Source organism: Rhodoplanes sp. (assembly GCF_013377085.1).
Classification (GTDB): domain Bacteria; phylum Pseudomonadota; class Alphaproteobacteria; order Rhizobiales; family Xanthobacteraceae; genus Rhodoplanes.
In genome coordinates, this window is the sequence record NZ_JACAAX010000015.1 from 57,041 (window position 1) to 113,812 (window position 56,772).

Below are 56,772 nucleotides of genomic sequence, written 5' to 3' on the forward strand. Positions count from 1 at the left end.
GGCCGAGCACGCCGAGCTGATCCGCGCCCGCGCGACCGACTATCTCAATCCCGACGCGCCGCGCGTCGGTGGAATCACGCCGTTTCTCAGGGTCGCGGCGCTGGCGGATCACGCGGGGCTGATGATCGCGCCGCATTTCGCCATGGAGCTGCACGTGCACCTCGCCGCCGCCTATCCCCGCGAGCCGTGGGTCGAGCATTTCGAATGGCTCGAACCGCTGTTCAACGAACGCCTTGAGATCGCGGACGGCCGCATGCTGGTGCCGACACGCCCCGGTCTCGGCCTGTCGCTGAGCGCGCAGGCGCGCGCCTGGACGCGCGAAAGCGCCGAGTTCGGCACGGAGATTTAGAGCGGTTTCGGACGCAGAGTCGGACTCCGCCTTTGCTTAACGCGCTCGAAGCGCCTCGTGTCGCGCGGGTCTCGGCCACGCAACTCCGAACGGCGTGAGTTCGTCGTGATGTCGTCGCCGGACCGGCCGGCCCGGCGACGACCCTTTGACATGCGCCGCCCCTACCGCGCCAGTGGATCGGGGCGCATCTGCACCTTGTAGACCTTTGGCCGGTTTTCGGTGCCGCCCTCGTTGTGGAAGACGGTGCGGGTGCCGGACGTGGTCCAGATCCCGCGGCCCTTCCAGCCGGCGGCGGGGTCGTCGACGCGGCCGTCGACGTTCTTGGTGAAGAAGCCGAGCGGATAGGGCACGCGCAGCCGCACGAACTTGCCGTCGACCAGCGCCAGCAGTGCCTCGCCGCCGTTGGTCGAGGCGATCGGCACGTTCTTGCCCAGCCCGAGCGTGTCGTCGCGGTCGACCCAGATGTAATAGGCGTGGTCGGCGGCGCCGCTCTCCGGCAGGCCTTCGAACTGCGGCCCGGGGAAGCGGTAGAGCGTCCAGCCCTCCGGGCAGTGCTTGCCGGTCGCCGCGGCCGGGCCGTTCAGTGGGCCCTTGCATTTCGACCGGTCGAAGCTCGCCATGTGGCCGCTCGCCAGCGTGGTCCACACGACGCCGTCGAGGTCGACGTCGAGGCCGCGCGAGCCGAAGGCGCCGTCCGGCGGCAGATAGACCTCGGCCAGCGCCGTCTCGGCCGGGTTCTCGCCCGGCACCAGGCGGATGATGTATCCGGGCTGGTCGACGCGCGAAAAGCCGACATCCATCGACTGGCCCCAGATCGAATCGTCGATCGGGCTCGGCTGCACGCCATAGAACGCCGCCATCACGCGCTTGTCCTTTGTCGGGTCGACCGGATCGTTCGGACCGACGAAGGCGTCGCGCTTGCCGTTGCCGTTGGTGTCGATGATCAGCGGCGTCCAGCCCTGCGCCCGCTTGGCGTCGCCGGTCTCGTCGAATGTCCTGGTGTCGAGCCAGCCGACGACGCCGCTCTGCGGGCCGCCCGCGCTGGTCCACAGCGTGTTTTTGGCGTCCTTGCCGAAATAGAGATGATGCGTGGTGAAGCAGGTGTCGATCAGCGACCACTTTTGCGTGCCGGGGTCGTAGACCGAGAGCTGGCGCGCCGATTCGGCGAGCGGCGCCACCTTGGCGGAGGGATGGTCGCCGCCCTGCTTGCAAAAGTCCGGATTGGCGGCGGGGCGGATGCGGGCCGTGAACCACACGCGGCCCTTCTCGTCCATCATCGGGTTGTGGATGCTGGTGTGGCCGTCCCAGATTGCCTCGTCGCCCCAGTGGGCCGAGGTGCCGCGCGAAAGATCGAGCGACGACGGCGTGTCCTTGTCGCGATAGGGATGGACGATGACGCTCGCCGTATGGGTCTTCGGATCCAGCACCGGCACGTTGTCGGTCGACTCCTCGGGCGAGCCGTAGATCTTGCCGCCGGCATTGACGGTGGGGTTGCGCTTGTCGCTGGAGACGGCGTCGTGCATGTAGTGCTTGTTGCTCGACCAGTCCCACATGGTGACGACCATGTTGCGCTCGAGCCCCTGCGGCCGTTCCGGCTTGGCGAAGGGCAGTTCGCCGCCGGCGATGCGGTCGGTCCAGTCGGCCAGCACAGCATAGGCCTTGTCGGGGCCGAGCCGCCCGAGCGTCAGCGCCATGTTGGCCTGCGCCTGGCCGGCCTGGGTGCGCAGCGCCCACGCGTCCGCCGACGTCGTCTGCGTCTTGGATCCCGTGGTGGTCGCCTGGGTCTTGAAGAAGGTCGGGATGTTGCGCACGCCCTCGGAGCCGAGCGCGTGGCAGGACTGGCAGGAGTTCTTCAGCGAATCGACCCAGTAGTACTGTGCCTTCATCACCTCGGGGATGCCGTTGCCGCCCGGGCCTGCGCCGGTGCCGGGAAACTCGCTCGCCGGCGGGATGCGGATCATCGAGTACCAGTAGACGCCCGGATAGTAGCGCGCCGCCGCTGCCTCGTTCTGGGCCGGCACGGCGCCGAGGTCGAGCCGCCGCCCGGGCGTCGCCTTCTGCTTTTGCGAATCGACGAGGCCGTAGCCGCGTACCCAGACGTCGTAGCTCGCCTTGGGCAACTCGGGGATGACGTAGCGGCCGCGCTCGTCGGTGACGACCAGCTTGGCGTATTTGGTCGGGAGATCGGTCGTCTCGGCGATCACCCAGACGCCTGCCTCGGGACCGTTCGGCCCGGTGACGACGCCGGCGAGATCGCTGTCGCCGAAGCTCGGCGCCGCAGCCGCATCACCGGCCTGCTGGGCGAGTGCCGGCGCCGATACGGTGAGCGCCGTGGCGAGCGCGAGCGCCGCCACGCCCGAATGCCAATCCGTCATTGTCTCCTCCCTGTGTGCGGCCAAGCTTGCTGCCTGGTCCCGCGTGTTCTGATTTTGCTGTGCCGTGAGATGCCGGCCGGGCTCCCCACCGGCCTCTACCGAAGCGCACGAGCGACCGTGACGATCGCGCCGGCAAAGTCCTACCGAAATACCTGTGAGAGACGCGCCGCGGCTGCCGCGGGCGCAGCACAACCCAAGCAGCCCGGCTATTGCTTGGGAAGCGCGACGAGCGCCGATCGCGGCGGGGTGCCCTTCACATCCGTGTGTCCCGATGATGCAGCGCAGCGCGCGCTTCCATCGCCGGCGGGCCGTGCTAGGCTCTCAGCTCGGCTTTCCGTCCTCCCCTTTCCTGCTTTGCCACTCCCGGTTTCCGGCCATTCGTCGCCACGGAGCATCCGACATGAAGGCAGTGCTGGTTCTGGCCGCCTGCGCGGCAGGTCTCGTCGTGACACAGGACGCCGTCGCGCAGCCCTATCCCACCCGTCCGATCACCGCCGTGGTGGCGGCGAGCGCCGGCGGGCCGACCGACACCATCGCCCGCATCGTCGTCGAACGGATGAGCGCCGCGCTCGGCGGCACCATCATCATCGAGAATGTCGGCGGCGCCTCCGGCACCATCGGCACCGGCCGGGTCGCCCGTGCCCAGCCCGACGGCTACACGCTCGGGATCGGCGGCTGGAACCACTACGTGGTCAACGCCGGTATCTATACGAACCTGCAATACGACCTCTTTGCCGATTTCGCGCCGGTGGCGCAGCTCGCCAGCGGGCCGCAGATCATCCTGTCGCGCAAGACGATCCCGGCGACCAATCTCACCGAGCTGATCGCGTGGCTGAAGCAGCAGCCCTCGGTCACCATGGCGACCGGCGGCGTCGGCGCGCCCGGGCATGTCTCGGGGCTCTCGCTGCAGGACCGGATCGGCGTCAAATTCCAGTTCGTGCCGTATCGCGGCTCGGCGCCGGCCCTGCAGGACGTGGTGGCTGGCCATCTCGACACCATCTTCGAGCAGACCTCGGCGGCGCTGCCGCAGATCCGCGGCGGCGGCGTGCGCGCCTATGCGGTGACGGCGAATGCGCGGCTCGACGTGCTGCCGGAGGTGCCGACCGTCGACGAGGCGGGCCTGCCGGGGTTCTATCTCTCGGTCTGGCAGGGCCTGTGGGCGCCCAAGGGCACGCCGCCGGAGATCGTCGAAAAGCTCTCCGCTGCGGTGCGCGAGGCGCTCGCCGATCCCAAGGTGAAGGCGCGCTTTGCCGAGATCGCCCAGCAGATCCCGCCGGCCGCCAACCAGACGCCGGCCGGCTTCTCGGCCTACCACAAGGCCGAGATGGAGAAGTGGGTGCCGATCATCAAGGCGGCCGGCATCACGCCGAACTGAGCGGGCGCGCCGGCGCGGCCGGTCGTCGAGGCGTTGCGCCGGTCAACTCTCTGCGAATTGCATTTCTGCGCCTGTCTGCGAAGGTTCGCGACAATCACCAGGAGCGATGCCGATGATGATCACGAGCCTTCGCCGCGCCCTCGGGGTTTGCAGTGTCGTCGTCTTCGCGCTGGCGGTTGTCCAGGTCGGCGGCACGGCCGCGGTGCACGCCCAGGACTATGCGGCCGTGCTGGCGGCGCCCGATCGCAGCGAGGCCGACCGGCAGGTCGACGCGCGGCGCGATGCGCCGAAGCTTCTCGGCTTCATCGCGCCGAGGACCGGCCAGCAGGTGCTCGACATGGGCGCCGGCGGCGGCTACAGCACCGAGCTGATGGCGCGCGCCGTCGGGCCGACCGGCAAAGTGTTCGGCCAGAACGACAAGGCGTCGGACAAGCTCGACGCGCGGCTGAAGACGCCGGCCATGGCCAACGCGACGGGCCTGGTCCGCCCCTTCGACGCCCCGGCCGCCGGGCTGCCGCCGCTCGATCTGATCACGTTCCTGTTCGCCTATCACGACACGACCTTCATGGAGGTCGACCGCGCAAAGATGAACAAGGCGCTGTTCGACGCGCTGAAGCCGGGCGGCGTTCTGGTGATCGCCGATCATTCGGCCCGGCCGGAGGACGGCGCCACGGTCGGCAAGTCGCTGCACCGCATCGCCGAGGCGACGCTGCGCGCCGAGATCGAGGCGGCCGGCTTCAAGTACGTCGCCAGCGCCGACTTCCTGCGCAATCCCGACGATCCGCGCACGGCGATCATCTTCCGCTCGCCCATCAAGGTCGACGAGTTCGTGCTGAAGTTCCAGAAGCCGATGTGAGACGGGCGGTCGTGGTGGCGCCCACGCGCGTCACTGTGCCGTGGCGCCGCTGTCGACCCGCAGGCTCGTGCCGGTGACCAGCCGCGCCCCGTCGCAGGCGAGATACAGCACCGCGGCGGCGACGTCCTCGGGCTGCATGATTTCCTTCAGCGGCACCATCGAGAGGGCGAACTCGCGATAGGCGGGGTCCTCGAAGAACGGTTTCGTCATCGAGGTCTCCACCACGGTCGGCGCCACGGCGTTGACGCGGATCTTGTGGGCGCCGAGCTCGATCGCCATCGCCTTGGTGAGCCCCTCGATGGCGTGCTTGGTCATGGCGTAGACGGCGCGCTTCGGCCCGCCGACATGGCCCATCTGCGACGAGATGTTGACGATCGAGCCGCCACGCCCGGCCGCGACCATCACGCTTGCTGCCGCCTGCGCCACCTTGAACGCCGCGCGTACGTTCAGCGTCAGCAGCAGGTCGAGAGTCGCGTCGTCGACCTCCAGGAGCGGCTGCAGCTTGTTGGTGCCGGCATTGTTGACCAGCACGTCGAGCCGGTCGAGCCCGCGGATGCGCCCGATCAGCGCGTCGTCGCGCACGTCGCCGACCCACGGCTCGACCGCCTCGCCGAGCTGCTGGCGCAACGCCTCGAGATCGGATGCCGTGCGCGCCACCGCGATGACGCGGGCGCCGGCGCCGACCAGCGCCGCGACGCAGGCCCGCCCGATGCCGCGTCCGGCGCCGGTGACGAGGGCGATGCGGCCGGCGAGCGGCGCGGTGTCTGTTTCGGAGGTCATCGCGGGAGCTCCTGGGGATGGGGCGGGGAAGGGCGGAGCGACGAGGCTACACCGCCGCGCGGGCGTGCGTCACGGCCTGCGCGGGCCGCTCGGGACAGGCTGGCGCGATCGGCAATTCTCCCGAGATGGCCATTTTGGCCGTGGGATGATACAGAACCCGATGGATTTCAGACGAGCGAAGACTGAGCAGGAGCTTGGCGGGGATGCCTAAGATTGTTGTCGTCGGTGGCGGTTGGGGGGGCTGTGCGGCCGCGTTGGTCGCGGCCAAGCAGGGCGCCGATGTCACCCTGATCGAGCGCACCGACATGCTGTTGGGCACGGGCCTGGTCGGCGGCATCTTCCGCAACAACGGCCGCTTCACGGCCGCCGAGGAGGCGCTCGCCATGGGCGGCGGCGACCTGTTCGAGGTCATGGAGGCGAATGCGGTTCACCGCAACATCGAGTTTCCCGGCCACAAGCACGCGTGGCTGTACAACGTCAACACAATCGAGCGGGCGGTCCGCAAGCGCCTCGACGCGGCGGGCGTCGACGTCCGCATGATGACCCGGATCACCGAGGTCGAGGTGGACGGCGAGAGGATTCTTTCGGTCGCGGTGGCCGAGGGCGCAGACGCGGAGCGTTTCGCCGCAGACGCGTTCGTCGACTCGACCGGAACCTCCGGTGTTCCGCGCACCTGCAACCAGCACGGCAACGGCTGCAGCATGTGCGTGCTGCGCTGCCATACCTTCGGCAACCGGGTCAGCGTCGCCGGGCGGGCCGGCCTCACCGAGATGGTGGGGCACAAGGGCACGCAGGTCGGCGCCATGAGCGGCGCCTGCAAGATCGTCAAGGACTCGCTCGCCCCCGAGATCGCCGAGGCGCTCAATCGCGACGGCGTCTTCGTGGCCGCCATTCCGGCGGAACTTCGCGCCGGCGAGGACAAGCTCGGCAGCAAATGCTGCCAGCAGTACGCCACGGCCGATTATGCCGACAACATCGTCCTGCTCGACACCGGCCACGCCAAGCTGATGACGACGCACATTCCGCTCGACCGTCTGCATCAGGTGCCGGGATTCGAGAACGCCCGCTACCAGGATCCGATTTCCGGCGGCATCGGCAACTCGATCCGGTTCGTCGCGATGACGCCGCGCGACGACGCGCTCAAGGCCGACGGGTTGGACAACCTGTTCGTGGCGGGCGAGAAGGCCGGCCTGCTGGTCGGCCACACCGAGGCGATCGTCACCGGACTCCTCGCCGGCCACAACGCCGTGCGCGAGGCGGTCGGCGACGAGCTCTGCGTGCTGCCGGACAGCCTCGCCATCGGCGACGCGATCACGCATGTGCGCGAAAGGATGCAGACCGAGGAAGGGCTCGGCCTCAAATACACGTTCTCGGGATCCGTGTATTTCGACCGCATGAAGGAGCGCGGCCTGTACGTGATCGACGTTGCGGACATCCGCGCCCGCGTCGAGGCGGCCGGCCTGACCAACGTGTTCGGGGCTCCGACGGTGACGCGACGCCGGCCGGCGCGCGTCGCCGGCGACGCCGCCGCGGTCGCGGCGGAGTAGACGTTTCCGCCCGCGTCATGCCGGCAGCTCGGCTGCCGGCATGGATCCGCGGCTCAGCTCCGGCTCAGCTCCAGAACAGCACCGCGCAGGTCGTCGACACGGCGAGCCCGATCAGCACCGGAAACAACAGCCGGCGCACCATCTCCAGCACCGGCACCCGGGCGAAGCCGGCGACCGCGATCAGCGACGACCACGCGATCAGCGTGCCGCCGCCGGTCCACACCGCGCCCATCTGCCCGACCGCCGCCAGCGTCTCGACATTGAAGCCGACCGTCGGACCGAGCGCCCCGGACAGCGAGCCGGTCAGCGGCAGGCCGGCGAATCCCGATCCGTCGATCCCGGTGATCATCCCGACGAGGAGGACGCCGAAGCCGACCAGGAAGCGGCTGTGCGGAATCCACGCCTGCGCCGCCTGGATGAGATCGAACAGGAAGGACGGGGCCTGCGCGACCGGAACGCCGAGGATGCCGGCCGCCAGCTCGCCGCCGGCGCCGGCGAAGAAGAAGCCGGCGATCGGCAGCACCGAGCCCATCGCCTTGAAGGCGAACACGAAGCCGTTGGTGATGTGGTCGGCGCAGGCGTCGAAGCCCTTCTTCGGCCCCTCCGCCGCGAAGGTGGCGAAGATCATCAGGAACGCGCCCATGCCGCCGACCAGGGCGGCCGCGTCGCCGCCCTTGAGCTCCGGCAGCCCGAAGCCGAGCCGCGGCAGCACCATGGCGGCGATCACGGCGGCGAAGCCGAGCGGCGTCAGGATGGCGAACAGCCGCGAGAACAAGGCGCGCCGGCGATCCATGCCGTGCAGCTCCTTCTCGATTCCGACATCCGTCACGTCCGCCGGCTCGTGCGCGGTGGCGAGCGCCATCTCCGACTTGTCGAAGCTGCCGATGAACTCGTGCGGCTCCAGCTTGACGTCGCCGGTCCGCTGCCAGCGGTCGAGCAGCGCCGGGTCCGGCCGCACGATCAGCTTGCGGATCGACAGATAGGCGAGGCCGAGCGCGATGACGCCGGTGATCAGCGAGAGAACGAGCGCGCGATCGGCGACCACGGCGGCGCTGACCCCGAGCCCGGCGGCCTTGGCGCTGATCCCGGGCGCGACGCCGATGACGTAGTCGGACGACAGCGCCATGCCCTGGCCGGCGATGGCGATGCCGAGCGCGCCGGCGAGCGGCGGCAGGCCGGCCATGATGGCGGCCGGCAGCAGCACGGCCGAGACCAGCGGCACGGCCGGGGTCGGCCAGAAGAACAGCGAGATGACGTAGGTGATGGCCGACAGGATGAAGAACGACGTGTGCCCGTTGGTCATCACGGTGCGGAACGGCTGCACCATGCGGACGTCGGAGCGCAGCACCTGCAGCGCGTTCAAGAGCGCCGTGATGAGCGCGATCACCAGGAAGATGTTGAACAGCTCCTTGGCGGCCATGAAGCTCGCGTCGAAAATGCTGCCCAGCGCCCGCACCGGGTTGTGGCTCCACGCCAGCGTGACCGCGAACGTCGCCAGGATCGACGGGACGACGACGTTCAGCCGGGTCACCATGGTCGCGATGACGGCCAGGACGCCCGCCAGATAAATCCAATGCGCCAACGTGATTTCGACCATGATCGTCCCGATGAAACAGGTGAGGGGGGCGCGGAAAGCTGTGCCCGGATAACGAACGCGTATCGAGTCCGTAGATTTACCGAGAATTTTTCGAAATCCCGCGCCGGACGGGGGTGGGCCGGGTCCCTGCCGCTAATTTGGGCGCCGTGCGCGGGCCCGCGATGTCGCCGCCGCGCCATCGGGCCGGGTCTGCTGTGCCTGGAGCGCAACCCGGCTGCGGTTGTCCGGGCCGTTGCGGGTGACATACTGCGCGCCGCGCGGACGATGGGGTCGTTGCTCCGCGTGAACCGCGCCGCCGCCGAACCCCGCCGCGGCCGTGAGATCCGAGGATTTTCCATGCCTGCCTCCACGCCCTACATCAACGCGGTCGAGCTCGACATCGTGCCGGCCGAGTACGAGGCCTTCAAAGCCGCCGTCCAGGCGAACGCGGCAGCGAGCGTCAAGGAGCCCGGCTGCCGGCAGTTCGACGTGCTGTTCGAGGAGAGCGATCCTCACCACGTGCTGCTCTACGAGGTCTACGACGACGCGGCCGCGCTGGCGGCCCATCGCGAGACGGCGCATTTCAAGGCGTACTGGGAGAAGAGCGGCCCGATGATCGCCAAGCGCGTGCCGCGGCACTTTTCGCCGATCGCGTTCAACATCAAGGCGCGGTAGCGGCAGACGAAGCGCGTGCGCGGGGCCGTAGCCCGGGTCGAGTGAAACGAGACCCGGGATTCTGCGGTGCCGGCCCAGCCCCGAAGCGACATCCGGGAGCGATGCACCCGGAGCTCCGGATGTCGTTTCGCTCCGTCCGGGCTACGCTTGCTACACCGGGTGTGTTTTCTGTTCGCCGTTCGCGTAAGTCACAAAGTGGGGGTACTTCATATATTCAGCCTTGCCTTCGAAATCTGCGAGGTTCATCGGCTGCGGGGCTTGGTCGAGCATCTCGACTCTGTCGAACAGCATAAACTGCTCATACGTGAACAGCTTGGTCTTCTTGCCGATGTAGTGGAACACGACGCTGCGGCGGCTCAGTGCAGGATTGATCCGCGGCGAGCCGCCGTGCGCCAGCAGCGAGTGCCAGAACACGACGTCGCCTGCTTTTAACGTGATGGGCAGTCGCTCCGTTTCGTAGATGCCTTCGAGCGCCCGGAAGTCTTGCGTCCAGGCGAGTCCCAGTTCGCTAACGAGCTGCGCTCTTTGATCCGGTGGGTAGTCGGCCTGGCGCGCTGCCGCTCGCTTCGCAGCCAAATCGGGACGCGATGCGACGACATCGTCGCTCCGGTAAAACGGCCACGTATGACTTTCTGGAACATAGAAAAGCGGGCCAGAATCCGGATGGATGTCTTCCAACGCAATCCAGCAACCGGCCATGGAATAGCTGGGCTCGGGCCAGAAAAAGATGGCGTCGATATGGGCATCCTGCGTGGTTCCGCGCTCGAAGTTCAGCGAGCCGAAGAGAACCGGGTCGTCATTGAATGCCCAGCGCAGAAAGGAAAGGACTTCTGCGTTCGCGGCCAGGCGCAGAAGCTCCGGCTCTTTCTGATGAAGCATCCCGATCCGGTCGCCATAGCCGTGGTCGTCCTTGCCGTCGTCGACCTCTCGGCGGACTTTCGCGACAATCGCGTTGTAGCGCGCGATTTCCTCGGATGAGTAGGCACCCTCGAGAACCAAGAAACCGTTCTTGATCCACTGGTCTTTCAATTCCGGCGAGACCGTGTCGTCACCCGACCACTGCGCCGTCATGGGACCGAGCGGGAGCGCCGGCGGCAGATGAAGGGTGGACGTTGCCACTTCCCGGTCGACCTCGAGATTCATCGCTGATTTTCCCCCCAAAAATTTGGAGCCGGAACCTACCCCCGCAGCCCAAAATCGTAAAGGGGGTTGCGCGAACTAGGATCCGCAACCCGATAAAGCTCATTTTCAAACGGTCGAGTTGGCCGGTCGCCCGTTGATTTGCGCACCCTCCCATTCTGCCGACACGTTTTCCCGGCGGGTGTCGCCGTGCGCTCGACCTACCCTACGGCACCTCGCTGATTCCCCTTCCTTAACCCGCACTCGAGCCCACCGCCCCTACGCTTCGCGGGGACGTGCCGGCGCTGTGGGGTGCCGGCGGCGGGCGCGTGTCGGGCCGTCTGCGGACATGCCGGTGCCGTCACATCGCGCCGGCCGGGGAGAGACATGGCATCAGCGGCAAGCCGCGGGTGTCGAACGAGGCGTCGTCGGCGGCAGCGGCCGCGGTCCGGAAGGCGGCAGCCGTAGCCCGGATGGTGCGAAAGCGGCATCCGGGACCGCTGCGCCCGAAGTCCCCGGATGTCGCTCCGCGCTTCCGGGCTACGCGTTCTGCCACCCTCCCCTGGAGGGGGAGGGTCGCCGACCGCAGGTCGGCGGGGTGGGGTGAAGCCCCACGCACCGGAGCCGCTGTCACCCCTTCCAGAATTGAGTGCACTGTCACCGTAATTCCCGAAGCCTACATCAGCTCGCACCGCCGATTCTTGCCCAGTCTCTTGCGCTCAATCCGGGCTACGCTTGCTATTGTTGATTTGTCACAGACGGGAAAAATCCTGCTCTCCCTACCGATGGCTGCCCGGTGAAGTGAGTGCACCTAGATTGTGACGCCAGCCAGTCAGGCACGTCTACGTTATCTAGTACGATGAGTTGATAGTCATCCGGAAGGTCTGAGAAGGCGCGGAATGCTTTGTCTTTAAGGGGCGTGTTCTGGATTGCAATATCTTCGAGGTCATCTGGATCTCTGTAGGTTACAAACACTGAGTCCAGCACCAGAAAGCCAGGGTGCGCTCTGTCTCGGTCGCGGCAAAAACGCATCAGTGCAATACTGAATGCGCCATGTAATAGGGCCATAACGCCCTTTCCGTTAGATGCTCGCGCCTTACCAGCGACCGAGATGTCCATTTTTGGCAGGTCAAAGAAGACTCGCCGTGCGTTCGGAAAGTCCCATGACTGCAACTCCGATTCGATGACTTGAGAAAACTCGTCAAGAATGGCGCCATCCAAGGTTTGTGCCGCAACCATTGTGCTGCTATCATAACCAGGAATAACTCCTAGCTCTGCGCGCTGCGAGACAAGTTCATTGCGGCGGCGAATGAGATCGAGTTCTTTCTGAACAGCGAGTTTTTGCTGAACGACATTGTTTGTCTGGCTTCTTACACTCTGAACGGATGGAACTTCCCGAAGAATGTCGCCTTGTAATGCGTCAAGCTCTGGTAAGATTTCGCCGGCTCGATGCCTGAGCTCGGCCCTTTCTTCAAAAAGGCCCTGCATTGTTAGCGCTAATTCATGCGCGCGACCTCGAAGTTCTGCTGCTTCTGCCCTTGCTGCTTCTACGATTTGTTCGACGTTCCCATCGCATGTGAAATCTGGTCGATGATGCTCTGCTTCCGCGCCGCAAATAGGGCAAACCTGTCCGTCTTCCAAAGCAAACAACGTGCCGGCTTCAATCACTGATGCCAGCCGCTCTCGATCCGAATCGTAGTGCTGCGCCAGCAGTATAAAACGCGCTTGTAGCGTGTCGATCTCATCAAGCCGGTCTTGAACACTCTCGTATTCGCGGCGCAATTCTCTCCGTTGCCCTGTTAAGGTCCGATAGTCCCGTTCTGCAGCCTCCTGAATGCTGAAGGATTTCGCTAGCTCACCATCTAAGGTAACATCAAGTTGCTCTAATTGCTCGTAATCTTGATCCGATTCGGAAATATCTTGTTCGAGTTTCTGGAGCTGGCGATCGATCAATTCCAGCTGTGCTGCCTGCCGTAGCGGTTGGCCTGGATCCGGTTTTGCAAGGTCAAGCGCTGAATCATCAACGCCTGTGAGAAGGTATTTAAATACAGAAACTTCTGCGGTCTTAGTGACATATTGACCAGTAAGCACCGGAGAGGTGGCTTCCTGTATCTTCGTCTCATTAACGATGGCAAATCGTTCGATGTCGCGGTAGCTCAAATCGCGAGTGCCGCCTGATGCGCTCGTTTGAATGCGTTTGCCGCTAGCATTAAGTTGCGCCAGGAGGAATTTGGAAAGCGATTCCTTGGCGCCGTGCTTCGCGGAGATCGATATGCCCTGCTTGGGGGCCGGTCTCTCACGACTGAGGCCGTCAAGGAGCTTGACATCACCCCCCTTTAGCGCACGAACAAGAGTCTTTTTTGTCCCATCGTCAAGCACGATTCCCAAATGAACTAAGTCATACTCTGCTTGCTCAGTTATTGACTCCGGTGGCTTGCGTGCCCCTAGGCAGTAATCGATCAGACGAAGGATATGAGATTTTCCGGTGTTTGAGCCGCCGTAAATTACGTTTAAGCCCGCAACAAAGTCGATCGTCGCGGGCGCGCTGTTGGGGCCTGTAACGAGGAGAAATCGTAGCTGCATGGTCAGGCTCCCGGCCCTTCACCGATCTGAAATTCGGGCGCCCATTCGTGCATTCGTGTACGCACCAGATCAGCGAGTCCTTCGTCGGTCAGCGGGAGCACGTGACTAACCAGCCATTCAGCACGGTCCTTTAATGCCTCAACGTATGGGGTGGCGAGAAGATCTACGAATGACCCTGCTTCCTCCCCCGCTTGGAATCTAAATCCGGATGGTGTCAAGCTTGTGGTGACTAAGCCCCTAGTCTGCATCAAAGCAAGTCCGGAGCGGACGAGTCCCCGCCTGACTAAAATCTCCGCAGCCCGAGAACGGTCTTTCGGGTGTATGCTGAGCGGTCCATCAATGTCGCTCGTGTGAACGATGAGATGATCAAACACAACAAGTCGGTGCAAACTGAGTTTTTCTGGAAAGCAACCAGTCAAAATTACGACTGAGCGCAAGCCAGTTTCGAACGGCGTGTTGAAGATGCGCGGGCGGCGGCGTGCTGCCTCACTTTGATCCATCTCAAACCTTCCAGGTCACTCGGTCAGCGTTGGCGAGTTGATGGCACACTCCCTGTTTAACCCTAACCTTAGCTTGAGCCGCGAGGACACTGGCAGGAGTTGTGTGGCCGGCAACAGAGAGCGCGGTAGTTAAACGCTGATGCGCTGGTCCGGGTGCGGTGATGGTTGGTTCTATTGAATCAAAGATCTGTTCGGCAAAGTCCTCTATAGTTCCGGGTTCCGTCTGATCGCGGTATGTTGCCATGAATGCTTCGGCGTCATAAAATCTCACACGCTGCTTTTGGAGATCGCTCCTCCATTCCCGGTATACCGCTAGGTCATCAACGCAAGTAATGGCGGCTCCCGTAGTCTCAGTATATACCTCAAGTAACTTACCTATATATACGGTCTCCTCCGGAGCAACTGTGGCGGGAGTTATGCCCGCTTTGGGCGGCGGGAGCAGTCCGCCAAACCGAGACGCCCAGTATGCTGTCCGGCGATGGTCATCTAAAATCTCGTCTAGCGTTGCATAATTAAATGACGTGAAGTCATAAGCAGAGGCATATGCGGCAAGGTTGCCGGCTAGTTCGTGCTTTTCACCAGCAATAACATTTGGCGCCACCCGTGTGTTCCACGTTGCAAGCACCTCGGCTCGGAATTTATCCGGATTCAACAACATATCACGTAACGCAGTGTTCGGCCCTCTTGGCGCAACAAAAATGCAACGACGAGGGGGCGTGAACTCACCCCGAAATGCGTGAAAAATAATCTTTCCGGCATCTTCGCAAGCAGGCGGGGTCGCCAGCGGACTTTCGTAGTGCTTACATTGATAGTTGTCCCAATCGCCTTGACAGCCCAGCGAACTGCACAGGCCAATCACGTCCCGTCCCAGATCGCTGGTGCCCCCAAGCCGTTTGACGGAGTGGTACCCCTGCAGGCCCTTCTGCCATTCTGAGATGAATATTTCCCACTCGACAGAATCATAAGCCCGGACAAGCTTCACGATAGGTGCAAGCAGCACGTCAGTGTTCCATTCCGGATGGGCTTCACCTCAACATAATCTATTCTTAGTTCAGGCGGAATGGAAGTAGTTATGACGCGGATAGGGCAGACGAACCTGGATGCCCACAGGCGAAGTCGGGCAGCGTAGAAGCGCCATCTGAATCGGTGAAGACACTTCGTTTTGTCCAGCCTACAGTTCCGCGGCAGGTTTCTCTGCGCTCAACCCACCCCACGGCGTCTCGCCCCCCTCCTTAACCCGCTCGTAAGCCCGCCGCCCCTACGCTGGCGCGGGGACGTGCCGGCGCCGTGGGGCCGCCGGCGGCGGGCGCGTGTCGGGCGCCTGCGCAGGACTCCGGGCGCCGCTGGCGCGCCGGGCGGGGAGCAGGATGGCGGCAGCACGCAGACCGCGCGAGTCGGACGAGGCTTCGGCTGCGGCCGCGGCCCGCAAGGGCGCCGGGCGTGCGTCGGAGGGACGAGTCTCCGAGGGACGAGTCCCGGAGGTGAAACCGCCGCAAAGAGGCGAGCCGCGGGCGTCGAAGGCGCCCATCTTCGTGGTCGACGAGGACGCCCAGGTCGGCATTCCGCGGCCCGCCGGCAAGCGCGGCGACGATGACGACGACGGTCCGCCGCGGGCGCGGGCCAAGGGAAAGGCCGGCGGCGGCGCCGGCACGAGTGCCAGTGCCGGCGGCACCAGTGTCGGGTCGAGTCCCGGCGGCAAGAAGGGCAAGTCGAAGAAGAAGGGCGGCAAGGGCGGCGGCGGCCCAAAAGGCTCGCTGCTCGGGCGGGGCGTCTACTGGCTGGCGGTCGCCGGGCTGTGGGTCGTCATCGCGGCGGGCGGGCTGTTCGTCTATGTGGCCATGCATCTGCCGCCGATCCACGAGCTGGCGGTGCCCAAGCGGCCGCCCAACGTGCAGGTCGTCGGGATGGACGGCACGCTCCTGGCCAGCCGCGGCGACATGGGCGGCTCGGCGATCCCGCTGTCGGAAATGCCGGCGCATCTGCCCAACGCCTTCATCGCCATCGAGGACCGGCGCTTCTATTCGCATTTCGGCATCGACGTGCTCGGGCTCACCCGCGCCGTATGGGCGAACGTGACCAAGCGCGGCATCGCCCAGGGCGGCTCGTCGATCACGCAGCAGCTCGCCAAGAATCTGTTCCTGCGGCCGGAGCGCACCATGATGCGCAAGCTGGAGGAGGTGATGCTGGCGCTGTGGCTGGAGCAGAACTACTCCAAACGCGAGATCCTCGAACTCTATCTCAACCGGGTCTATTTCGGCTCCGGCGCCTACGGGGTCGACGGCGCGGCGCAGCGCTATTTCGGCAAGTCCGCCCGCGAGGTTTCGGTCGGCGAGGCGGCGCTGCTGGCCGGCCTGGTCAAGTCGCCCTCGAAGCTGGCGCCCACCCGCAACTACGACGGCGCCGAGCGGCGCTCGCAGCTCGTGCTGGCCGCCATGGCCGACGAGGGCATGGTGCCGGACGCCACCATCAAGGCGGCGCTGGCCGATCCGCCCCGGGTGGTGAAGCCGGGCGGCGGCTCGGCCGGCTATGCGGCCGATTGGGTGATGGACGTCGTCAACGACATCGTCGGCCGGGTGGAGGACGACCTTGTGGTCGAGACCACCATCGACCCGGCGCTGCAGATCATCGCCGAGCGCGCCCTGATCGACACGCTGGCGCAGCGCGGCGAAAAGTTCGGCGTCGGCCAGGGCGCCATGGTGGCGATGACGCCGGAGGGCGCCGTGCGGGCGCTGGTCGGCGGCCGGAACTATCAGGAGAGCCAGTTCAACCGCGCCGTCGCGGCCAAGCGCCAGCCGGGCTCGGCGTTCAAGCCGTTCGTCTATCTCACCGCGATCGAGCGGGGCCTGCGGCCCGACACGATCCGCGAGGACAAGCCGATCGTCATCAAGGGCTGGAAGCCGGAGAACTACAAGCACGAGTATTTGGGGCCGGTGACGCTGACCACGGCGCTGGCGCATTCGCTCAACACCGTGTCGGTGCGGCTCACCTTGGAGTTCGGCCCGCCCGCCGTGATGAAGACGGCCTACCGGCTCGGCATCTCGTCGAAGCTGGAGCCCAATGCGTCGATCGCGCTCGGCACCTCGGAGACCTCGGTGCTGGAGCTCGTCAACGCCTACACGCCGTTCGCCAACGGGGGCCTCGCCACGGTGCCGCACGTGGTCGAGAAGGTGCGCAACGCCAAGGGCAAGGTGCTTTATGGGCGGCCATCGTCCGTGCTCGGCCGGGTGGTCGAGCCGGCCTATGTGGCGATGATGAACCAGATGATGCGCGAGACCATCCGGTCCGGCACGGCGAAGGGCGCCGGTCTGCCGGGCTGGCCGGTCGCCGGCAAGACCGGCACCAGCCAGGATTTCCGCGACGCCTGGTTCGTCGGCTACACCGGGTATCTGGTCACCGGCGTGTGGTTCGGCAACGACGACTCCTCGCCGACCAGGAAGCTCACCGGCGGCGCCATGCCGGTCGAGGCGTGGAGCCGGTTCATGCGCAGCGCTCTGCAGGGGGTTCCGGTCGCCGATCTGGTCGGGATCTCGGGGGCGATGCCGAGCCTGCCGGCGCCGACCCCGGGACCAGTCCCGGGACCAATGTCCGGCCTGTCGCCCGGCGGCGGAACGGCCACGGCACCGACCAGCGGCGGCAACGGGGGTGGCCAGGCGAGCGGCTACGGCAGTGGCAACGGGCCGGTCGCCGCCGCGATGCCGCCACCGCGCGGCGCGTCCACCGGCGCCGTCGGCGGCGCCCCGGTGCGCCCGGCCGCCTCCAACGGGCTCGACGGCTGGTTCATGGATCGCCTGCTCGGGCGGTGAGAACGCCGTTTTGGGTCGTCATGGCCGGGCTCGCCCACGCCCCGCGCCGTCATCGCCGGGCTCGACCCGGCGATCCATCCTTCGCAAAAATCTTTGATTCAGAGTGATTTACCGGTGGTGCGCGGTGGCCCGCGCGGCCCTGGTCGTCGCCCAGATGGCGAAGCTGATCACCCCGGTCGCCGCGATGGCGATCACCATCGGCCAGGCGCTGGTGCCGATCGCCAGCCCCACCAGCGCCCCGACCACCGCGCCGGTGGTTTGCTGCACCGCACCCACCAGCGACGACGCCGCGCCGGCCCGCTCCGGGAACGGCTGCAGCGTTCCGGCCATCGCCTGCGGCATCGCCAGGCCGAAGCCGGTGAGGAAGATGACGAGCGCGACGGCCAGCGCAATCAATGAGCTGGGAGCGAACCCGACGGCCGCCAGGGTGGCGATGCCGCCGACCAGGAGCAGGGTGGCGCCGATCCCGATGGTGCGGCCGAAGCCGATCCGCATCACCAGATGGGCGGCCGACAGCGTGCCGCCGATGAAGCCGAGACTGGTCACCCCATAGAACAGGCCGAAGCCGACAGGCGACAGGCCGTAGACGCCCTGCATGACGAAGGGCGAGCCGGAAATGTAGGCGAACAGGCCGGAAAAGCTCGCCGTGACAATGCCCAGATAGGCCACGAACCCGCGGTGTCTCGCGATGACGGCGAACGAGGCGAGCGAGTCGCTGAAAATATTGCGGCCGGGCGGATGGGGCGGCACCGTCTCGGGAAGCAGCTTGCCCACCACCGCCATGGCACCGACCCCGGCTGCCAGGATCAAGATGAACCCGGCCCGCCAGCCGAGCCATTCCTCCAGCACGCCGCCGACCGTGGGCGCGAGAATCGGCGCGATGCCCATGATGGCGGCCATCAGCGACAACTCGCGGGCGGCGCGCGGCCCGTCATAGAGGTCGCGGACCACGGCGCGGGCCAGCACGATCACGCCGCTGGCGCCGGCGCCCTGCAGGGCGCGAGCCGCGATCAGGGTCGCGATGCTCGGCGCCAGGGCACACGCAAGGGTGCCGACGCAGAAAACGACGAGCGCGAAGGACAGCACGGGCTTGCGGCCGAAGCGATCCGAGACCGGGCCGAAGAACAGTTGCCCGACCGCAAAGCCCAGCATGTAGAACGAGATGGTGAGCTGCACCGACGACGGCGCCGCCACCAGCGTCCGCCCGATGTCGGGAAACGACGGCAGATAAAGGTCCATCGCCAGCGGCCCCAGCGCCGTCAGCAGCGCCAGCAGGGCCGTCAGGGCGAAGGTGTCGGGACGAAGCATCGGGGGCCGCGGGTCCGTGTTTCTCGAGGTGGTGCGGGATCGCGGCGCCACGGCAGAACCGGCGTCACCGTGCCGCCAGGATGTAGCCCGCGCGACGGCGCGCTGTCGAGGCGCTCCGGGCAAGGCGAGATTCGGACGTGGATTCAGGAGGCTGTCAGTGCTCGGGCGGCCGCCGGCGGGTCGACGAGGGCTCGTCCTTGCGGGCGCCGTAGCGGTGCAGGTCGGCGCCGTGCACGTCGAGCCACACCTTGGCGCGGGGCATGTCGGGGCAGATCTTGAGCAGCAGGCGCCAGAAGCGCGCCGAGTGGTTCATCTCGACCAGATGCGCGACCTCGTGGGCGGCCAGATAGTCGAGCACGTAGCGCGGCGCCAGCACCAGCCGCCACGAGAAGGACAGCACGCCCGTGGTCGAGCACGAGCCCCAGCGGCTGATCTGGTCGCGGATGGCGATGCGCTTGACCGTCACGCCGAGCTGCTCCGCATAGGCGCGCGCCGCCACCTCGACGTCGCGCTTGACCTCGCGGCGCAGGAAGTCGGTGACGCGGCGCTCAAGATGCGGCGCCTCGCCGGCGACGCACAAGAGCTTCTCGCCGGCCTCGTCCGTCTCGGTCCACACGGTGCCGCGAACGGCGCGCCGGTGGACGATGCGGTGCGGCGTGCCGCGCAGCGGCAGAATGGTACCGGGCGCGAAGGGCGCCGGCTTCGGCAGCCGGCACATGCGCGTGGCGATCCAGCCGCCGTGCTTCTCGGCGAAGTCGCGCGCCTCCTTCACGGTGCCGCGCGGCGGCATGGTGAGCACCACGTCGCGGGTCGCGGCCTGAATACGCAGGGTGTAGCGCCGCGCCTGCCGATGCCGCCGCAGCCGGATCAGATAGATGGAGCGATCGACCACCACCTCGATGGCGTGCGGCTCGCTCGGCCGACGATACAGCATGGCGCGAAGAGTCATGACGGTCCGCTTCCGGCCCCCGTTCCGGGCCGGAGTGTGCCACATTCCCGCTGTCTTGAAGCCCCCTCGGAAAGGACCTCTCGGAGGGGCCAAATCTGGTGCGTCGCCGGCAATCCGGACCCAAATCTGGGGTGCGAAAAAATGAATATAAGTTCGCTCTTTCCGGGCCGGCCGGAACCCGGAAGCGCTCAAAATTCTGATTGAATGTCAGGGAGTTGCGCGGCTGCTTCGAACGCGGTCCAAACGCGTTGCATCGCCGGCCGGTTCGTGTCTAGGCGGGCTGCGCCGCGCCCTCCGGCGCGGCGCCCGCCCGGTCAATCGTTGGCCCGGATGAAGGCGGTGATCCGCGGCAGGATCTCGTTGCGGAAACGCGAGCCGTTGAACACGCCATAATGGCCGACGCCCGGCTGAACGTAGTGGACCTTCTTGTGCTCCGGGATGTTCACGCACAGCGTCTGGGCGGCCTGGGTCTGGCCGAGCCCGGTGATGTCGTCCTGCTCGCCCTCGATGGTCATCAGCGCGACCCGCTTGATCTTGCTCGGGTCGACCTTGATGCCGCGATGGATGAACTTGCCGTCCGGCAGCGCGTGGCGGATGAACACCGCATCGATGGTCTGCAGGTAGAACTCGGCCGTCAGGTCCATGACGGCGAGGTACTCGTCGTAGAAATCGCGGTGGGCCGTCGCGGAATCGCCGTCGCCTTCGACGAGGTGCTGGAACAGCTTGCTGTGCGCCTCCATGTGGCGGTCGAGGTTCATCGACATGAAGCCGTTGAGCTGCAGGAAGCCCGGATAGACGTCGCGCATGAAGCCGGGATTGGGGAACGGCACCTTGGTGATGACGTTGCGGCGGAACCAGTCGATCCCGCGCTTCTCCGCCACCTGGTTGACCTGGGTGGGACTGATGCGCGTGTCGATCGGGCTGCCCATGAGGGTCAGCGACTCCGGCACATGCGTTTCCTCGTTCGCCTCCATGACCGAGATGGCGCACAGGGCGGGCACGCCCGGCTGGCACACCGCCATCACATGGGTGTCGCTGCCGAGGAGCCGCAGCATGCCGATGATGTAGTCGATATAGTCGTCGAGATCGAAGCGGCCGTCGCTCATCGGCACCATGCGGGCGTCGATCCAGTCGGTGATGTAGACGTCGTGCTCGGGCAGCAGCGCCTCGACGGTGCCGCGCAGCAGCGTCGCGTAGTGGCCGGAGAGCGGCGCGATCAGCAGGACCCGCGGGTCGGGCTTGTGCATGATCCCGACCTGCCGGTCGAAATGCAGCATCCGGCAGAACGGGCGCTCCCACACGGTCTCGATCGAGACCGGGGCGAACTTGCCATCCACCACGGTATGCTCGATGTCCCATTCGGGCTGGCTGTAGCGGCGAGTGGCCCGCTCGAACAGCTCGCAGGCCGCGGAGATCGACTTTCCCAGCGATGTGTTGGAGGCCGGATTGCTCGGGCTCTTGAAGAACGCATGGGCGGCGTGAGCCATCGCTCGCGACGGGTTCAGCGCCACATGCGTCATCTCGTAGAACCAGTAGAGCGGCGAGGACAGGCCAAAGCCACCCTCCAAGGGCGACGGTGGCGGGGCGTTGTCGGCATCCCGGATGGTCATTGTGCGCTCCCTTCGGCTCGCCGTGGTGGCGGGCTCGCCTCTGACGTATGTTTTTATGTTTGATCAATGCTGCCGTGCATTGTTGCATTGCGCAACGTCAATTTCGGCTTCCCGCCGTCGAAAAGATAAAAAATTGGGCCTTTCGACTTATGGCATATCAAGGCGTGAGATGAGGCGGGCGCCTATTGGCGCGGCCGCCGCCGCCCGCCGCGACCCGGGGTGTCTCGGTGGGCGCCCATCCTGTCCGGGCGGCATCGCGTTCACGGTCCCCCGCGGCCGTCATTCCCCGGTCTGCAGCAGCGACCCTTGGCGGCGGGCGCTTTTCAACAGCGCCAGGAAGGCGACCGTCGCGACCGCGAACACCACGATATTGAGGCCGAGCGCCCACAGCATCAGGTCGGCCCGGAACACGTGGTCGATCATCAGGGCCCGCATGCCTTCGAACACGTAGGTCGGCGGCAGTGCCCAGGCGACCGCCTGCAGGGGCGCCGGCAGGACCGCCACCGGATAGTAGACGCAGGCCAGCGGCAGCAGCAGGAACATGATGGTCCAGGCGAGGTTCTCGGCGCCGAGCCCGTTGCGCAGCAGGACCCCGGACACGAAGATGCCGACCGCCCAGCTCGTCAGGATCAGATTGGCGAAGAAGGCCGCGAGCGCGAGGCCGAGCCCCCACAGGTTGAAGCCGAAGAAGGCGATCGCCAGCAGCGACACCGGCACCAGGCCGATCGCCAGCCGAACCAGGCTCATGATCATCAGGGCGATGACGAACTCCACCGGCCGCAACGGGCTCATCATCAGGTTGGCGAGGTTGCGCGACCACATCTCCTCGAGGAACGACACCGAGAAGCCGAGCTGGCCGCGGAACAGGATGTCCCACAGCAGCACGGCGCCCAGGAAGGTGCCGCCGGCGCGGGCGAAAAACCCGTCGGTCTGCGCCACATAGGTCTGCAGGAAGCCCCACATCAGCATCTGCACGGCGGGCCAGTAGACGAGGTCGAGCAGCCGCGGCCAGGACGAGCGCAGCAGGTACCAGTAGCGCTCCACCATGGCGCCGATCCGCCGCGCCGACAGGTCCCACTCGCTGCCGCTCATTGGGCGGCCTCGCGCGCCTCTGAGCGCCCGCGGGCGACGTCGAGAAAGACCTCCTCGAGGGTGCTGCGGCCATAATGGGCGAGCAGGGCGGCCGGAGTGCCGTCGTTCTCGATGACGCCGCGTTTCATGATGATGACCCGGTCGCACAGCCGCTCGACCTCGCCCATGTTGTGCGAGGCGAGCAGGATGGTGGCGCCGCGGGTCGCGCGGTAGCGCTCCAGCCGGGCGCGGATCCAGTCCGCCGTGTCGGGGTCGAGCGAGGCGGTGGGCTCGTCGAGCAGCAGCACCTCGGGGCGGTTGAGCAGCGCCTTGGCGAGCGCCACCCGGGTCTTCTGGCCGGACGAGAGCTTGCCGGTCGGCCGGTCGAGCAGGGCGACGAGGTCGAGCTCCTCGGCCAGCCGGGCGATCCGCCCGGCAATGTCCTCGACGCCGTAGAGCCGGCTGAACACCGTGAGGTTCTGCCGCACGGTCAGCCGCAGCGGCATCTCCACATAGGGGCTCTCGAAGTTCATCCGGTGCAGCACCCGGTAGCGCTGGCGCGGCATCTCGGCGCCCAGCACCCGGATGGTGCCGGAGGTCGGCATCACCAGGCCCATGATCATGGCGATGGTGGTGGTCTTGCCGGCGCCGTTGCCGCCGAGCAGGCCGGTGACCGAGCCTTGCGGCAGCGAAAAGGTGACACCGGCCACCGCGGCGCCGCTCTTGTAGATCTTCACGAGCCGGTCGGCGGCGATGGCGGGAGCGTCGGTCACGGGGGTGCCTGTCATGGGTCCCGCGAATGTAGGGGGATGCTCGCCCGGTGCAAGGGCGCTGCCGGCAGGGCGGCCGCGCGGCGCGGCCCCACGCGCCGTCCGAATCCGGCGCCGGCGCCGATGGCCGCAGGCGGAGAAGTTCCGCCGGCTTCTGCCGGACCCCGCCGGTAAAATCGCTGGCCGAGGAGCGGAGTTGCCCACATTCCGCCGCGACCATGCTACAGGGGACGCCTCCGATGTGCGAGAGTGGCCGGTGGCCGCGGCCGAGCGCCAAATCGAGGCGCCACGCGGCCGACTCTATCACCGACCGATCACACCGGAGCACGACAAGGGGGAGCCGATGACCGGCGACAGGATACGCCGCCCGTACGAGCCGCGGCGCGGCCAGGATGCGCGCCAGGCGGCCGAGCAGGCCTTCAAGGCGGTGACTGCCAAGACGGTGCCGGCGCCGCCGCCGCTGCCGAAGACGCCGGTCATCCCGGGCGTCCGCGAGCAGGTCACCCTGCGGATCGACCAGGACGTGCTGGAACGATTCCGCGAGACCGGTCCGGGATGGCAGGACCGAATCAACGAAGCGCTTCGCAAGGCGCTCGACAAGTAGCCACCACCAACCGCCAGTCCGGAGCAGCAACCATGAGCGATCGACCCAAGGACCGCCAGGACGGCAACAAGGCAGGGATGCCGAGCTACGAGCGCGAGGCCCAGGCCCTGCGCGAGAAGACCGAGCGGCTGCGCGCTTTGCGGCTCGCCCGCGACGGCGCCGAAACGGTGGCCCCTGCCGCCTCGGGCGCCGGCGGGCCCGCCAAGGCGCGCGGCGGCAAGGCGCCGGCCCGCGGCAAGTCCGCCAAGGCGAGCGGCAGCCTGTCGGACTGGCTGAAGACCCAGCAGGACCAGGGCCGGCGGAGCTGAGCGGCTTGGCCGCCGGACTGCGCTGGCGGGCGCGTCACGTCGGCGCGCCACGGCTGTCCGTGGTGCCGCGATCCTGTACAATGCCAGCATGACCATGCCGACGACCGCGTTCGATCCCGACGACGACGAGCCTTCCCGTCGGGTGCGCCTCGACACTTTGGTGCGGCTGCGCTGGATCGCGGTGTTCGGCCAGCTTGCCGCCGTGCTGATCGTCCACGACAGCCTGGTCGACGAAGCGCTGTTCTGGGTCGCCTTCGTCGTCGTCACCCTCTACGGCTCGCTCAACGTCTTCCTGCTGTGGCGCTTCCGAGGCGACGCGCGGCTGCAGCCGGACGGCGTCGCGCTGCTGCTCGGCATCGACATCGCCGAGCTCGGTGTGCTGCTGTTCCTCACCGGTGGCCTGCAGAACCCCTTCGCGCTCCTGTTCATCGGCCCGGTGCTGATCTCGGCCAGCATCCTGTCGGCGCGGCTGACGCTGCTGCTCGGCATGCTGGCGATCTCGACGGCGACGCTGTTGATGTTCGTCTTTTTCCCGCTGCCCTGGCCGGGCGAGGGGACGTTCGAGCTGCCGTGGATCTACGTGTTCGGGGTGTGGCTCGCGATCGCCCTGGCGATCGGCTACATCAGCGTCTATGCGGGCCAGATCACCGAAGAATCGCGAAAGCTGACCCAGGCGCTGGCCGCGACCGAGCTGGTGCTGGCCCGCGAGCAGCACCTCTCGCAGCTCGACGGGCTGGCCGCCGCCGCCGCGCACGAGCTCGGCACGCCGCTCGCCACCATTCTCCTGGTCGCCAAGGAGCTGGAGCGCGAGCTCGATCCGAAGTCTCCCATGCTGGAGGACATCCGGCTGCTGCGCCAGCAGGCCCAGCGCTGCCGCGAGATCCTCGGCAAGCTGTCCGAGTTCCCGGAGCCGGGCGAGATGTTCGTCCGGATGCCGATCTCGGCCCTGGTCGAGGACGTGGTGGCGCCGCACCGCGGCGGCGAGGCGGCCATCGAGGTGGTGATGCCGTCCGAGGGCGGGCCGGAGCCGATCGGCTCGCGCAACCCGGCGATCCTCTACGGCCTCGGCAATCTGGTCGAGAACGCCGCCGACTTCGCCCGCGAGCGGGTCGAGGTGGCGGTCTCCTGGAATGCCGAGTCGGTGTGGATCATGATCAGCGACGACGGGCCGGGCTTCCCGCCCGAGATCATGGACCGGCTCGGCAAGCCCTATGTCACCAGCCGGCGCGGCCGCCGCAAGGGCGAGGATTCGCCCGGCCTCGGGCTCGGCTTCTTCATCGCCAAGACCCTGCTGGAGCGCTCCGGCGGCAAGCTGACCCTGCAGAACCGCCAGTTCCCGCAGCGCGGCGCCATCATCCGGGTGCACTGGGACCGCTCCGAGTTCGAGCGTCCGCCGGCGCCCCTGTGGAGCGGCTCCGCGGCGGACGATCCGCTCGAAGCCGAGGCGGAGGCGCCGCGCCCTTGAGGCGGCGCCTCCGCGTCATTACCTGAAGGGCGCCGCAAGGTGCGACATCTGGTCCGGCGCATTTCGGCCGCGGACCGGGCAGCTTCCTGTCTCGGTCCGGCGCCGTCAGCCGACCGCCAGCAAAGGTTTTTCGCGATGGTGGATGCCGTCACTTCGTCCGAGACCGCGACCTCCGGGACCGCGCCCGAGCGTTCGCTGCTCATCGTCGAGGACGACAAGTCGTTCCTGCAGCGCCTCGCCCGCGCCATGGAATCGCGGGGCTTCACCGTGACGACCGCCGAGACGGTCGCCGACGGCCTGCAGCACGTCGAGCGCCAGCCGCCCGCTTTCGCGGTGGTCGACATGCGGCTCGGCGACGGCAACGGGCTCGACGTCATCTCGGCGCTGAAGAAGCGCCGGCCCGACGCGCGCGGCATCGTGCTCACCGGCTACGGCAACATCGCCACCGCCGTGACGGCCGTGAAGCTCGGTGCCTTCGACTACATGTCGAAGCCGGCCGACGCCGACGAGGTCGCCGCCGCGCTCCTGGCCGGCGACGGCAAGAAGCCGGAGCCCCCCGAAAACCCGATGTCGGCCGACCGGGTGCGCTGGGAGCACATCCAGCGGGTCTACGAATTGTGCGGCCGCAACGTCTCCGAGACGGCCCGCCGTCTCAACATGCACCGCCGCACCCTGCAGCGGATTCTTGCGAAGCGCGCGCCGAAGTGACTCTCCCGAGAGGTCATTCCGGCGCGCGCTGAAAGCGCGAACCCCGAATCCAGCCCAGCCCTCGGAGCGAAAGGCTGGATTCCGAGTCCGGCGCGTTGCGCCGGCCCGGAATGACGACCAACCCATCATCCGGATTGCGTGTCAGCGCCGGCAGATCCCCCGCAGCGCCGCCCATTGGGCGTCGTCGAGCAGCGCCGGGCCGGCGACGGGCCGGTCGCCGTCGAGCGCGCGCAGCGCCGCCAGCCGCTCTTCGCTGAGCGGATGGCTCAGCAGCAGGCTGATCTGCTTGCCGGTTCCCTCGCCGGTCACCCGCAGCAGGAAAGCCGCCATCGGCGCCGCCGGCCGGCCGAGCGCCGCCATGATGCGGGCCGAGTCGAGGTCGGCGGCGCGCTCGGCCTCGCGCGAGTGGGAGCCGTCGACCAAAAGGCGCGTGGCGAAGATGACGGCGGACCCGCCGGTGACGTCGCCGAACAAGAGGCCGAGCAGATAGGAGCTGCCGCCCGTCTGGATCATGGCGCGCAAGCCGTCGCGGGCCCGCACATGGCCGATCTCGTGCGCCAGCACGCCGGCGACCTCGTCGGGATCGCGGGCGATCTGCAACAGCCCGTCGAACAGATAGATGCGGCCGCCCGGCAGCGTGATGGCGTTCTTGACGGGTGAGCGCAGCACGGCGATGCGGACCGGGCCGGGCAGCCCGGCGACCCCGGCGAGCCGCGCCGAGAGGGCATCGAGCGCGGCCACACCATCCGCCCGGCCGCAGACCTCGGCGCCGAACAGGCTCTTGACCTGGTTGTCGCTGGCGGCACCGAGCCGCTGCTCGAACGAGTCCGGGATCAGCGGCACCAGCCGGTCGGCGAGATGCGGCAGCAGGATCCAGGAGGTGGCGACGAGCGACACCGCGACGGCGAGCGAGCCGAGCACGATCTTCAGGCGCAGGCGCGAGCGGCGCGGGTCGGCGGCGTCGATGTCCGGGGCCAGCCGCGTGATCGCGGCGGCGAGCGCCGGGTCGGCGATCTCCAGCCGCGCCAGCTCGGGCGCCGACACGCAGCCGATCCGGGTCGCGGCGCCGCCGTCGCGGTGCCTGAGGTCCGCGTAGGGCCAGGTGCCCACCCGGACTCCGTCCTCGACGATCTCCAGTGCGCCGGCGCCGAACCGCAGCATCACCACGCGTCGTCGTGCCGTGGCGCCGTCCCAGAAGACCGCCGGTCCGCCGGACGGGGGGAGTTCCGGCACGGGTCAGACCGCCCCGACGTCGAGCGCGTCGGCGAGGCCTTCGCCCAGGCTGCCGGCGGCGGCGCCCGCCGCCTTGACGTGGTCGAGCGCCGAGGCGCCGACCACGGTGGTCGACTGGACGACGGCAGCCCACACGCCGCGGTCGACGAAGACGCGCTTGATGATGCCGAAGCCGACGAGGACGAGGAGATAGATCACCGCCGTCACGGTGATGGCGGCGAGCTGGCCCGGCGCCGTGCCGGTGCCGAGCCCCTCGAACTGGTCCTTCATCACCACGGCGGCGGTGCCGAAGAGGACGCCGCCGGCCGAGCCGATCAGGCTGGAGATGCCGAGCGCCGCGGCGTAGCAGCCGAGCACGGTCCGCCGCCGCAGGGTCGAGTGCAGCGAGACCGGCCCGAACCGCACGCCCTCGAGCCGCCAACGCAGCTCGGTGGCGCGGAACAGCGGCCAGAGCGGCACGAGAAGGAGAAGGGCCAGCATGACGGCGAGGGCGGACAGCCCGGCCACCGCCTCGGTGGAGAGCTCGCCCAGCACCCGCTCGCTCTGCAGGCCGACCAGCGCCGCGCCGGAGGCTCCGATCGCGACCATGACGACGAGCCACATCCAGATGCCGCGCAGAAACAGCCGGCCGCCGGTGCCGACGAAGTCGCCGGCGAGATCGCCGAAATGGGTGCGACGCATCCGGTAGCGTTCCAGCGCGGCAGCCCGCCACGGATAGGCGAGGCCGAGCGTCAGCACGGTGGCGAGATCCCAGATCGCGGCGCGGCCCGCATAGGCGAAGCCCGATCCGGTCATCCAGAAGCGCAGGCCGCGCAACGCCGTGCGGCTCAGGCGGTAGCGCCGCGCCCGGAACGCCGCGTAGTGGCCGAACACATAGAGCACCAGCAGCAGCGGGACGCTGGCGAACGCCTCGGCCTCCTCGGCGGCGATGCCGGCCAGGAAATAGAGGACGTAGAGGGGCGCCAGCACGGCGAGCGCGGTGAGGAAGCCGACCAGGAGCTCGCGCGCCGTGCCGGTGTACTCCAAGGTGTCCGGACCCAGCCGGGTGTTGCGCCACAGATGGCGACGGATGTCGGTGACCAGCCAGAAGCGATAGAAGCCGACGGTCACGAGCTGCAGCAGGCCGCCGGCCAGCACCAGGCTGAAGAAGTCGCCGCGCACGCCCGTGAAGGTGAGCGGCACGGCCTCGGCCGCTGGGGTCGCCGGGGCCGTTGCGGTCGTCTCGGGGTCGCGCACCAACGTGACGGTATCCATCGTCTCGCTCCGTCTCACGATCTGTCCATAAGATGATACCGCACAGCGCCGTCGCCATGAACGGACGGCGGTCGCTGCGATCGATCCGACCCGGGCGGTGACGTCATCCCTCGAAGAAGCGGCCTTGCGGATCCGCGGCCGCCTGCAGGCGAAGTGCCGCGGCGCGCGCGAAGGCGAGCGTCATGCTCTTGCGGGTGGCGCCATGCAGCCGGTGCTCCGGCGCGTCGCGCAGCAGCGCGGCGCCAAAGCTGTCGGCGACGATCAGGCCGGCATCCTCGGGGAAAATCTCGGCCGGCACGTGCGGCGCGGTGGCGAAGAACAGCCGGTCGCAGTGCAGCCGGTAGTCCGGCCATTTTCGGTCGGCGCGAAGATCGTCGATCGAGGATTTGATCTCGACGATCCACACCGTGCCCTCGCCGCCGAGCGCCACCAGATCGGCCCGCCGCCCGGAGGCGAGCGGCAGCTCGCACACGCAGGCGAAGCCGAGCGAGAGCAGCAGGCGCTGGGTGCCGCGGGCGACGGCGAGCGCGATCGCCGACTGGCGGCCGTCGGGCGGGAGAATCGGGAGCGGGGCGAACGACATGGCGCGACCATGCCACGCCGCCGCGAGGCCGGGAACCCGGCTGTATGCGGGGTGCGCGGGAGGGCCGGGTCACGGGGCCTCCGGCCGTCCGGTGCACCAGCGCACGATCTGGCTGTGCGGCACCACGCCGTCGATGCGGCCGGTCTCGATCAGGTTGAGGTGCTTGGCGCTGCCGTCGCGCAGCATGCCGCAGGCGATCGACAGCGCATCCACCAGGGTGCCGGCGATCTCGCGCTGCAGGGTGACTCCGGCCGACGGCTTGTAGATCAGGGTGAAGTGCCGAGGCGGCGCGGCCGGCGACGCGATGGCGCGCGGCGCGATCTGCGACACGGCCGGCGCAGCGGCGGTTGCGGTCGATGGGGCGGGTGGTGCGCTGCGGTCGGACGAGCGGGACATCGGCTTGGGCACTCCAGGACGGGACGAGGACATCCCGCCGGCGAACCTTTAAGGGCGTGTCCAGGCCGCTTCTGTGATGAAGGTCACGCGGGCGCGCCGCCGTGCGGTTCGTGATGCCGCGGCGCAGTATCCGACCGCGCCGGCCACGCCTGGCGAGACCGCGCGGATGCGCCCGCGTGTTTCGACGTCGCCCCCGGGAGGTGGTCTATATAACAACGACGACGGCCACGGAGGACCGATGGGCGGGTCGCGGAGCCGTTTCCGCGAAGCGGGCGTCGGCTTCATGGTTCTCGGTCTTTCGCCCGGCGGACGGTTGCCGGCGGCGCTTGCCGCAGCCTGCTCCGCCTCTCTTGCCGGGGTTCGGGGCAGGGTCGGCGGGCGTCCGAACGCGCGAATGTCGGCGACCCATTGCTCCGTGTGCAGCCCTGCCCGGGCGGGATCGCGGATCGCGCGGGTGCGGACTTTCCGCTAAGGCAACAACTGGCGCAACGCGGGTTCAGGAGAGCCGCATGTTTTCCCCGGACGGCGTGACGACGAGTGTGGCGTTTCCGATTCCCGACACCATGAAGGCCTGGGTGCTGGACGGTCCGGGCGAGCTGAGGGCCACGACCAAGCCGGTGCCGGTGCCGCAGCGCGCCGAGGTGCTGCTGCGCATCGACGCCGTCGCCATCTGCCCGAGCGACATCGACAACATCTGGTACGGCTGGCCCGCCGTCGTCGACGGCGGCAAGCCGTTCAACAAGAACTGGACGCCCGGCCACGAATACATGGGCACCGTGGTGGCGCTCGGCCCCGCCGTCGACGAGTTCGCCATCGGCGATCGCGTCGCGGTGGAGATCCACGCGGGCTGCGGCCAGTGCAAGCGATGCCGACAGGGTCTCTACACGGCGTGCCTGAACTACGGCAACCGCGCCAAGGGCCATCGGGCCAACGGCTTCACCACCGACGGCGGCTTCTGCGAGTACCAGGTGAACCACGTCAACACCATGGCCAAGCTCTCGGACGACATCTCCGACGAGCTCGGGACCCTGGTGGTGACGGCCGGCACCGCCATGTATGCGCTGACCGAGATCGGCGGCCTGATCGCCGGCGAGAGCCTGGTGGTGATCGGCGAGGGGCCGATCGGTCTGTTCGTGGCGGCGGTCGGCAAGGCGCTCGGCGCGTCGCCCGTGGTGGTCACCGGCCTGTCGCCGCAGCGGCTGGCGATCGCCAAGTCTCTCGGCGCCGACCACGTGATCGACGTGCGCGAGCAGGATGCGGTCGTGGCCGTGCGCGAGATCGTCGGCCCGGCGGGGGCGGACTACGTGGTGGAATGCTCCGGCGCCCCGGTCGCCATCAACCAGGCGATCGCCATGGCGAGCCGCGGCGGCCGTGTCTGCCTCGCGGCTTTTCCGGCCGAGGCGACCAGCATCGATGTCGGCCGGCTGGTGCGCGACAACATCGCGCTGTTCGGCATCAGGGGCGAGGGCAAGCGCGCCGTGCACCGCGCCTGCGCGCTGCTGCGCGACAAGAAGTTCGATCCCAGCCCGCTGCACACCCACACCTTCGCGCTCGATGATCTTCCCACCGCGCTCCGCACCGCCAAGGACAAGCTCGACGGCGCCATCAAGGTGGTGGTCAAGGCCCGCGGCGTCGCCGCCGGCCGCGTGGCGGCGGAGTAGGGCGGGGCGAACGGGAAGAAGGCAGTCTTTACCGCCCACCGGACGACGGCGACGGAATCGATCGCCGTCGTCCGGTGGGCTGTCGTTTGGCCCTCACTGGCCGACAAAGTGTTTTACACTATATATCACTTTTGCCAGGATGCAGGCAGGAGTGCGGTGCCATGAAACCAGCCGGACAGATGACCCTCACGCTCACGGCGGAGCTGGAGCAGTTCGTCCGCGACGAAGTGCGGCGTGGCGCCTTCGCATCGAGCAGCGAGTACATCCGCGAGCTGGTGCGCGAACGCTACATGAAGGAACGCGATCGTGCCGCCAAGCTGCAGGCCATCGATGCGGCGCTGGTGCGGGGCATCGCGGACGCCGAGGCGGGCCGCACGGTGCCACTCGAACGGGCGTTCAAAACGCTTCGCGCCGAATTGGGCCTGCCTGATCAGAAGCCCGACGAATGAAGGTCGTCGTCACCGAGGCGGCCTTCGCGGATCTTCTCGAGATCGGGCGGGCGATTGGGCAAGACAACACGGCCCGTGCCGAGACGTTTGTCGGCGAGCTGTACGATCGGTGCCGGCAACTCGGGGCGATGCCGCGGGCATTCCCGCTGCTGCCCGAATGGGAGGAACGCGGCGTGCGGCGTCGGACCTGCGGGAATTATCTGATCTTTTACCGAATCGACGCCGACCAGGTTCAAGTTCTTCACATCCTGCATGGCGCCCGCGACTACGCGCCCGTGCTGTTCCCTGACGAGTGACGGCGGTGCCGGAGGACTGCTTCGCTGGTCGTGCCCACGCTTGCAGCCAAGCTTGCACAGGTTGCATAGACTTGCCTGCGGGCCTTCCCGCCTTGTACCCGAGACTGAAGCAAGACCGTTGATGGCCGGCACAAGCCAGCCATCACCAGACGTCATCGTTCGGGAGAATCTCATGACCGCCGACGACCGCTACGACAAAGGGATGGCTGCGCGCAGATCCGTGCTGGGCGACGCCTGGGTCGACCGCTCGCTCGCCAAGCGCAATGCCTTCAACACCGAGTTCCAGGAGATGATCACCCGCATCGTCTGGGGCGAGATCTGGACCCGGCCGGGGCTCGACCAGAAGACGCGGCGCTGCATGGTGCTCGCCACCATGATCGCGCTCGGCCGCTGGGAGGAGTTCAAGCTGCATGTGCGGGCCGGCCTCGCCGGCGGCCTCACGGTCGAGGAGATCAAGGAGATCATCCTGCAGTCGACATTGTATTGCGGGGTGCCGGCGGGCAATCATGCGGTCGGCGAGGCCGAGAGCATTCTGCGCGAGCTCGGCCTCCTCGACGGCGCCGCCCCCGCCTGAGGCGTCGCTCCGCATTCCCCGCCGCCCCCCGCCCGACCAAGGATCCTCGATGCGACAGGACGTGATCGACCGCCAGGTGGCCGCCATGAAGGCGGCCGGCCTCGATGCCATCTGCGCGTGCTCCCCCGAGAACTTCGCCTATGTGACGGGGTTCCTGTCGCCGACCCAGCCCTTGATGCGTTGGCGGCACGCGATGGCGATCGTCACGGCGGACGGCGGCGTCTCGCTGGTCGTGGTCGACATGGAGGCGAGCACCATCCGGGCCAAGGCGCCCGGCACCGAGATCGCGGTGTGGAAGGAGTTCTCGTTCGACGCCATGGCGGTGCTGGCGGAGGCGCTGACCAAGCACGGGCTCGCCGGAGCGCGGATCGGGCTCGAGCTCGACTATCTGCCGGCCGCCGACCATGCCGACCTCGCCGCCCGCCTGCCGGGCGCGAGCTTTGCGCCGGCCCAGGCGCTGCTGGCGCGGCTGCGCCAGCTCAAGACGCCGGGCGAGATCGAGGTCTTGAGAAAGCTCTCGCGCATCGCCGACCGGGCCATCACCGAGGCCTATCACGCCGTCGGGGCCGGCAAGACCGAGATGGATCTGGCCGCGGCGCTGACCCGCGGCGTCTACGAGCAGGGCGCCGAGTACTTCAAGCTGATGATCGTCGCCACCGGCGAGCGCAGCGTGTTTCCCAATGTCGGTCCGACCGAGCGGGTGCTGAAGCGCGGCGACGTCTGCCGGGTCGAGATCTTTCCGATGATCGGCGGCTACCACGCCGGCGTCTGCCGCACCGCCGCCGTTGAAACAGCGCCGCCCGAAGCCGAGCGCATCTGGGCGAACCTGACGGCGTGCAAGCACATGCTGCTGGAGGCGATCCGGCCGGGCGCCTCGAGCCGCGCCGTCTACGAGCGCTATCTCGGCATGACGGAGGCGCTGAAGCTGCCGCGCATCTCCTTCATCGGCCACGGCATCGGCCTTCATTTGCACGAGGACCCGTATCTCGGCCCGACCGCCGACCAGGCGCTCGAGGCCGGCATGGTGCTCGGCATCGAGCCGCTGATCTACGAGACCGGCTTCGGCTTCGGCATGCAGAACAAGGACATGGTGCTGGTCACCGAGACCGGCTGCGAGCTTATGTCCGACTGGTCGAACACCGACCAGTTGCTGGTGATCGGGTGACGGGCGGTCTCGGAGTCGATCTGAATGAACACCTCGGCTCCGTCATTCCGGGGCGCCGCGAAGCGGCGAGCCCGGAATCCATAACCCCTGTCCGTGAGTATGGATTCCGGGCTCGCGGGCGTTCAGCCCGCGCCCCGGAATGACCGAGACCGGATCGATCGGCCTGCGCCTCACACCGCGGCGATCGCCTCGACCTCGAGCAGGAAATTCGGGTTGGCGAGGCCGCGCAGCACGCACAGGGTCGAGGCCGGCGGGTTCGGGCCGAACCAGTCGCGCAGGATGGTGCGCGCCTTCGCCACGTCGTGCGCGTTGCACACGTAGATCGTCACCTTGGTGACGTCGGCGAAGGTGGCGCCGCCGGCCTTCAGCGCCTTCTCCAGATTGGTCATCACCAGCTTGCTCTGCGCCGTGAAGTCGTCGGGCGGCAGCACCTGGCCGGACGGGTCGGCGGCGACCTGGCCGGCGCAGAACACCAGCCGGGTCGCGCCCTCGACGCTGACCACGTGGGAATAGTTGGCGAACGGCGCGTGCAGATCCGTCGGTGAGGTGCGGGTGATCTTGGCCATTGGACGTTCTCCCTGGTGACGGTTCGTTCTCGGGTTCTTGTGCGGGTCTCGCCCCGGGCGGCCCGGCCGTCGCCGAAACTCGTCCGGTCGGGCTGCCGGACTAGGTAACTGCCCTGAATTGTGTCCCGGTGGAAAATAGATTTCGAATATGCGCCGCCAAAAAGTGTGCCGTCATGACTCCTTCCGACGACAGTCCAGTGCGCCGGCCCCATTGCGTCGTCTGCGGCGCGCGAATGCAATTTGCCCGCAGTGTGCCGCGGCTCGGTGCCAACCCGGCGCTCGTGTCCTACGAATGCAAGCGCTGCGGTCACGTGGTCACCCGGCCGGAGGACGAGCCGCAGCAGCGGCTCGAGTGACCCGCGCCCGGCTGGGCGCCGGCGCAGCCTGCCTCAGAACGATATGTTCGCCCCCTTGATGATCGGGCCCCATTTCTCCACCTCGGCGGCCGTGAAGGTCGCGAGGTCCTGCGGGGTGCCGCCGGCCGCCAGCACGCCGAGCTGATCGAACATCCGCTTGGCCGTGTCGGTCTCCAGGAACGCATTGGTGGCCGCGTTGAGCTTCTCGACCACGGCGGGCGGCGTCCCGGTCGGGGCCAGCAGGGCGTACCAGACGGCGGCCTCGAAGCCGGGCAGGCCGGACTCGGCGGCGGTCGGCACGTCGGGCAGGCCGCTCCATCGCTTGCTGCTCGCGATGGCGAGCGCCTTGAGCTTGCCCTCCTTCACGTTAGGCACATAGGCCGCCATCGAATCCATGCCGACATCGATGTGGCCGCCCAGGAGGTCGGTCATGATCGGCACGCTGCCGCGATACTGGGCCTGGCCGAGCTTGATGTCGCCGCGGGCCATCAGCAACAGCCCGGTGATGTGGCCGAGCGTGCCGTTGCCCGGGAAGCCGCCCGTGATCTTGTCGGGGTTTGCCTTGGCCAGTGCGATCAGCTCGGTGAGCGTGCTCGCCTGGAGCTGCGGCCGCGCCACCACGATCACGGGCGAGCGTCCGATCAGGACGATCGGGGTGAGGTCCTTCTGCGGATCGTAGCTCATGTCCTTGTACATGAGCTTGTTGGTCGCCGCCTGGCCGGTGGTCGCGAGCAGAATCGTGTAGCCGTCCGGGGCCGCCTTGGCGACCATGGCGGCGCCGATATTGCCGCCGGCGCCGCTGCGGTTGTCGATGACGAAGGACTGGCCGAACGTGCGGCCGAGATGCTCGACCAGCGCGCGGCCGATCACGTCCGACGTGGTGCCGGCCGCGAAGGGAACCACCAGGGTCACGGCGCGGCTCGGCCACTCCTGGGCGGAGCCGGGCGTGGCGCCGCCGGCGAGGGCGACGGCGAGCCCGAGGGCGGCGATCAGACGGAAACGCATGAAGCCTCCATGATGCGACCGGCGGGCCGCGCGCTCGGGAGTGACGCGGCGCAGGCCGTCGGCTGACGCCACGCCCGGCGGCATCTGCCGGGAGCAAGCCGTGCGCGACGGTGCCGATTGGAGCCGAAGCAGCCCCCGCTGTCGAGCCGTCCCGTCGGCCGGCCGGTCCGATCCGGGGCGCACCGGCCTCCGCGAGCCGGTTTGGCGGACGCTTCGCGACGTTCGGGCCGGCACACATGGTCGTTCAATTATCGCAACAGAATATCGCGGTGCGGAACAACGTCCCGCCGATCGGAAGGGCGGTCGCGACGGTGTGCCGGAAGACCCTCTCGGCGGATTAGTCCGCCGCTTTCGCGGTCTATCAGATGCGACCGGCGCTTGTGATTTGCGCCGACCTGATCCATAGGAGATCCGATGTCGACGGGCGCGCTCCACGCAATCGTCGGCATCGCACCGCTGCGGCCGGGACTTTCGCCCGCCCCCGACCGGACCCGCCACGGCGTCGACGATCCCGAGCCGCCCGGCCGAGCCCGCCGGGCATCCCTGGTGAAAGGGCCATGGCGCATTTCCGCCTGCGGCCGTCGTTGAACAGGAGAGCGCATCCCGATGCCGCGAATTTCAGGATCGCAGCCCGGCGACGGCGTCCAGGCCGTGGTGTTCGCATTGCAGATTCTCGAACATCTGGCGCAGCGCCGCTCCACCGTCGGGGTCACGGATCTGGCGCGCGTGTTCGGCACCACCAAGAGCCGTATCTATCGTCACCTGCAGACCCTGATGTCGGCCGGCTACGTGATCCAGGAGACCGAGACCGAGCGCTATCGCACCGGCGGCCGGCTGATCGCGCTCGGCCGGGTGGTCAGCGAGAATTTCGAGCTGATGAGCGCCGCCCGCACCGTGATGGAGGAGCTGCGCGACCGGCTCGGCCATGCCGTCACGCTCTCCGAGGTCGAGCTCGCCGGCCTGCGGGTGCTGACCACCATCGCCGGGACGCAGCCGTTCGAGATCGGCGTCAAGCCCGGCTCGCTGCTGCCGGCGCACGCGACCGCCCAGGGCAAGCTGCTGCTCGCCTTCGGCCCCGATTCGCCGCGCGAGAAGCTGCTGCGCAAGACCCTGCCGGCCAACACGCCGCACACCATCACCAACCCGACGGTGCTGCGCGAAGAGCTCAAGCAGGTCAAGAAGCAGGGCTGGGCGACGGCGCCGAGCCAGGCGGTGGTCGGCGTCAACGCGCTCGCCGCGCCGATTCTCGACGCCACCGGCGGCTTCGTCGGCACGGTGGCCATCGTCGATCTGATTCAGTTCGTGCCGGCGCGGCCGACGCCCGAGCAGATCCGCCGCATCGTCGAGGCGGGCCGGCGCATCTCGGCGAATATCGGTTTTCGCGGGGCGAGCTGAAGCCCGTAGGGCGCAATGAGCGAAGCGAATTGCGCCGCACCGAGACGACAGCAGCCCGTGGAACGAGCCGCCCGCGGCCGCACCTTTGCGGTGCAATTCGCCTGCGCTCATTGCACCCTACTGCGCTCACATTCGCCGGCCGGTCTGCGCCGGACGGGACGCCGGCGATGTGCCAAAATAATCGGACGTCCGCGCTCACCAAGCGTAACGCACCACGCCCTTGCCGGCGTAGCTGCGCGTCACGTTGGAGAACTCGCCCTCGAAGGTGGCCGCGGTGGACCAGCCGTTCAGCCACTTCACGTCGGCGGAGGCGGTGACGAGGGCGGAGTCGGAGGCCTGCGCCGCGCCGTTGACGACGAAGCTCGCGCCGGGCAGAGCCTGGAAGGTCGCGCCGATCCCGCGGTCGGGATTGAAATCATGGGCCCAGGCCGCACGCGCGCGCAGGGTCAGGATCGCGGCATCCATGAGGTAGGATTTGTCGGTGCGGACGCCGAGCTCGCTGCGGCTGTCGGTCACGCTCTTGGCGCCGTAACCGAGCGCGAAGGTGTTGGCGCCGGACACGACGGACTCCGTGTAGGACGGCAGGTCGAACGTCGTGAACTGGCCGGCGGCATAGGGTGTGATGCCGACCCCGCCCGCGACGGGCGCGAGGAACCGATAGCCGCTTTCGACCCGGCCGGACCAGGCATTGGCGGTGAACCGGGCTCGCAGACGATCGGTGCCGGCGATGGTCACGGTCCGATCGGTGGTGATGTCCTGCCAACCGTAAGCCAGCGCCCCGGACAGATAGGCGGCCCCGACCGTGTGACGGACGAACGCGCCCGCCTGGAACAGATCGGAGCTGCCGTTGCCGTTGTTGGCCACGCTGTAATTGGTGCCGCCGCCGGCCAGAGCGAAGCCCGCGATCGTAAACGGCGAGAAGCGGTAGTCGAGGCCGACGACCGTTCCGTAGATGCGCGAGGTGGCGGTGTTGGAGCCGACGCCCGCGTTGCCGTCGGTGGTCTGCGAGCCGCCGAAGCCGGCGGCCCAGACGCTCCAGCGGCTCAACGGCACGGCTGCGGGAACCGCCTTGGTGTACATCGCCGCCAGCGGATTGTTCGCGTTGCGAGTGGCCGCATAGGCCATCGCCTCCTCGTCGGCGTATCCGAGCGCGCCGCCCCCCGGGCTCACCGTCCCGTCGCGCCCGGCGATGAAGGGATCGGTCATCACGCCCATAAACTGCGTCATGGCGCCGAACGTCGTCTGTTGCGATCCGGTCCCGGTCTCGCCGGCGGCTTGCGACAGGCCGTTCGCGGACAGATTGGCGTAGACAGCGGCAATTCCGCCCGTGGTGTTGAAGAAGTTGGTCAACGCGTTGCCGACATTCTGTTGGTTGGCGTTGAGGCCGCCGGGAATGGCGAAATTCAGAATCAGGTCGAGATACGCATTGTTGGCGTCGTAGCTCAGCGTCGAATGCAGATTGGTCGGCGTATTGATGCCGCTCACCGCGCCGAAGGTGCCGCTGATCCCGCCGGCGGCCGTGAGGATGGTGTAGTGCCTCTGCACATAGGCGCCCGGCGCGAACGTCGCACCCACGGTGGCGCCCCCCAGCGTCGCCGTGCCGGTGACGGTCGCGAACGAGGCCGTGGTCGGATTGACCTGCACCAGATATTGCGAGCCGGCCTGGAAGGTGAGATTGCCGCCGATCGCCATGGACGAGCCCGGCGTGCCGTTGCCCGGCGCGAACGTTCCGCTGATGGTGGCGTTGGCTCCGGTCACGGTGCCGGCGCCGCTCAGGGAGCCGAATGTCCTGTCGAAGCCGTTCAGGTCCAGCGTCGCGCCGGATGCGACCCCGAATACGGTGCTGGCCCCGAACGCGCCGGCCGATCCGGCCCGCAACGTACCGCCGTTGACGATGGTCTCGCCGGTGTAGGTGTTGGTCCCCGAAAGCAACAGGGTGCCGGTATCGGCCTTGACCAGACTGCCGGCCGACGCGCCGTTCGAGATGACCCCTTGGATCGTGGTCGTGGTGCCCGGCGCGATGGCGAACGTGGACAAGCCGGCGATCGAGAACAGCCGGGTATTTGCAAACGTCGCCGTAGAGGTGACGGCAAATGTGGCGCCGTCCCAAATCGCGACGCGGTTGGCGGCATTGCCGAGATTGCCGGTTCCCGCGACGGCCAGCGTGCCGGCCGTGATGTTGACGTTGCCGATAAACGTATTGGCCGCCGACAACACCAGCGTGCCCGAACCGGTCTTGTTGATGGCGGTATTGATGCCGCCGGTCGTCAATCCGGTGCCGCCGATCGTGTTGCCATAAGTCACGGTCCCGCCGGACACCCCGATATTGGCCGTGACGCCGCTCAGGAATATGCCGGCACCCTGTGCGGTGCCCGCCGCGCCGGCTGACCCGTTGAACGAGCTCGGCCCCTGGCCGACACCGGAGCTGCCGCCGGCGCCGCCCACGACGGCGGCGCCGGAAATCGGCGTATCCAGAATGGTCAGGGTGCCGCCGGTGGCGACATAGATGGCGCCGCCCTGTGCGCTGCCGCCGGCGCCGCCGGCGCCGCCGTCCGATCCAGGGCCTTGGCTGCCGTTATTATTGGTCACGCCGTCGCCGCCGTTGCCACCGTTGCCACCGCTGGCATTGCCGGCGCCGCCGGAGTTGTTCGTCGTGTAGTTCGTACTGCTGTTGGTTCCAGAGCCACCACCGCCGCCGCCGCCGGCGCCAAAGGATCCTCCCGCAGTGCCGTTCGTCCCCTGGCCGCCGGCGTGCCCGCCGGTGCCGCCGGCCCCGCCGCCGCCGCTGGCGCCGCCGTTATTGGCCGCACCGCCGGTGCCGCCATTGCCGCCATTGATCGGATCGGCCGCCGTGTTCTGCGCGCTGCCGCCGGTGCCGCCGGTGCCGCCGGTGGCGGTGCTGCCTGTGAATGTGACTGCAGACAGGACGACGTTGGCGCCGCTGCCGACCATCAAGCCGCCGCCTGCACCCAGACCGCCGCCGCCGCCGCCGCCCGAACCGTAGGACAGGCCGGCGCTGTAGTATCCGGCCTGCCCGTTCTGGCCGTTGCCGCCAAGTGCCGCGGTGTTGGTGATGGCCAGGTTCGCAATCGTGACGGTCAGCGCGTTGGCGCCGTTGACCTGGATGCCTTGAAACGACGAGGCACCGTTGATGGTCTGGCCGTTGCCGGTGATGTTGACGCTGACGTTGGCGTTGCTCGCCTGAAGCTGCGCCAGCGAGCTCGCCAAGGTGAAGCCGGCGGTGATATTGATGCTGACGGTCGAGCCCGCACCGGCCGCAGCCACAGCGGCCACCGCAGTGTTCCAGTCGGTCTGGTTTGCGACGTCGATCGCCATCGCCTGCGTGGCAAACAGGCTGCCGGCGCCGATGATGGCCCCCGCAAGCCATCGCGACGGGCGTCGCGCCGCGACGACCGGAACGAGCGCCGTGCTCTGGAGCAGCCGGCCATTATGCCGGCGCACGCAGTTCGAAGGAGCGGGACCGATCGCATCGAAAATCGCAGCGCAAGGACCGGAAGACCGCATTTTGTACCTGTCAAGCCGCAGAAATCATCAGAAACGTCTCATTTGCAATCAGCCATAAATATTTCGCTCGTTCCACGGTAGATTGCTGGGTCCCGGGGCGCTCAACTCTCATTCTCGGGACCCGTTGCCGATTGGTGACATCCAGCAGTTGCGCGCACGACGACCGACGCCTGCATTCGCCATGGCCAGACTTGAATTTGGCGGCTGCCGGCGGAGACGACGAGATTTGGGCTAGCCATCGGCAATGGACTTGCGTCGGCCGGGAGCGTGGTGTCCGGTTCGGGTCAGATGCGGACCCGTCGACGGCTGCTACGGGATGCACACATCGCTTGCCATGCATGAGAGCGTCATGCGCGGGCTCGACCCGCGCATCCATCGATTTTCGCAAAAATGCTTTGTTCGCAGGATGATGGATCGCCGGGTCAAGCCCGGCGATGACGACGGTGGGGAAGGCGCTCTTTTTGCCGTACCACCAGATGGTCTCGACAAAACGAGATCTGTGCATCCCGTAGGTCGACGGCTGGGGACGGCGCTTTGCTCCCGGGTATCAAGTGTCAGATCTGATCACGAGGCTCGGCCGCAACGGACCAGACTCGCGCCGTCGTCCCGAGGTTTGCTCCGCTTGCACCTCATCCAATCTTCGTGGTCATCGACCTTCATGGTCATTGCCGGGGTTGACCCGTGGCTGTCCTGTTCAGCGTAACGAGTGACGGCGAATATCGTTGCGCCTTGCGAACGACGCGTCGTTTTCCGAAAGGACGACATGGAGTCCGCGGGCAACAGTCTTGGCCGTCGCCCGCGCCGGCGGACGACCCGTTACTCGCCGTGAAGATGATGCTCCGACGGATTCGCTGGGATTACTGGGTGCTCCGCCTTCGCGGAGCACGACGACCGAGAGGCGGAGCCGGACAGCCGTGGGCTTGATTCGGCAATCCATCGAACTTCGAAATCAGCTTGATTCAATCGATGGATTGCCGGGTCGAGTCCGCGAATGACGAGTCGGCGTTTCTGATGAGCGGGATCACTCCGCGTTCAGAAACTCGCGCAGGATCGGCAGCGCCAGGTCGGGGCGCTCCAGCACCGAGGCGTGGCGGGTGCCCGGGATGGCGGCCGGCCTGGCGTTCGGGATGGTGGCGGCGAGCCAGTGGGCGGCTTCGACGAAGCTCGGCGCATCGTCGCTGCCCCACACGACGAGGGTCCGCGCGACGATGCGGGGCGCCTCGGCCAACAGGTCGGCGGACGCCAGCGCCTCGCAGGCGAGCGCATAGCCCTCGTCGTTGCTGCGGGCGAGCGTGGCGCGCACCTGTCGGACCGCCGGCCCGTCCTCCCGCAGCGCAGCTTCAGAGAACCAGATCGGCAGCAGGTCGTCGACGAGCGCTGCGACGCCGCGCGACCGTGCGGCGGCGGCGCGCGCCGTGAACATCGCCCGCATCTCGGCCGTGTAGCGCGGGATCGTGTCGATCAGCACCAACCGGTCGACCAGGGCCGGGAAATGCGCGGCGAAATGCTGGGCGACCAGGCCGCCGAGCGAGATGCCGGCGACATGGGCGCGGCCGATATGCTGGGCGCGAAAGAGGTCGGCGAGCTGCTGCGACAGGTCCTCGACGCCGTAGGGCTCGGCCGGTGCCGGGGTCGCGCCGTGGCCCGGCAGGTCGTAGCTCACCAGCCGAAAGCTGTCGGCGAGCGGCGCGGCGAAATCCCAGAAGGTGTGGTCGGCCCCGAGCCCGTGCAGCATGACGAGCGGCGTCCCGTATCCGGAGGCGTGCAACACGATGGGGCCGGTCGGCAGATCGGTCATGCGGGCGACCATGGAGCTGGGGGCGCGGGCGGCAAAGCCCGCCGGGTCGGACGGCCCGCAATCGGGCTCGCCTCGGGGAACGAAATCTGCTTCCTTGCTGGCCTGTCGACTAGCACATCGGTCCGCGTCCCGTCACCACTCGCAGCCTCATGTCAAAACCCCCTCTCGCCGGCGTTCGTGTTCTCGAGCTCGCCCGCATTCTCGCCGGGCCCTGGGCCGGGCAGCTCCTCGCCGACCTCGGCGCCGAGGTGATCAAGGTCGAGCGGCCGGAGGTCGGCGACGACACCAGGACCTGGGGGCCGCCTTTCGTCGCCGACCGCGACGGCGGGGCGCGCGACGCCGCCTATTATCATTCGACCAATCGCGGCAAGCGCTCGGTCGAGGCCGACTTCGAGACCGCGGAGGGGCGCGCCCTCATCATCGCGCTCGCCCGCGAGGCCGACGTCCTGATCGAGAACTTCAAGCTCGGGGGCCTCGCCCGCCACGGCCTCGACTACGACAGCCTCAAGGCCGTCAATCCGCGCCTGATCTACTGCTCGATCACCGGCTTCGGCCAGACCGGGCCGTATGCGGCGCGGGCCGGCTACGACTACCTGATCCAGGCGATGGGCGGCATCATGCACCTCACCGGTGCGCCCGACGGCGAGCCGATGAAGATCGGCGTCGCCTTCGCCGACATCTTCACCGGCCTCTATGCGACGGTGGCGATCCAGGCGGCTCTGGCGGAACGGGCCACGAGTGGCCTCGGCCAGCATATCGACATGGCGCTGCTCGACTCGATGGTCGGGGTGCTGGCCAACCAGGCGCTCAACTACCTGGTCTCCGGGCGGTCGCCGGCCCGGATGGGCAATGCGCATCCGAACATCGTGCCCTATCAGGTGTTCCCGGCCGCCGACGGGCATCTGGTCATCGCGGTCGGCAATGACGGCCAGTACCGCCGCCTGTGCGAGGTGCTGGCGGCGCCCGAGCTCGCCGCCGATCCGCGCTTCGCCTCCAATGCCGGGCGGGTGGCGGCGCGCAGCGAGCTCACGGCGGTGCTGTCGCGATTGACCGCGGCGCGCTCGCGCGACGAGCTCCTGTCGGCGCTGGAACGGGTCGGCGTGCCGGCCGGGCCGATCCACGACGTCGCCGAGGTGTTCGCCGATCCGCAGGTGGTCGCCCGCGCCATGCGGGTCGACCTCCCGGCTCCCGAGGCGGCCGCCGGCAGCATACCGGGTGTGCGCACGCCGATCATGCTGTCGCGCACGCCGCTGGCCTACGGCTCGCCGTCGCCGCGGCTCGGCGCCGACACGGCCGACGTGGAGGCGCGCCGCGCCGCCGGACGGCCGCTGTTCCGCAGCTCCGGCGATTAGGGTTCAGCCCAGAGCCGCCCGCCGAACCAAAACCATTGGGCCGGACGCGTCTCGCCGCCGGCCCAGGGATACAAAAAAGTCACCGACAGAGAATTCAGGAACCCGGGGAAACCGCGAAAGTGCAATCGACAGCCCGGCCCTGATCGTGGCAAGAACGGAACAGTTATGCACAAGTGGTGCGGCGATTCGCCGGGCCGCCTTGCGACCAGAGACCTTACGGTCGTTCCCACCCTGCGGTCCGACAGTTTTATCACAATGCGTAATACTCGTCGCTCTTTCCTCTACCATGACGTGGCTACCGCGCTGCGCGCCCGGATCGCTCGCGGGACCTATCCGGCGGGTGAGCGCCTGCCGAGCCTCAGCGAGCTGATGGACGAGTTCGAGGTCAGCGCCATCACGATCCGGCGTGCCCTGACCGAGCTCACCTACGAGGGGCTGATCCGCGGGCACCAGGGCCTCGGCGTGTTCGTCAAGGAGAAGCCGCGCATCCATCGGGTGCTGGCCGGCGACCCCGACCGCTCGATCGGCGACGAGATCGCCCGCGCCGGCTTCACGCCGCGGCTCGAGGAGATCGGCTTCAGCGAGATCACGGCCGACGACGACGTCGCGGCGCGCCTGCGGGTGCCGCGTGGCGCCAAGCTGTTCATGCACCAGAAGCTCACCTTCGCCAACGACGAGCCGGTGGCGCTGCATAGCTGGCGGTTTCGGCCGCGCCTCGCCAAGCAGCTCCGTGAGGACCTGTCGACCCAGTTCATCTTTCCGCTTCTGAAGAAGCGGAAGATCGAGGTCGACAATCTGCGCTGCGAGTTCTCCTCCACGGTGCTGGGCGAGGAGCAGTCGTCCTTCTTCGGCCTGCCCGCCGGGTCGCCGATGATGCGGGTCGACTACACGATGACCACCAAGGCCGGCGCTCCGGTCATCATCGGCGTCACGCTCGCCCGCGCCGACCGCTTCACCTTCGAGGTGAACCTGCCGCAGCGCCGCGGCCGGCGATAGGCCTCAGGCTCGCCCCGCACCCGCCCGCTCCGCGAAGGCCGCCGCAAGCGCCGCGCGGTTCGGAGCGACGACGCCGCGCTCGGTGATCAGGCCGGTGACGAGCCGCGCCGGCGTGACGTCGAAGCCGTAGTTCGCGGCCGTCACGCCGTCCGGCGCGATCCGCACCGTCTCGATGCGGCCGTCCGCGGTCTTGCCGGCGATCTCGGTCACCTCCTCGGCCCCGCGCTCCTCGATCGGGATTTCGGCGACGCCGTCCACGACGGCGAAGTCGAGCGTGGGGGAGGGCAGCGCCACGTAGAACGGCACGCCGTTGTCGTGCGCCGCCAGCGCCTTCAGATAGGTGCCGATCTTGTTGCAGACGTCGCCCTGCGCCGTCACCCGGTCGGTGCCGACGATCACCAGGTCGACCTTGCCGTGCTGCATCAGGTGGCCGCCGGTGTTGTCGGCGATCAGGGTGCAGGGCACGCCGTGCCGGGAGAGCTCCCAGGCGGTGAGCGAGGCGCCCTGGTTGCGCGGCCGCGTCTCGTCGACCCACACATGCAGCGGGATGCCGCGCTCGTGCGCCGTGTAGATCGGCGCCAGCGCCGTGCCCCAGTCGACGGCGGCGAGCCAGCCGGCATTGCAGTGGGTGAGGATCTCGACCCGCTCGCCGACCTTGCGGCGGGCGGTCGCCTCGATCAGTGCGCCGCCGTGGCGGCCGATCGCCTGGTTGATGGCCACGTCCTCCTCGGCGATCTCGCCGGCGCGCGCATAGGCGGCCGCGACCCGGGCCTCGCGCGGAAGATGGCGCACCGCCGCCGTCATCTCGCCCAGCGCCCAGCGCAGATTGATGGCGGTCGGCCGGGTTTTCGCCAGCGTGTCGCAGGCGGCGTCGAGGGCGGCGTCGGACGCGTCCTCGCGCAGCGCGAGACAGACGCCGTAGGCGGCCGCCACCCCGATCAAGGGAGCGCCCCGCACCAGCATGGCGCGGATCGCGTGCGCCGCCTGGTCGAGGGTCTCCAGCCGCATGGTCTCGAACCGGTGCGGCAGCCGGGTCTGGTCGATGATCCCGACCGCCCAGCCGTCGGGCTCGAGCCAGATGGTCCGCATGGGCCTGCCGTCGACTTTCATGGGTCTCGTTCCCGGCGCTGGAAGGGGGCCCCAGGGTCATAATGGGGCCGGCCGGCGATGGGAAGGGCGGGGCGGGGCGGGGCCGGCGAGACGCCGGCGGCGGCCGCGCGGCGTCCGGCGGCTCGCCGCGGCGGGCGTCCCCGGCCGGGTTGCCGGGCCGGCCCCGATCGGCTATCTAGGCCGCAACGCGCCCGTAGCTCAGCTGGATAGAGCGTTGCCCTCCGAAGGCAAAGGTCACACGTTCGAATCGTGTCGGGCGCGCCAGCGAAGCCAATCACTTATGCTTCGCTCCGCCAGCGGTCTGTGGTGGGACAGCGGCCGTAGAGCCACCGAGAGCCGGCCGTCCGCCTTCGGACGAGCGATGCTTCCGGACCCGCGGAGCGCGCTTGGGGCGTCACGCCGCTGATACGCCGGTCGGTCGTCCAGCCATGAGCCGAGCGCAACCACCCGCCGGCTGTCCTCGCGCCGCACAGCGTGGATCAGGCGCCACCGGTTCGTCGTCCTTCTGTTCGGCTCGCGCCACACTCCGGAGCGCCGTCCAGCCGACGGGTCACTGCTTGATACAATTCCGAACGAAGCGCTGTCGCTTCGCGAAGTGCAGCTTCTGCTGATCGGCTTGCGCGTTGCAGTCGGCTCGTTTTTGTCTCCGCGCAGCCGCACTCTTGGGCGCAAGCTGCTTTTGAAGCTCTGGGTTCGCCGTTGTCGCTGCGCTCGGCACTGTGTTGGGGGCTGGCGTTTGTCCGTACACCGGCACGAGCAGAGCGAAGACGATGGCAGCCGAAAACGGGAGCGTGCGTATCATTCGACCCTCTTCATTCTGTTCTAGAGTCAGATCGCATGGAGCCACCCGACAATATGGCGAAATGATCAGCAAGCGCAATGCGCGTGGAACGGGGGCACGTTCAAGCTCGCGCCGACGCCCACGGCCGGTCGCGTGCGAGCACCCGGATATCAATGCCGAAATCCGAGAAGGCTCGGCCGTCCTGCCGATGGTCGCGTCCCGGTCGCCTGAAGCCGAGGTCTCGCTCGCTCGTGCCGCGCGTGAAGGGCGAACCTCCTTCACGCAGCGAAAATTCCACAAAGCGACAATGGCAGTCGGTTCCGCGGTTGCGTCCGGGGCCGCATTCATCCGTCGCTCCCCGCTCCGCCCCCGCCGTGCTACACCGCCAGCCAGGGCGCGCCGGCGGGGCCGGCCCCAAAAATCCACGGACGCGACATGAACATCGGCGACAGTCCGCTGCTGACGGACCTCTATCAGCTCAACATGATGCAGGCCTATCTGGCGAACGGCTTGAGCGGCACGGCAGCGTTCGAGCTGTTCGTGCGCCGGTTGCCGCCGGGCCGCTCCTTCATGATGGCGGCGGGCCTGGAGCAGGTGGTGGCCTGGCTGGAGGGCTTTCGCTTCGCGCCCGACGAGCTCGCCTATCTCGAGCGCACCGGCCGGTTCGACGCAAAAATGCTCGACTACCTGGCGGACCTGCGCTTCACCGGCGACGTCGACGCCATGCCGGAAGGCACGGTGTTCTTTCCCAACGAGCCGATCCTGCGGGTCGTGGCGCCGCTGCCGCTCGCCCAGCTCCTCGAATCGCGGCTCATCAACCTGATGCAGTTCCAGAGCCTGATCGCCACCAAGGCGGCCCGGGTGATGCTGGCCGCGCCCGGCAAGGTTCTGGTCGATTTCGGCTTCCGCCGCGCCCACGGGGCCGAGGCCGGGCTGATGGCGGCGCGCGCCAGCTATGTCGCCGGCTTCGCCGGCACCGCCACGGTGCTGGCCGAGATGCTGTGGGGCATCCCGATCTACGGCACCATGGCGCATTCCTACGTGCAGGCGCACGAGGACGAGATCGCCGCCTTCGAGAGCTTCGCCCGTGCCCGGCCCGACAATCTGACGCTGCTGATCGACACCTACGATCCGGTCGCGGCGGCCAAAAAGGTCGTCGCCCTGGCGCCGAAGCTGGCGCGCGACGGCATCACGATTCAATCGGTGCGCATCGACTCGGGCGATCTCGTCGCGCTGTCCCGCGGCGTGCGGCAGGTGCTCGACGAAGGCGGCTGCCGGGACGTGAAGGTGTTCGTCAGCGGCGGGCTCGACGAGGAGTCGATCGCGGCGATCGTCAAGGCCGGCGCGCCGATCGCCGGCTACGGGGTCGGCACCGCGCTGACCACCTCGCAGGACCAGCCCGTGCTCGACATCGTCTACAAGCTTCAGGAATACGACGGCGTGGGGCGGCGCAAGCGCTCGGCCGACAAGCAGACCTTTCCGGGCCGCAAGCAGGTGTGGCGCCGCCACGCCGCCGACGGCACGCTGGCCGGTGACGTCATCTCGCTCGTCGGCGACCGGCAGGAGGGCGAGACCCTGCTGGCCCCGGTGATGCGCGACGGAGTCGGGGTGCGGCACGACCCGAGCCTGGCCGAGATCCGCGCCCGCGCCGCCGCCGGACTCGCGGCGCTGCCGGCCGCGCTTCGCGACGTGTCGACGCCGGGCGCCTACCCGGTGGCGATCGGCGAGGCGCTGACGGCCCTGACGGCCGAGGTCGACCGCCGCATCGCCGCGCACGGGTAGGGGCTCGTCATGTATGGACGGCGCGACAGCGCCGGGCCCGGACTCCAGCGCCGGAAACATGATGGGTTGGGTTGGATTCCGGATTCCCGGCTTCGCCGCTCCCCGGAACGACCGCGCCCGCAAGTCTCTCTTAACGGGCGTACGTTAACGTTGCCGACTGGGGAACGCCGGCCGCCACGGGCGCGCCGGGGAGGGCGCGTACGGCCGTTCCGGTGCCGCAATTTTGCTCGCGGGCGTCGGAACGCCACCGCAAAATCGCCGTTGTAAGTCGCCTATATGTGCGCCCGCAGCCTCGCGGGGCGGAAACCGTGGCCGGTGGCATGGATGTGATCCTGGTAAAGATCCTCGCGGCGTTCCTGGCCCTCAGCCAGGTCGCGATCCGGCCGGAGACGATCAGGACCGAGTTCGACCGGACCGGCGACCAGGCCGCGGTCGTGCAGATCCTGCGCGACGGCTGCGCCCACATGCGCAAGGCCTTCGACATCGAGTCGATCGACATCGACGGGCTGATCTCGACGGCGCTGGAGGATCCGCAGGCCTTCACGGGCGAGATCAAGGCGTTCAAGGGCCTCGACTTCGCCGCGCTGCCGCCGCTCTACCGCCAGCTCTGCAAGAACGAGGACGTGACCAATTCGCCTGCCGACATCGGCGCCGTGATCGACTGGTACAACAAGGCCGTCGCCGACCTGCCCGACCCCCGCAAGCTCAAGGGCTTCAGGCCGTCCGGCACCTCGACCGTGCTGGACGCCAAGGGCGGCCGTTTCGCCGAGGTGTTCGAGCCGGACAACCGCCGTGTCTGGGTGCCGCTCGCCGAGATTCCCGAGCACGTCCAGAAGGCCTTCGTGGCCGCCGAGGACAAGCGCTTCTATCAGCACAAGGGCATCGACGAGCGCGGCCTGATCCGCGCCATGGTCGGCAACCTCGCCCGGCCCGGCCGGCCGCAGGGCGGCTCGACCATCACGCAGCAGGTGGTGAAGAACCTTTTGGTCGGCGACGACCTCACCTACGAGCGCAAGGTGCGCGAGATGATCGTCGCGGCGCGGCTCGAGCAGACGCTGACCAAGCCCGAGATCCTCGAGCTCTATCTCAACTCGATCTTCCTCGGCCGCGGCTCGTGGGGCATCGAGCTGGCCGCGCGGAGCTGGTTCGGCAAGCCGGCCTCGGCGCTGACGCTGGCCGAAGGCGCCGCGCTCGCCGGCCTCACCAAGGGGCCGAGCTACTACAGCCCAGACCGCCATCCCGAGCGGGCGCAAGAGCGCCTCTCCTATGTGCTCACGAGGCTGCAGGAGGACGGCACCATCACGCCCGAGCAGGCGACCGCCGCCCGCGCCGGCGGCGTCAAATATGCGGCCTATGAGCGGCTGACCCGCACCAGCGGCTTCCACGTGCTCGACCACATCGCCCGCGAGGCGCGCTCGCTCCCCGGCGTGGCGCCGCTGACGGTGGCGTCCTCGACGGTGCGCTCGACCATCAATCCGGACCTGCAGAAGGCGACCGAGGCCGCGCTCCAGGAAGGCCTGTCGCGTTACGAGGCGAACACCGGGCGGGCCCAGTTCTTCGGCCCGGAGCTGAACCTCGCCGTCGCCATCCAGAAGCTGCAGGCGGCCTCGGGGGCGCCGCAAGCCGCCCCGCCCGCCGCGGCGCCGCAACCCGTCGCACAGCCCGGGTCCGCCGGCCGCGCCGCGAAGAGCAAGGCTGCTCCTCCGGTCGTCGCCCCGGCGCCGCCCGCGGCGCCCTGGCAGGAGGCCTTGAAGGCCGCCCGGATGCCGCTCTACGACGTTCACTGGACGCCCGCCGTGGTGATCCAGAAGGGCTCGGACACGATCAAGGTCGGCCTCGCCGACGGACGCGTGCTGGCGCTCTCCGGCGCCACGGCCCCGATCCGTCGGACGCTGGCGCTCTACGACGTCGTCTATGTGAAGGCGAGCGACGGCAACAAGGGCGCCCGCGCCGATCTCCGCATCCGGCCGATCGTGCAGGGGGCCGCCCTGGTGCTGGAGAACAAGACTGGCCGCATCCTCGCGATGACGGGCGGCTTCTCCTATCCGCTGAGCCAGATCAACCGCACCACCCAGACGGCGCGCCAGCCCGGCTCGGCGTTCAAGCCGTTCACCTATCTGGCCGCCCTGCACAAGGGCCTGCAGCCCAACACGCTGGTGCGCGACGAGCCGATCACCCTGCCGCCGGTCGGCAACAGCGCGTCGGCGCGCGACCGCGACTACTGGACGCCGAAGAACTACGAGGGCGGCTCGTCCGGCATCCTGACCCTGCGGCTCGGCCTCGAATACTCGAAGAACCTGGTGACGGCGCAGCTCCTCGACGGCGGCATTTCGTCCGATCCGACCCAGAGCCTCGGCAAGGTGTGCGAGCTGGCGCTGGAGGCGCAGGTCTACCGCGACTGCGTCGGCTACTATCCGTTCGTGCTCGGGGCGCAGCCGGTGCGGCTGATCGACCTCGCCGCCTTCTATGCGGCGATCGCCAGCGAGGGCATGCGGCCCGCCCCCTACGCGGTCGAATCGGTCGAGGAGCAGGGCAAGGTGGTGTTCCGCCACACCGGCGAGTCTCGCGCGCTCGCCGGCGGTGACCGCGTCGCCTTCGTGCAGCTCCGCAGCATGATGCAGGGCGTGCTGGCGCGCGGCACCGCGCGGGCGATCTCCAGCATGTCGCCCTATGTGGCCGGCAAGACCGGCACCAGCGACGACGAGAACGACGCCTGGTTCGTCGGCTTCTCCAACGACGTCACCATCGCCGTGTGGGTCGGCTACGACAATGCCGACGGCAAGCGCCGCACGCTCGGCGGCGGGCAGACCGGCGGCTCGGTCGCGGTGCCGATCTTCACCTCGATCATCGACACGGTGTGGGGCACGGCCTTCAAGAAGGTGCCGCTGGCGCCGCCCTCGCCGCAGGCGCAGCGGCAGCTCATCGCCCTGCCGATCGACCTGCGCAGCGGCAACCGCCTGTCCGAGCGGGTGCCCGGCGCCTTCACCGAGTATTTCCGGCTCGACCGCTCGGGTCAGCTCGCCGACACCCAGTACGACATGGTCTCGGCCAGCGAGGTCGCCACCCAGGCCTACCGCGATCCGAACGACGGCGAGCTGTTCGGCTACGGCACCGGCAACTATCCCTACGGCTCCGGCACCTACGGTTCGGGCGGCGTCGCTCAGAGCCCGTTCCAGGGCTTCCCGTTCGGCTACCAGACCCCCCACCAGCAGCGGCAGCCGCCCACCTATCAGGGCCAGTCGCCCTATTACGGACAGGGCGTGCGGCCGCCGCCGCAATCCCCCGGCGGCCTGTTCGGCCAGCTCGGACGGCCGTTCGGGAGCGATCCCCGCTATCGCGACCCCGGCCGCGAGGGCTATCCTGCCCAGCGGGTCGACCCGCAATATCCTTACGCGGAACGCGACCGGTACTGGTGATCCCCATGAGGTTGACGCGACTTGTCCCTGCGGCGGCAGTTCTGGCCGCCGTCCTCGTCGCGGCGGTGCCGGCCGCGGCGGCCGACTTCCGCATCCAGGACGTCGCCGACATCACCAAGGTGGCGCCGGGCTCGCTTCCGCCCGGCACCATCGCCTTCGCGGACCACCGCACCGACGATCTCGCCGACCCGAAGACCGGGCTGATCCGGTTTTCCGACTGGGCTCATGCGCGGCCGCTGCAGAAGCAGCTCCTCGCCCTCTATCCGGGCTACGAGGAGCCGAGCGTCACCACCACGGTGAACGGTGTCGCCAAGACCCAGAAGCGCAAGCTGCACATGTATGTCGCCGACGCCCGCTTCGAGCTGGCCCGGCCGGCCGCGAGCCTCGATCTCGCCCGCTTCGCCACGCTGGCGACGCTGGAGAAGATGGACCCGGCCATCAAGCATCGCCTGATCGGGCCGAACGACGTGATCCCCAACAAGGACGCCAAGCTCTCCGGCCACAACCCGACCCGCCGCTGGTGCGAGAACGCCACCACGGTGATCTGCATCCAGTCACGCTACCAGTTCGAGGGCAAGCTGCCGGCCGCCATCATGCTGCTCAACAAGCTGCGCGACAGCGGCAAGCAGGTCGCCGACCACATCGAGTTCCAGAGTGAGCTGCGCATCGTGCCGCCGGCCGAGATCGATCAGGCGGCATTCGCCAAGCTGACCGGCGTCGACACCCCGGTCGCCGCGGCGCTCGAGCAGACAATCGTGCACGTCAACCAGATCATGCAGTTCGGCAAGGTGCTCGCGGTGGTGCAGCCGAGCCCGGTCGACCCCGGCCGCACCATCGCCAGCACCTTCGTGGCGCTCGCGGTCGAGAGCGACCTGTTCGAGAAGCGCAAGGAGCTCGAGGGCGTCCCGGTGCTGCGCAACATGGTTCCGGCCCAAGTGCTGGCCGGCAACAGCTCGTTCAACACCGGCACGTCGATCAGCGCCGGGCTGCCGAGCTACTCGCGCAACCGTATCGAGGCGATCGCCGCCGCCTTGAGCGCCCGCTGACGCGTTCCTCGTCCCGAGGCCTGCCCTCGTCCGATCGTGGAGCCAGGACGCAGGCTTGTTGTCCTTGCGCCGCTTCATCTCTAAATCAGGCTCGGTGCGCGCTCCGTCGACCCTCGGCGCGCGCCGCGTGCGGTCGCGCGCCGCACCGGGGAGATGCCGATGCCGTCCTCCGGCGATTGGAAGATTCCGCCGGCCGCCCAGCCGAAGGCGGAAGGCTACAAGTTCGACCTCGAGCGCGCGCTGAGCGCGGTCGTCGGCCTGCGCGCCGAGGTGCCGGCCGACGCCACCACGGCCGAGACGCTCGGCACCGAGCGGGCCGGCCACGGCGTCGTCATCCGCGAGAGCGGCATCGTCCTCACCATCGGCTACCTGATCACCGAGGCGGAGACCGTGTGGCTGCGCACGGCGGACGGCCGCGTCGTGCCGGGGCACGCGCTCGCCTTCGATCACGAGACCGGCTTCGGCCTGGTGCAGGCGCTCGCCCGGCTCGACCTGCCGGCGCTGCCGCTCGGCCGCTCGTCCGATCTTCTGGTCGGCGAGCATGCGGTCCTGGCCGCCGCCGGCGGGCGGCAGCGCGCCGTTTCGGCCCGCATTGTCGCCCGCCAGGAGTTCGCCGGCTACTGGGAGTATCTGCTCGACGACGCGATCTTCACGGCGCCGGCCCACCCGAGCTGGGGCGGCACGGCGCTGATCAACGCGGCCGGCGAGCTGGTCGGCATCGGCTCGCTCCATCTCGAGCAGCGCCGCGACCCCGACACTGTGTTTCACGTCAACATGATCGTGCCGACCGACCTCTTGTCGCCGGTGCTCGGCGATCTCCTCACTCAGGGCCGGCCGAACCGGCCGCCGCGCCCCTGGCTCGGCGTCTATGCGACCGAGCTGGACGACAAGCTGGTGGTGGTCGGGGTGGCGAGCGGCAGCCCGGCCCAGCGCGCCGATCTGCGGCCCGGCGACGAACTCCTCACCGTCGCCGACGCGCCCGTGACGACGCTCGCCGAGCTGTTCCGCCGCATCTGGTCGCTCGGGCCGGCCGGCGTCGAGGTGCCCGTCACGGTGATGCGGGACGGCCGCATGCTCGCCTTGCGCGCCGCCTCGGGCGACCGCATGCGGTTCCTGCGCACGCCGCGCCTGCACTGATACCAAAAGCAACGGACACCGACCCGTCGGTCGTCACCGCCGGACTTGATCCGGCGGTCCATCTCCTTGAAACAACAGTTTTTCCAGGATGGATTCGCGGGTCGAGCCCGCGAATGACAAGTCGAGAAGTCGGTGCCGTTGACATGAGGGCGTCAAACGGCCGGGAAGCGGTCCAGAATGGCGATCACCTCGGCATCGTCGACTTGGCGGAAATCGTCGTAGAACGCCCCGATCGCCGAGAACACGGCGGGCCGCTCGAGGCAGACGATGGCGTCCACCTCGTCGCGCATCTCGCGCAGCGTGCCGCGTGCGCCGACCGGAACGGCCAGCACCAGCCGGGCGGGATGCCGCCGCCGCACCGCCCGGAGCGCCGCGCGCGCCGTCGCGCCGGTGGCGAGCCCGTCGTCGACCACGATGGTGGCGCGTCCGCGCACGTCGATGCGCGGGCGGTCGCGCAGATAGCGGCTCCGCCGCCGCTCGATCTCGATCAGCTCGGCCGCGCAGGCGGTCGCGAAGGTCGCATCGTCGATGCCGCACTCGGCGATCACGTCCTCGTTGCGCAGGACGATCGGGCTGTCGCCGTCGACCACGGCCCCCATGGCGAGCTCGGGCTGTTGCGGCAGGCCGATCTTGCGGGCGATCACCAGGTCCAGCGGGGCGTCGAGCGCCGCCGCGATCTCGGCCGCCACCGGGACGCCGCCGCGCGGCAGCGCCAGAACCACGGGCCGTGCCGCCGTGCAGCCGCGCAACGCGACGGCGAGGCGCCGGCCGGCATCGCTGCGATCGGTGAACACCGCGTCCTCCTTCGGTTCGCCGCGGGCCGCGCCCCGGGGAGGGAGGCGCTGCGGCCTAAAGCGTGTCGATCAGCCGGACGCCGCGCTCGGTGAGCGCCGAGCGGGTGGCGGCAACCGAGCCGTCGACGTCGATGCCGCGGCATCCCTCCTCGACCACGACCACGTCGAAGCCTGCCAGGCGTGCGTCCTCGGCCGAGTAGCGGACGCAGAAATCGAAGGCGAGGCCGACCACGACCACCCGCGCAAAACCGCGTTCGCGCAGATAGCCGCCGAGCCCGGTCGGGGTGCGGTGGTCGTTCTCGTAGAAGGCCGAGTAGGAGTCGATCTCGCGGCGGAAGCCCTTGCGCAGCATCAGCGCGGCATGGGGGATCATCAGCCCTGGAGGGAAGGCGGCGCCCGCGGTCTCCTGCACGCAATGGTCCGGCCACAGGATCTGCGGCCCGTAGTCGAGCGCGACCTGGTCGAAAGGCAGCTTTCCGGCATGCGACGAGGCGAACGAGCGATGCGCCGGCGGATGCCAGTCCTGGGTCAGCACCACATGGCGGAATTTTTCGGCGAGCCGCATCACCACCGGCACGACGGCATCGCCGTCGGCGACCGGCAGGGCGCCGCCGGGGCAGAAGTCGTTCTGGACGTCGACCACCAGCAAAACATCACGATCGCCGATCACAGCGTCGAACCCAGGTCCCATCTCGCACCTCGCAGGGGCGCTGCCGGCCGGCACGCGCCCCCGCAATTATGGATCAATGCGACAGCAGGCAACAGACCGGGCTGTGGCCGAGCAGTCCGCGGGTGACGCCGCCGAACATCCATTCACCCAGCCGGCTGTGGCCGTAGCCGCCGGCGACGATCAGGTCGATCCGTTCCTCGCGGGCGATGCGGATCAGCTCGTCGGTCGCCGTGCCGTTGCCGTGCACCGTGATGCCCGCCGCCATGGCGATCCGGTGCCGTGCCAGGTAGCGGGCGAGATCATCGAGATCCTCCTGGGCCGCCGGCTCGGCGCCCGCCGGGCAGACCTCGACGGCCATGATACGGTCGGCCTCGTGCAGGAACGGCAGGGCGTCGACGAGGGCGCGCCGCGCCTCGCGGGTGTCCTTCCAGGCGATCATGATGCGGTTCGGCACCAATGTATCGACAGTGTCCGGCACCACCAGCACGGGACGTCCGGCCCGCAGGATGACGGTGCCGGGATCGACGGACCGGAACACGTCGTCGGGTTGCTGTCCGCCGCCGATCACGATCAGGTCGGCGGCGCGCGCCGCGCGGGCCAAAACCTCGACCGGGAAGTCGAGGGCGGCACGCCACTCGACCGGCCGGTTGGTGGCTCCGACCTCGGTGCGGAACCGGGCGCCGAGGCGGCCGAGTTCCTCCATCATGGCCGCCTTCTCCTCCTCGGTCGGGCCGACGTCGACGACGAGGCCCTCGGCCGCGAAGGGCGGCCGCGGACCCCAGCCGGTGATCCCGATCAGGGTGGCGTGAAAACGCTCGCCGAGGCCGCTTGCCAGACGCACGCGGGCGTCCGAGGCCTCGTCGACGCCGACATGAACCATTACGGTCGCATAGGACATGGCTCGCTCCTCGCCTCGTTCGGCGGCGCGCCCGGTATCCCCCTGTCCCCCACGCCGGTCCGCCCGGCGCCTCGGCCTGCTCGGTCAGCGACCGACCTCTCACGCGCCCCACTTCTCACGTCTCTCTGGGAACCCTCACGCCTCCTTGGGCGTGATCGAGATGGTCTTCTCGGCCTTGGGCGGCTCCGCCGCCTTGGGCAGCG

Annotated in this window: 48 protein-coding genes and 1 tRNA gene (2 of these 49 only partly in view); 24 read left to right on the plus strand and 25 right to left on the minus strand. The window is 68.4% G+C overall.

Annotation, left to right across the window (positions count from 1 at the left end):
• Positions 1 to 349: the 3' portion of a mandelate racemase/muconate lactonizing enzyme family protein gene (locus tag HXX10_RS12710; protein ID WP_296522630.1), read on the plus strand. 800 nt of this gene lie to the left of the window's left edge; the window shows 349 of its 1,149 coding nt (coding positions 801-1,149); its start codon lies off the left edge, out of view; it ends in the stop codon at positions 347 to 349.
• 161 nt (positions 350 to 510) lie between these two features.
• Here HXX10_RS12710 and HXX10_RS12715 read toward each other — a convergent pair whose 3' ends face one another.
• The gene (locus tag HXX10_RS12715; protein WP_296522631.1) at positions 511 to 2,724 is read right to left on the minus strand and encodes a carboxypeptidase-like regulatory domain-containing protein; all 2,214 of its coding nucleotides are present in this window, start codon (positions 2,722 to 2,724) and stop codon (positions 511 to 513) included.
• Between the two features lie 400 nt (positions 2,725 to 3,124).
• Between HXX10_RS12715 and HXX10_RS12720 the strand changes: the two genes are divergently transcribed.
• Complete coding sequence (locus tag HXX10_RS12720; RefSeq protein ID WP_296522632.1) at positions 3,125 to 4,099, plus strand: tripartite tricarboxylate transporter substrate binding protein; 975 nt, start codon at positions 3,125 to 3,127, stop codon at positions 4,097 to 4,099.
• A gap of 112 nt (positions 4,100 to 4,211) precedes the next feature.
• Entirely contained in the window at positions 4,212 to 4,955 is a 744-nt protein-coding gene (locus HXX10_RS12725) for a methyltransferase (RefSeq protein ID WP_296522633.1), read from the plus strand.
• 30 nt (positions 4,956 to 4,985) lie between these two features.
• Here HXX10_RS12725 and HXX10_RS12730 read toward each other — a convergent pair whose 3' ends face one another.
• Positions 4,986 to 5,735, minus strand: a complete 750-nt coding sequence (locus HXX10_RS12730) for an SDR family oxidoreductase (protein WP_296522634.1) — start codon at positions 5,733 to 5,735, stop codon at positions 4,986 to 4,988.
• A gap of 203 nt (positions 5,736 to 5,938) precedes the next feature.
• Between HXX10_RS12730 and HXX10_RS12735 the strand changes: the two genes are divergently transcribed.
• Complete coding sequence (locus HXX10_RS12735) at positions 5,939 to 7,282, plus strand: FAD-dependent oxidoreductase (RefSeq protein ID WP_296522635.1); 1,344 nt, start codon at positions 5,939 to 5,941, stop codon at positions 7,280 to 7,282.
• A gap of 64 nt (positions 7,283 to 7,346) precedes the next feature.
• Here the strand turns inward: HXX10_RS12735 and HXX10_RS12740 are convergent, their stop codons facing one another.
• The gene (locus tag HXX10_RS12740; protein ID WP_296522636.1) at positions 7,347 to 8,879 is read right to left on the minus strand and encodes a hypothetical protein; all 1,533 of its coding nucleotides are present in this window, start codon (positions 8,877 to 8,879) and stop codon (positions 7,347 to 7,349) included.
• A 336-nt stretch (positions 8,880 to 9,215) separates the two neighbouring features.
• On the opposite strand from HXX10_RS12740, the gene HXX10_RS12745 reads away from it, so the two are divergent.
• Positions 9,216 to 9,533: a putative quinol monooxygenase gene (locus HXX10_RS12745; protein WP_296522637.1), complete on the plus strand. Its 318-nt coding sequence runs from the start codon at positions 9,216 to 9,218 to the stop codon at positions 9,531 to 9,533.
• A gap of 150 nt (positions 9,534 to 9,683) precedes the next feature.
• Here the strand turns inward: HXX10_RS12745 and HXX10_RS12750 are convergent, their stop codons facing one another.
• The 4 genes from HXX10_RS12750 to HXX10_RS12760 form a co-directional block, all read right to left on the minus strand.
• Complete coding sequence (locus tag HXX10_RS12750) at positions 9,684 to 10,676, minus strand: phytanoyl-CoA dioxygenase family protein (protein ID WP_296522638.1); 993 nt, start codon at positions 10,674 to 10,676, stop codon at positions 9,684 to 9,686.
• A gap of 714 nt (positions 10,677 to 11,390) precedes the next feature.
• Positions 11,391 to 13,235: an AAA family ATPase gene (locus HXX10_RS12755; protein WP_296522639.1), complete on the minus strand. Its 1,845-nt coding sequence runs from the start codon at positions 13,233 to 13,235 to the stop codon at positions 11,391 to 11,393.
• A gap of 2 nt (positions 13,236 to 13,237) precedes the next feature.
• Complete coding sequence (locus HXX10_RS28970; protein WP_367141973.1) at positions 13,238 to 13,735, minus strand: ABC-three component system middle component 2; 498 nt, start codon at positions 13,733 to 13,735, stop codon at positions 13,238 to 13,240.
• A 1-nt stretch (position 13,736) separates the two neighbouring features.
• A complete protein-coding gene (locus HXX10_RS12760) occupies positions 13,737 to 14,735 on the minus strand; it encodes an ABC-three component system protein (protein WP_296522640.1) in 999 nt (332 codons plus the stop codon).
• A gap of 481 nt (positions 14,736 to 15,216) precedes the next feature.
• Here HXX10_RS12760 and HXX10_RS12765 point away from each other — a divergent pair, with 481 nt between their 5' ends.
• The gene (locus HXX10_RS12765) at positions 15,217 to 17,538 is read left to right on the plus strand and encodes a transglycosylase domain-containing protein (RefSeq protein ID WP_296522642.1); all 2,322 of its coding nucleotides are present in this window, start codon (positions 15,217 to 15,219) and stop codon (positions 17,536 to 17,538) included.
• Positions 17,539 to 17,646: 108 nt separating this feature from the next.
• Here the strand turns inward: HXX10_RS12765 and HXX10_RS12770 are convergent, their stop codons facing one another.
• The 5 genes from HXX10_RS12770 to HXX10_RS12790 all read right to left on the minus strand — a co-directional run bounded on the left by HXX10_RS12770 (position 17,647) and on the right by HXX10_RS12790 (position 23,264).
• On the minus strand, positions 17,647 to 18,846 hold the full coding sequence (locus HXX10_RS12770) for a multidrug effflux MFS transporter (RefSeq protein ID WP_296522643.1): 1,200 nt from the start codon (positions 18,844 to 18,846) through the stop codon (positions 17,647 to 17,649).
• 154 nt (positions 18,847 to 19,000) lie between these two features.
• Positions 19,001 to 19,795 (minus strand): M48 family metallopeptidase, encoded by a 795-nt coding sequence (locus tag HXX10_RS12775; RefSeq protein ID WP_296522644.1) that lies wholly within the window; start codon positions 19,793 to 19,795, stop codon positions 19,001 to 19,003.
• A 314-nt stretch (positions 19,796 to 20,109) separates the two neighbouring features.
• A complete protein-coding gene (locus HXX10_RS12780; RefSeq protein ID WP_296522645.1) occupies positions 20,110 to 21,405 on the minus strand; it encodes a polyhydroxyalkanoate depolymerase in 1,296 nt (431 codons plus the stop codon).
• Positions 21,406 to 21,684: 279 nt separating this feature from the next.
• On the minus strand, positions 21,685 to 22,497 hold the full coding sequence (locus HXX10_RS12785; protein ID WP_296522646.1) for an ABC transporter permease: 813 nt from the start codon (positions 22,495 to 22,497) through the stop codon (positions 21,685 to 21,687).
• The gene (locus HXX10_RS12790; protein ID WP_296522647.1) at positions 22,494 to 23,264 is read right to left on the minus strand and encodes an ABC transporter ATP-binding protein; all 771 of its coding nucleotides are present in this window, start codon (positions 23,262 to 23,264) and stop codon (positions 22,494 to 22,496) included. Before HXX10_RS12790 ends, HXX10_RS12785 begins: the two co-directional genes overlap by 4 nt.
• A 325-nt stretch (positions 23,265 to 23,589) precedes the next feature.
• Between HXX10_RS12790 and HXX10_RS12795 the strand changes: the two genes are divergently transcribed.
• The 4 genes from HXX10_RS12795 (at position 23,590) to HXX10_RS12810 (ending at position 26,331) form a co-directional block, all read left to right on the plus strand.
• Entirely contained in the window at positions 23,590 to 23,850 is a 261-nt protein-coding gene (locus tag HXX10_RS12795; protein WP_296522727.1) for a BrnA antitoxin family protein, read from the plus strand.
• 32 nt (positions 23,851 to 23,882) lie between these two features.
• Positions 23,883 to 24,158: a hypothetical protein gene (locus HXX10_RS12800; protein WP_296522649.1), complete on the plus strand. Its 276-nt coding sequence runs from the start codon at positions 23,883 to 23,885 to the stop codon at positions 24,156 to 24,158.
• 88 nt (positions 24,159 to 24,246) lie between these two features.
• Entirely contained in the window at positions 24,247 to 25,623 is a 1,377-nt protein-coding gene (locus tag HXX10_RS12805; RefSeq protein WP_296522651.1) for an ActS/PrrB/RegB family redox-sensitive histidine kinase, read from the plus strand.
• A gap of 135 nt (positions 25,624 to 25,758) precedes the next feature.
• On the plus strand, positions 25,759 to 26,331 hold the full coding sequence (locus HXX10_RS12810; RefSeq protein ID WP_296522653.1) for an ActR/PrrA/RegA family redox response regulator transcription factor: 573 nt from the start codon (positions 25,759 to 25,761) through the stop codon (positions 26,329 to 26,331).
• A 141-nt stretch (positions 26,332 to 26,472) separates the two neighbouring features.
• Here the strand turns inward: HXX10_RS12810 and HXX10_RS12815 are convergent, their stop codons facing one another.
• From HXX10_RS12815 to HXX10_RS12830, 4 genes are all read right to left on the minus strand, one after another.
• Positions 26,473 to 27,564: a M48 family metallopeptidase gene (locus HXX10_RS12815; RefSeq protein WP_296522654.1), complete on the minus strand. Its 1,092-nt coding sequence runs from the start codon at positions 27,562 to 27,564 to the stop codon at positions 26,473 to 26,475.
• 3 nt (positions 27,565 to 27,567) lie between these two features.
• Entirely contained in the window at positions 27,568 to 28,818 is a 1,251-nt protein-coding gene (locus tag HXX10_RS12820; protein ID WP_296522655.1) for a DUF898 family protein, read from the minus strand.
• Positions 28,819 to 28,921: 103 nt separating this feature from the next.
• A complete protein-coding gene (locus HXX10_RS12825; protein ID WP_296522656.1) occupies positions 28,922 to 29,401 on the minus strand; it encodes an MmcB family DNA repair protein in 480 nt (159 codons plus the stop codon).
• 69 nt (positions 29,402 to 29,470) lie between these two features.
• Positions 29,471 to 29,797, minus strand: coding sequence for a hypothetical protein (locus HXX10_RS12830; protein ID WP_296522657.1), 327 nt, complete (start codon positions 29,795 to 29,797; stop codon positions 29,471 to 29,473).
• Between the two features lie 509 nt (positions 29,798 to 30,306).
• Here HXX10_RS12830 and HXX10_RS12835 point away from each other — a divergent pair.
• From HXX10_RS12835 to HXX10_RS12855, 5 genes are all read left to right on the plus strand, one after another.
• On the plus strand, positions 30,307 to 31,458 hold the full coding sequence (locus tag HXX10_RS12835) for a zinc-binding dehydrogenase (RefSeq protein WP_296522658.1): 1,152 nt from the start codon (positions 30,307 to 30,309) through the stop codon (positions 31,456 to 31,458).
• A 161-nt stretch (positions 31,459 to 31,619) separates the two neighbouring features.
• Complete coding sequence (locus tag HXX10_RS12840; RefSeq protein WP_296522659.1) at positions 31,620 to 31,907, plus strand: type II toxin-antitoxin system ParD family antitoxin; 288 nt, start codon at positions 31,620 to 31,622, stop codon at positions 31,905 to 31,907.
• Entirely contained in the window at positions 31,904 to 32,203 is a 300-nt protein-coding gene (locus HXX10_RS12845; RefSeq protein WP_296522661.1) for a type II toxin-antitoxin system RelE/ParE family toxin, read from the plus strand. The genes HXX10_RS12840 and HXX10_RS12845 overlap by 4 nt, the downstream gene beginning before the upstream one ends.
• 172 nt (positions 32,204 to 32,375) lie before the next feature.
• Positions 32,376 to 32,777: a carboxymuconolactone decarboxylase family protein gene (locus HXX10_RS12850; protein ID WP_296522663.1), complete on the plus strand. Its 402-nt coding sequence runs from the start codon at positions 32,376 to 32,378 to the stop codon at positions 32,775 to 32,777.
• A 49-nt stretch (positions 32,778 to 32,826) separates the two neighbouring features.
• On the plus strand, positions 32,827 to 33,942 hold the full coding sequence (locus tag HXX10_RS12855) for a Xaa-Pro peptidase family protein (RefSeq protein WP_296522665.1): 1,116 nt from the start codon (positions 32,827 to 32,829) through the stop codon (positions 33,940 to 33,942).
• A gap of 170 nt (positions 33,943 to 34,112) precedes the next feature.
• Here the strand turns inward: HXX10_RS12855 and HXX10_RS12860 are convergent, their stop codons facing one another.
• Positions 34,113 to 34,508, minus strand: coding sequence for a RidA family protein (locus HXX10_RS12860; RefSeq protein WP_296522667.1), 396 nt, complete (start codon positions 34,506 to 34,508; stop codon positions 34,113 to 34,115).
• 173 nt (positions 34,509 to 34,681) lie between these two features.
• Between HXX10_RS12860 and HXX10_RS12865 the strand changes: the two genes are divergently transcribed.
• Positions 34,682 to 34,864 carry a hypothetical protein gene (locus HXX10_RS12865; protein ID WP_296522668.1) on the plus strand — a complete coding sequence of 61 codons (183 nt, stop codon included), beginning with the start codon at positions 34,682 to 34,684 and terminating at the stop codon, positions 34,862 to 34,864.
• Positions 34,865 to 34,897: 33 nt separating this feature from the next.
• On the opposite strand, the gene HXX10_RS12870 is transcribed toward HXX10_RS12865, so the two are convergent.
• Positions 34,898 to 35,869, minus strand: a complete 972-nt coding sequence (locus HXX10_RS12870; RefSeq protein ID WP_296522670.1) for a tripartite tricarboxylate transporter substrate binding protein — start codon at positions 35,867 to 35,869, stop codon at positions 34,898 to 34,900.
• 606 nt (positions 35,870 to 36,475) lie between these two features.
• On the opposite strand from HXX10_RS12870, the gene HXX10_RS12875 reads away from it, so the two are divergent.
• Positions 36,476 to 37,264, plus strand: a complete 789-nt coding sequence (locus tag HXX10_RS12875) for an IclR family transcriptional regulator (RefSeq protein WP_296522671.1) — start codon at positions 36,476 to 36,478, stop codon at positions 37,262 to 37,264.
• A gap of 195 nt (positions 37,265 to 37,459) precedes the next feature.
• On the opposite strand, the gene HXX10_RS12880 is transcribed toward HXX10_RS12875, so the two are convergent.
• Complete coding sequence (locus HXX10_RS12880; RefSeq protein ID WP_296522673.1) at positions 37,460 to 40,726, minus strand: autotransporter domain-containing protein; 3,267 nt, start codon at positions 40,724 to 40,726, stop codon at positions 37,460 to 37,462.
• Positions 40,727 to 41,810: 1,084 nt separating this feature from the next.
• The gene (locus HXX10_RS12885) at positions 41,811 to 42,587 is read right to left on the minus strand and encodes an alpha/beta fold hydrolase (RefSeq protein ID WP_296522675.1); all 777 of its coding nucleotides are present in this window, start codon (positions 42,585 to 42,587) and stop codon (positions 41,811 to 41,813) included.
• Positions 42,588 to 42,736: 149 nt separating this feature from the next.
• Between HXX10_RS12885 and HXX10_RS12890 the strand changes: the two genes are divergently transcribed.
• On the plus strand, positions 42,737 to 43,939 hold the full coding sequence (locus tag HXX10_RS12890; protein ID WP_296522677.1) for a CaiB/BaiF CoA-transferase family protein: 1,203 nt from the start codon (positions 42,737 to 42,739) through the stop codon (positions 43,937 to 43,939).
• A gap of 255 nt (positions 43,940 to 44,194) precedes the next feature.
• A complete protein-coding gene (locus tag HXX10_RS12895) occupies positions 44,195 to 44,935 on the plus strand; it encodes a GntR family transcriptional regulator (RefSeq protein ID WP_296522679.1) in 741 nt (246 codons plus the stop codon).
• 3 nt (positions 44,936 to 44,938) lie between these two features.
• On the opposite strand, the gene mtnA is transcribed toward HXX10_RS12895, so the two are convergent.
• On the minus strand, positions 44,939 to 46,045 hold the full coding sequence (mtnA, locus tag HXX10_RS12900; protein ID WP_296522681.1) for an S-methyl-5-thioribose-1-phosphate isomerase: 1,107 nt from the start codon (positions 46,043 to 46,045) through the stop codon (positions 44,939 to 44,941).
• Between the two features lie 187 nt (positions 46,046 to 46,232).
• Here mtnA and HXX10_RS12905 point away from each other — a divergent pair.
• The 5 genes from HXX10_RS12905 (at position 46,233) to HXX10_RS12925 (ending at position 54,207) form a co-directional block, all read left to right on the plus strand.
• Positions 46,233 to 46,309 (plus strand) — tRNA-Arg (locus tag HXX10_RS12905).
• Between the two features lie 952 nt (positions 46,310 to 47,261).
• Positions 47,262 to 48,608 (plus strand): nicotinate phosphoribosyltransferase, encoded by a 1,347-nt coding sequence (locus tag HXX10_RS12910; protein ID WP_296522683.1) that lies wholly within the window; start codon positions 47,262 to 47,264, stop codon positions 48,606 to 48,608.
• A 320-nt stretch (positions 48,609 to 48,928) separates the two neighbouring features.
• The gene (locus HXX10_RS12915; RefSeq protein ID WP_296522685.1) at positions 48,929 to 52,024 is read left to right on the plus strand and encodes a transglycosylase domain-containing protein; all 3,096 of its coding nucleotides are present in this window, start codon (positions 48,929 to 48,931) and stop codon (positions 52,022 to 52,024) included.
• 5 nt (positions 52,025 to 52,029) lie between these two features.
• Entirely contained in the window at positions 52,030 to 53,070 is a 1,041-nt protein-coding gene (locus HXX10_RS12920) for a hypothetical protein (protein WP_296522687.1), read from the plus strand.
• A gap of 159 nt (positions 53,071 to 53,229) precedes the next feature.
• Positions 53,230 to 54,207: a S1C family serine protease gene (locus tag HXX10_RS12925; protein WP_296522688.1), complete on the plus strand. Its 978-nt coding sequence runs from the start codon at positions 53,230 to 53,232 to the stop codon at positions 54,205 to 54,207.
• A 152-nt stretch (positions 54,208 to 54,359) separates the two neighbouring features.
• Here the strand turns inward: HXX10_RS12925 and HXX10_RS12930 are convergent, their stop codons facing one another.
• From HXX10_RS12930 to HXX10_RS12945, 4 genes are all read right to left on the minus strand, one after another.
• A complete protein-coding gene (locus tag HXX10_RS12930) occupies positions 54,360 to 55,001 on the minus strand; it encodes a phosphoribosyltransferase (protein ID WP_296522689.1) in 642 nt (213 codons plus the stop codon).
• Between the two features lie 55 nt (positions 55,002 to 55,056).
• On the minus strand, positions 55,057 to 55,692 hold the full coding sequence (gene pncA, locus HXX10_RS12935; RefSeq protein ID WP_296522691.1) for a bifunctional nicotinamidase/pyrazinamidase: 636 nt from the start codon (positions 55,690 to 55,692) through the stop codon (positions 55,057 to 55,059).
• A gap of 52 nt (positions 55,693 to 55,744) precedes the next feature.
• Entirely contained in the window at positions 55,745 to 56,569 is an 825-nt protein-coding gene (locus HXX10_RS12940) for a universal stress protein (protein ID WP_296522693.1), read from the minus strand.
• Positions 56,570 to 56,704: 135 nt separating this feature from the next.
• On the minus strand, positions 56,705 to 56,772 hold the final stretch of the coding sequence (locus HXX10_RS12945) for an Hsp20/alpha crystallin family protein (protein WP_296522695.1). 493 nt of this gene lie beyond the right edge of the window; 68 of the gene's 561 nt are visible here — the last part of the coding sequence; its start codon lies beyond the right edge, outside the window — the gene reads right to left on this strand; its stop codon occupies positions 56,705 to 56,707.

What these genes read in the sequence shown, in the direction of transcription:
- HXX10_RS12890 (WP_296522677.1), top strand. Translation starts at nt 42,737, where the DNA reads ATGTCAAAACCCCCTCTCGCCGGCGTTCGTGTTCTCGAGCTCGCCCGC.
- HXX10_RS12720 (WP_296522632.1), top strand. Translation starts at nt 3,125, where the DNA reads ATGAAGGCAGTGCTGGTTCTGGCCGCCTGCGCGGCAGGTCTCGTCGTG.
- HXX10_RS12895 (WP_296522679.1), top strand. Translation starts at nt 44,195, where the DNA reads ATGCGTAATACTCGTCGCTCTTTCCTCTACCATGACGTGGCTACCGCG.
- HXX10_RS12770 (WP_296522643.1), bottom strand. Translation starts at nt 18,846, where the DNA reads ATGCTTCGTCCCGACACCTTCGCCCTGACGGCCCTGCTGGCGCTGCTG.
- HXX10_RS12810 (WP_296522653.1), top strand. Translation starts at nt 25,759, where the DNA reads ATGGTGGATGCCGTCACTTCGTCCGAGACCGCGACCTCCGGGACCGCG.
- HXX10_RS12805 (WP_296522651.1), top strand. Translation starts at nt 24,247, where the DNA reads ATGACCATGCCGACGACCGCGTTCGATCCCGACGACGACGAGCCTTCC.
- HXX10_RS12795 (WP_296522727.1), top strand. Translation starts at nt 23,590, where the DNA reads ATGACCGGCGACAGGATACGCCGCCCGTACGAGCCGCGGCGCGGCCAG.
- HXX10_RS12835 (WP_296522658.1), top strand. Translation starts at nt 30,307, where the DNA reads ATGTTTTCCCCGGACGGCGTGACGACGAGTGTGGCGTTTCCGATTCCC.
- mtnA (WP_296522681.1), bottom strand. Translation starts at nt 46,045, where the DNA reads ATGAAAGTCGACGGCAGGCCCATGCGGACCATCTGGCTCGAGCCCGAC.
- HXX10_RS12800 (WP_296522649.1), top strand. Translation starts at nt 23,883, where the DNA reads ATGAGCGATCGACCCAAGGACCGCCAGGACGGCAACAAGGCAGGGATG.
- HXX10_RS12730 (WP_296522634.1), bottom strand. Translation starts at nt 5,735, where the DNA reads ATGACCTCCGAAACAGACACCGCGCCGCTCGCCGGCCGCATCGCCCTC.
- HXX10_RS12850 (WP_296522663.1), top strand. Translation starts at nt 32,376, where the DNA reads ATGACCGCCGACGACCGCTACGACAAAGGGATGGCTGCGCGCAGATCC.
- HXX10_RS12925 (WP_296522688.1), top strand. Translation starts at nt 53,230, where the DNA reads ATGCCGTCCTCCGGCGATTGGAAGATTCCGCCGGCCGCCCAGCCGAAG.
- HXX10_RS12920 (WP_296522687.1), top strand. Translation starts at nt 52,030, where the DNA reads ATGAGGTTGACGCGACTTGTCCCTGCGGCGGCAGTTCTGGCCGCCGTC.
- HXX10_RS12855 (WP_296522665.1), top strand. Translation starts at nt 32,827, where the DNA reads ATGCGACAGGACGTGATCGACCGCCAGGTGGCCGCCATGAAGGCGGCC.
- HXX10_RS12875 (WP_296522671.1), top strand. Translation starts at nt 36,476, where the DNA reads ATGCCGCGAATTTCAGGATCGCAGCCCGGCGACGGCGTCCAGGCCGTG.
- HXX10_RS12820 (WP_296522655.1), bottom strand. Translation starts at nt 28,818, where the DNA reads ATGGATACCGTCACGTTGGTGCGCGACCCCGAGACGACCGCAACGGCC.
- HXX10_RS12885 (WP_296522675.1), bottom strand. Translation starts at nt 42,587, where the DNA reads ATGACCGATCTGCCGACCGGCCCCATCGTGTTGCACGCCTCCGGATAC.
- HXX10_RS12755 (WP_296522639.1), bottom strand. Translation starts at nt 13,235, where the DNA reads ATGCAGCTACGATTTCTCCTCGTTACAGGCCCCAACAGCGCGCCCGCG.
- HXX10_RS12785 (WP_296522646.1), bottom strand. Translation starts at nt 22,497, where the DNA reads ATGAGCGGCAGCGAGTGGGACCTGTCGGCGCGGCGGATCGGCGCCATG.
- HXX10_RS12750 (WP_296522638.1), bottom strand. Translation starts at nt 10,676, where the DNA reads ATGAATCTCGAGGTCGACCGGGAAGTGGCAACGTCCACCCTTCATCTG.
- HXX10_RS28970 (WP_367141973.1), bottom strand. Translation starts at nt 13,735, where the DNA reads ATGGATCAAAGTGAGGCAGCACGCCGCCGCCCGCGCATCTTCAACACG.
- HXX10_RS12845 (WP_296522661.1), top strand. Translation starts at nt 31,904, where the DNA reads ATGAAGGTCGTCGTCACCGAGGCGGCCTTCGCGGATCTTCTCGAGATC.
- HXX10_RS12780 (WP_296522645.1), bottom strand. Translation starts at nt 21,405, where the DNA reads ATGACCATCCGGGATGCCGACAACGCCCCGCCACCGTCGCCCTTGGAG.
- HXX10_RS12840 (WP_296522659.1), top strand. Translation starts at nt 31,620, where the DNA reads ATGAAACCAGCCGGACAGATGACCCTCACGCTCACGGCGGAGCTGGAG.
- HXX10_RS12740 (WP_296522636.1), bottom strand. Translation starts at nt 8,879, where the DNA reads ATGGTCGAAATCACGTTGGCGCATTGGATTTATCTGGCGGGCGTCCTG.
- HXX10_RS12915 (WP_296522685.1), top strand. Translation starts at nt 48,929, where the DNA reads ATGGATGTGATCCTGGTAAAGATCCTCGCGGCGTTCCTGGCCCTCAGC.
- HXX10_RS12910 (WP_296522683.1), top strand. Translation starts at nt 47,262, where the DNA reads ATGAACATCGGCGACAGTCCGCTGCTGACGGACCTCTATCAGCTCAAC.
- HXX10_RS12745 (WP_296522637.1), top strand. Translation starts at nt 9,216, where the DNA reads ATGCCTGCCTCCACGCCCTACATCAACGCGGTCGAGCTCGACATCGTG.
- HXX10_RS12870 (WP_296522670.1), bottom strand. Translation starts at nt 35,869, where the DNA reads ATGCGTTTCCGTCTGATCGCCGCCCTCGGGCTCGCCGTCGCCCTCGCC.
- HXX10_RS12790 (WP_296522647.1), bottom strand. Translation starts at nt 23,264, where the DNA reads ATGACAGGCACCCCCGTGACCGACGCTCCCGCCATCGCCGCCGACCGG.
- HXX10_RS12775 (WP_296522644.1), bottom strand. Translation starts at nt 19,795, where the DNA reads ATGACTCTTCGCGCCATGCTGTATCGTCGGCCGAGCGAGCCGCACGCC.
- HXX10_RS12825 (WP_296522656.1), bottom strand. Translation starts at nt 29,401, where the DNA reads ATGTCGTTCGCCCCGCTCCCGATTCTCCCGCCCGACGGCCGCCAGTCG.
- HXX10_RS12865 (WP_296522668.1), top strand. Translation starts at nt 34,682, where the DNA reads ATGACTCCTTCCGACGACAGTCCAGTGCGCCGGCCCCATTGCGTCGTC.
- HXX10_RS12725 (WP_296522633.1), top strand. Translation starts at nt 4,212, where the DNA reads ATGATGATCACGAGCCTTCGCCGCGCCCTCGGGGTTTGCAGTGTCGTC.
- HXX10_RS12715 (WP_296522631.1), bottom strand. Translation starts at nt 2,724, where the DNA reads ATGACGGATTGGCATTCGGGCGTGGCGGCGCTCGCGCTCGCCACGGCG.
- HXX10_RS12940 (WP_296522693.1), bottom strand. Translation starts at nt 56,569, where the DNA reads ATGTCCTATGCGACCGTAATGGTTCATGTCGGCGTCGACGAGGCCTCG.
- pncA (WP_296522691.1), bottom strand. Translation starts at nt 55,692, where the DNA reads ATGGGACCTGGGTTCGACGCTGTGATCGGCGATCGTGATGTTTTGCTG.
- HXX10_RS12735 (WP_296522635.1), top strand. Translation starts at nt 5,939, where the DNA reads ATGCCTAAGATTGTTGTCGTCGGTGGCGGTTGGGGGGGCTGTGCGGCC.
- HXX10_RS12860 (WP_296522667.1), bottom strand. Translation starts at nt 34,508, where the DNA reads ATGGCCAAGATCACCCGCACCTCACCGACGGATCTGCACGCGCCGTTC.
- HXX10_RS12830 (WP_296522657.1), bottom strand. Translation starts at nt 29,797, where the DNA reads ATGTCCCGCTCGTCCGACCGCAGCGCACCACCCGCCCCATCGACCGCA.